The sequence below is a fragment of the Micromonospora sp. NBRC 110038 genome, assembly GCF_020884815.1.
Lineage (GTDB): Bacteria > Actinomycetota > Actinomycetes > Mycobacteriales > Micromonosporaceae > Micromonospora > Micromonospora haikouensis.
The window spans coordinates 217,059-274,094 of record NZ_BBOL01000008.1 but is presented as its reverse complement, the minus strand read 5'-3'; the positions used below and the strand labels follow the sequence as shown (position 1 = coordinate 274,094).

Here is a 57,036-nt window from a genome sequence, read left to right as displayed (position 1 = left end):
GCCCGCCCCACCCTCGCGAGCGGGGTCCGGTCACGCCCAGGTGCACGACACCCCCTACCTGCACCGAGGAGCACCCATGAGACGCACCACAGTGACAGCGGGCCTGGCGTTCGCCGCGGCTCTCGCGCTGACCACGTCGACGGCGGCCCTGCCGGCCACCGCCGCCGAGGTCCCCGCCGCCCCCGCTGCCGCCCCGGCCGTCGCGGCGCTGGCCGCGCCGGACATCTCCGTGACGAACGTCCAGGCCCACCTGAGCCAGTTCCAGAGCATCGCCACCAGCAACGGCGGCAACCGTCGCTCCGGCTCCGCCGGCTACACGGCGTCGGTCAACTACGTCAAGAGCAAGCTCCAGGCCGCCGGCTACACGGTCACCGAGCAGACCTGCACCAGCTGCACCTACTCGGGCAACAACGTGATCGCCGAGTGGCCGGGCGGCGCCCCCGCCGACCAGGTCATCATGTTCGGCGCGCACCTCGACGGCGTCTCCGCCGGCCCCGGCATCAACGACAACGCCTCCGGCTCGTCGGTGCTGCTGGAGAACGCCCTCGTGCTGGCCCAGCAGAACCCGGGCCTGACCAAGCGGGTCCGGTTCGCCTGGTGGAACGGCGAGGAGCAGGGCCTGCAGGGCTCGAAGTTCTACGTGAACTCGCTCAGTGCCACCCAGAAGGGCTACATCAAGGGTTACTACAACTTCGACATGGTGGCCTCGACCAACGGCGGCTACTTCATCAACCGGGTCACCTCCACCACGGCCGCGCCGCTGAAGGCGTACTGGGACTCCCTCGGCCTGTCGCCGGAGGAGAACGTCGAGGGCCAGGGCCGCTCCGACGACTACTCCTTCCAGCAGGCCGGCATCCCCACCTCCGGGTACGCGATGGGCGCCAGCGCCACCAAGACCTCCGCGCAGGCCACCAAGTGGGGCGGCACCGCCGGCTCGTCCTACGACCCGTGCTACCACCGGGCCTGCGACACCACCAGCAACATCAACGCCACCGGGCTCAACCGCAGCGCCGACGGCATCGCGTACGCGATCTGGGACCAGGCCGTCGGCGGCGGCACCCCGACCAACGACTTCTCCGTCGCGGTGAGCCCGACGTCCGGCAGCGTCGCCCGGGGCGCCTCCACCACCGCCACGGTCTCCACCGCCACCACCTCCGGCAGCGCCCAGACCGTCGCCCTGTCCGCCACGGGCGCGCCCAGCGGGGTGACCGTGTCGTTCAGCCCGTCGTCGGTGACCTCCGGCGGCTCGTCCACGATGACGATCGCCGCCTCCGCCTCGGCCGCCACCGGCACCTACGCCATCACGGTCACCGGCACCGGCTCGGCGACCCGCACCGCCACCTACAGCGTCACCGTGACCGGCACCGGCGGCTGCGCCGGCGGCCAGGTGGTCGGCAACTCCGGCTTCGAGAGCGGCGCCACCGTTTGGACCGCGTCCTCGGGCGTCATCACCAACTCGGCCAGCCAGGCCGCGCACGCCGGCTCGTACAAGGCGTGGCTCGGCGGGTACGGCGGCAGCCGCACCCAGACGCTGTCGCAGTCGCTGACCGTCCCGGCCGGCTGCACCACGTACACCCTGTCGTTCTGGCTGCACATCGACACCGCCGAGACCACCTCGACCAGGCAGTACGACAAGCTCACCGTCGCCGTCGGCGGCACCACCCTGGCGACGTACTCGAACCTCAACAAGGCCAGCGGCTACACCCAGCGCACCTTCGACGCCGCCGCGTACGCCGGCCAGACGGTCACCCTGACGTTCACCGGCGTCGAGGACTCGTCGCTGCAGACCAGCTTCGTCGTGGACGACGTCACCCTCACCGTCAGCTGAGGTGCAGGGAAGGGCCCCTTGTTGACGCCTGCGGCACAGCAGGGTTCCCTTCCCGTCGGCGCGGGGTGGCGAGAGCCGCCCCGCGCAGGCCGGGGAACGGGGCGGGCTGCGACACGTGTTCGACATGCCGATGACGTGCTGACATCGATCGGTCGCGCACAGTAGGCTCCCGGTGGTCGTCGGTGTGCCGCCGGTCGCGCGGCCCGCGCCCGCCTCGGAGGTGCCCGTGAAGAGAGCCGTCCGCCAACGCCGATCACCCGACGCCACCACCCCCGCCGAGCCCACGCCGACGGCCCCCGGCACGGCCCCCACGTCGGGGGACCCCGCGCGGGAAAGCGCCGCGCCGGCGGGCGGAACGGCGGAGGGCGCCGCGCCGGCGGGTGGCGCGCCCGACGCCGCCGAGGCGTCGGTGCTGCCCGAGCTGGAGGACCGGGCGTGGATGCACCACGCGACCGAGTTCGCCCACACCACCTTCTGGGCGGTGGCCCGCCGGCTGCCCCGGCTGGTCCGCGAGGCGGTCGCCCTGGCCTGGGCGACCAGCCGCCGGGACACGGCCGCGTCCATCGGGCTCAACGTGGCCGCCGGGGTGATGACCACCCTCGGCCTGCTGGCCACCACCGGCGTGCTGCGTGAGCTGTTCGCGGCGGGCCCGACGCCGGACCGGATCCGGGCGGCGCTGCCGGCCCTGGCCCTGGCGGCGGCGGCCGTGACGGCCAAGGGCGCGTTGACCATCGCGGCCGGCTGGGCGCAGGCCCGCCTCACGCCGCAGATCAACTACCAGGTCGAGCTGCGGCTGTTCGAGGCGACCACGGCCGTCGACCTGGCCGCGTTCGACGACGCCGGGTTCGCCGAGGAGATGGACCGGGCCCGCGAACGCGGGGTGACGGAGGCGGCGTTCGTCGTCGACCACACCGTCAACCTGATCACCGGAGTGGTCGGGGTGCTCGCCACCGCCGCGGCGGTCACCGTGATCCAGCCGCTGCTGCTGCCCTGCCTGCTGCTGGCGGCCGTGCCCGAGGCCGCGACCGCGGTGAAGACGGCCCGCCGGCAGTACCTGGAGATGCTGGCCCGGATCAACCGTCGTCGCCGGATGTGGATGCTGGCCAACCTGATGGCCAACCGGCACACCGCCGCCGAGATCCGGGCGTACCAGATGCGCGACTTCCTGCTCGGCGAATACCGCAAGATGATGGCCACCGAGACGCGGGCCCACCTGCGCCTGGTCCGCGTCCAGACCCGGACCAGGGTGCTCGGCACCGCCACCGCCGGCCTGGCCACCTTCGGCGTGTACGCGGTCCTCGCCGGCCTGCTGCTGGCCGGCATGGTGGCCCTCGCCGCCGCCGCGACGGCGCTGATCGCCCTGCAGTCCGCCCGCTCCAGCCTCGGCATCGCGGTGTTCGCCACCAACTCGCTCTACGAGGACGCCCTCTACTACCAGGACTACCGGGACTTCCTCGACCGCGCGGTCGGCCGGACCGCCGCCGGGGGCGACCGGCCGACCGGCGGGTTCGACGTCATCGAGCTGGACCGGGTGAGCCTGCGGTACCCGGACACCGACCGACCGGCCGTCGACGAGGTCAGCCTGGCCGTTCGCCGGGGGCAGGTGGTCGCCCTCGTCGGCGAGAACGGCTCCGGCAAGACGACCCTGGCGAAGCTGATCGCCGGCCTGTACCGGCCCACCGGCGGGACGATCCGCTGGGACGGGGTCGACGCGGCCGAGCTGGACCCGCGCCAGGCCGGCGCGCAGGTCGCCGTGCTCACCCAGGAGTGGTGGAAGTTCCCGTTCACCGCAGGGCAGAACATCCGCGTGGGCCGGCACGACCGGCCCGCCGGGCACCGGGGGCCCAGCGTGGAGGACGCCGCCCGGGCCGCCGCCGCGCACGACATGATCGTCGGCCTGCCCTTCGGGTACGACACGCTGCTCGACCGCGAGTTCAAGGACGGCCACGACCTCTCCGGCGGCCAGTGGCAGCGCCTCGTCGCCGCCCGTGGCCTCTACCGGGACGCCCCGCTGCTGATCTGCGACGAGCCGTCGGCGGCGCTCGACGCCCGCGCGGAGCACTCCCTCTTCCAGCACCTGCGGCGGCGTCCGGACCGGGCGGTCGTGCTGATCACCCACCGGCTGGCCAACGTCCGGCACGCCGACCAGATCTTCGTGCTGGAACGCGGCCGACTCGTGCAGCAGGGCACCCACGACGAGCTGGTCGCCGCCGACGGGCTCTACCGGGAGCTGTTCCACCTCCAGGCCAGCGGCTACGTCGCCGACACCGAGGGCGCCGCCCCGCCGCACTGACCGCCGCCCCGAAGGCGCCGCCGTGCCGGCCGCCGGCACGGTGGCGTCAGCAGACCGTCACCGGGTGCCGGACGACGCCGTCGAAGAGGTACCCGAGGTCGTTGTGCCGGGCCCGGGCCGGCTGGCCGGCGCCGGTGGCGTCGGTGGCCCGCGCGCGCAGCGTCACCGGGCCGGGGCTCGCCGGCCGCCAGCGGGCCGTCCAGCGCTGCCACGGTCCGCCCGCGTCGGCGGTGACCAGCTCGGCCGGTCGCCAGCCGCCGTCGCCGGTGTGCACCTGCACCGACCGGATCGGGCCCGCCCCCGACCAGGACCGGCCGCGCAGCAGCACCTCCGCGCCGGCCGGGACGCGGGCGTCCCAGGGCAGCTCGAAGGCGCTCTTCACCGACTGCGCGCCCAGCGCCGCGCCGTCGGCCGGGTAGCCGGGGCCGAACATGCGGTAGAGCTGGGTGTTCCACGGCGAGAACAGGGCGGTGGCGGAGACCTCGACCGGGCCGACCCACTTGATCGAGGAGACGCCGATCCAGCCGGGCACCACCACCCGCACCGGGTGGCCGTGGTCGGGCGGCAACGGCTCGCCGTTCATCTCGTACGCCAGCAGCACGTCGTCGAGGGCCTTGCCGACCGGCAGGGGGCGGCGGACCCGGCCCAGGTTCACGCCGCCCGTGACGTACTCCGGGTCCAGGCCCTCCGGCATCACGTCGACGGCCGCGCCGGTCAGCCCGGCCCGGCGCAGCACCTCCGCGAGCCGCACGCCCCGCCAGTGCGCCACCCCGACGCCGCCGAGCCCCCACGCCACCCCGGGCGTCGGCTGGCCCTGCTGACCGGCGAAGAACCGGCGGCCGTTGCCGGCGCACTCGACGAGCGCGGTGACCCGTTCGGCGGGCAGCCGGCGCAGGTCGTCGTAGCCGAACTCGACGGGGCGGTCCCGGGTGGGCGCGCCGCGCAGGCCGTCGCCGAACAGGCTCAGCCGCCACGTGCCGGTGTCGATCCGGGGGGTGTGGGTGTGGTTGCGGACGAAGAACCGGTCGGTCGGCACGACGTACCCCTGCCCGGCCATCGCCTCCCAGCGCATCTCGGCGTTGGTGTCGTGCCGGGCGAACAGCTGCGCCGGCAGCGGCTTGACGATGCCGGACGGGCCGCCGCCCGCGTCCGCGGCGGGCCCGGAGCCGGGCCCGGGGGCCCCGGAGTCGGTCGCCCCGGGGTCGGTGCCGACCGGTTGGGGCGCGACGGCGACCGGATCGCGCTCGGCCGCGGCGGCGGCGAGGGCGGTCATCGCCGCGCCGAGTTCGAGCAGGCGCGCGCGGGGGACTCCCGCGCCCCGGGCCCGCCCGGCGAGCCACTGGCGGGCCCGCCGGGCGTCGTGGTCGGCCTCGTCGTGCGACAGGTGGTGCGGCATCGGGGTTCCCTCCGGCTCGGCGACAGCTAACTCCTATTGAATCAGTAGGAGTTGCCGGTCGGTGGGCGCCACCCCGTCGCACTCAGGTCGCCGCGACCAGCGTCACCACCCCGGCGGCCACCAGCACCCCCGCCCACAGCCGGTCCACGTTGAACCACGCCCGCCGCAGCACGCCGACGCCGAGCACCTCGTACACGACCACGGCGGCGGCCAGCGCGACGCCGAACATCGCCACCGTGTGCACCCCGGCGGCGGCCAGCCCGGGCAGCGCCCCGGCAGCGGCCTGCCCCGGCAGCGCCCCGGCCGCCGTCAGGTGCCCGGCGTGCCCGCCGCCGGCGACCGGCTCGGCGAGCAGCACCGGCAGCAGCATCAGCCCCGCCCCGTGCGCCGACGACATCAGGAACGACCAGCCGGCGAGCTGCGCGTTCGACAGCCGCATCCCGGCCCAGCGGAAGTGCCGGCGCGACAGCAGCCGCCACAGCCCGAACCCGACCAGCAGGACGCCGCCGGCGACCGCCACGGCGGTGCTCGCCGCGACCGACCGGGTGGCGGTGACCAGCGCGGCCACCACGCCGACGGAGACGAGGTGGCCGAGCGCGATCGGCGGCAGCGACGCCAGCAGCACCCGCCGGCTGCGTTCCTGCAGCCCGCGGGCCACCGCGAACAGCCAGCCCATGGCCGGGTTCAGCCCGTGGAACGCGCCGAGCCCGGCCAGCGTCAGCCAGGTCGTCGCGGTCACGGGAAGCAGTACGAGTCGGAGGACGCGTCGCCACCCTGCAGCCGGGTCTGGTGCACCCGCAGCCCCCGGAACTCCTCGCCGCGCGGGAAGAACCGGGCGTCGGGGGTGAGGCCGCCCGCCTCGGTGTCGACGTCCAGCTTGGCCAGCCACGCGCCCACCCCGTCGGGGTAGAACTGGTCGTCCCACGAGCCGTACAGCGAGTTCGACACGTACACCCGGCGGCCGTCGCGGCTGATCTCCACCATCTGCGGGCCGCCGGCCAGGGGCTCGTCGGGGAAGCCGGGGTGGGGGGTGCGCCGCACGATCCCGCCGAGGCGCACCGAGCCGGTCAGCACCGGGTGGAACGGGTCGCTGACGTCGTACTGGCGCAGCTCGCCGGTGCCCCAGCAGGAGACGTAGAGGAACCGGTCGTCCACGGACAGGTCGATGTCGGTGACCAGCGGCGGCACGGCCCCGAACGGCTTGAGCAGGTCGGGCAGGTCCGCCGCGTCGGCCGGCTCGGCGGGGATGTCGATGACCTTGGTCACGGCCCACGCCTCGCCGTCGCGGTGCCACAGCCAGATCGAGGCGGACAGGTCCTCGACGCTGATCACCACGCCGACGAAGCCGTACGTCTGCGTCGGGTCGTGCGCGGGGCGCAGCTCCAGGGGCATCTGGTACGCGTCGCCGAGGTCGACCCGCTGCACGTGCCGCCGCTTCGCCAGATCCCAGAAGTGGATCGCGTGCCCATACCGGCGGCCGAGCAGCAGCTCGCCGACGATCCCGTCCTCGATCATCGACGGGGTGCCCCACTCGCTGGTCACCAGCACGTCGTGGTTGAGGTGCCACCAGAAGTCGTACGCGAGGTGCTGCGGGCCCCGGTCGGCCTCCCACGCCCCGCGTACGTCGAAGGTGGTGTGGTCGAGGATCGCGATGCCGCCGGGGCCGTCGGCGTCGCCCGCCCCGCCGAGGGCGGACAGGTAGATGCCGTCGGGCCCGCAGTGCACGGTGTGCGGGCGGGAGTATCCGGCCCGCTCGGCCAGCTCCCCGGGCTCGATCACCTTGACCAGCTTCGGCGCGCGCGGGTCGGGCTTGGTGTCGTACACGTGCACGCGCGAAGAGCGCAGCCCGGGGACGATCAGGTAGCGGCGCTCGACGTGCGGGTGCGGCGCGGTGGGGCAGAGCGCGCTGCTGCAGGCGTTCCAGCCGAAGTGGTGCAGCTCGTCGCCGGTGTGCGGCAGGTCGGTCCAGCCGACCACCCGCCCGTACTCGGGGGAGTCGGGGTCGGTGTCGAGCACGGCGAGGGCGTCGGGCCGCTCGGCGGCGCGGTCGAACGCGGCGACGTACGCCAGCTTCTCGGCCGGGGCCTGCGCGGCCTCGCGCGGCGACGGGTAGAACGACGGGTCGGGGGTCCAGCGGGTCATCGGGTCTCCGGGTCGGGTGGTGGGCGGCTCCAGGTGCGGGCACGCCGAGGCGGCCGCGGGCGAGAGCAGCCTACTAACCCGATAGGTTATGTGGGTAGTGTGTCGGCGTGGTCGTCCCAACCCTCGGTCAGGTCGCGCCGGTTGAGGGATCGCCCGCTCAGGCCGCCCCGTGGGCGGCGAGGAAGTCGGCGAGCACCCGGGTGTGGGTGGAGAACGCCAGCTCCACCGGCTCGGTGACGACCAGCCACTCGGTCGCCTCCTCCGTCGGCGCCGACGGCGGCAACTGCCCGGCGGCCTGCTCCGGCAGCGTCCCGAAGACCATCATGGTGCCGCCCGCCGGCGCCCCGTGCACCGCGAACAGCTGCGCGTCGTCGGCGGACGCCACCAGCCCCGTCTCCTCCCGCAGCTCCCGCACCAGGGCCTCCTGCCACGCCTCGCCGTACTCGATGAAGCCGCCGGGCAGGGCGAGCAGCCCGCGCGCGGGCTCGATGTCCCGGCGGACCACGACCACGCCGAGGCCGGCGTCGGTGCGCACCGGCAGCACCGCGACCGCCACCGGCGTCGGGTTGCGCCACACGGTCTGGCCGCAGGTCGCGCACACCCGGGGCCAGTCGGCCGCCGCCGGGTAGCCCGCGCCGCAGTAGGAACAGTGGGAGTACGGTGCGCCGGTCACGCCCGGCACGTTACCGCGTCGGCCGCGCGCCTCCGGCCCGGGTGCCAGCCCGGGTGCCAGCCGGCTGGCCGGGGCGGCGCGGGGTGCTGGTGGGGGCGGGTCAGGGCCGTAGGGCGGGTGGGGTGCTGGTGGGCGGCTCTCAGGGGCGCGGGGCCGCGGCGGATCGGGCGCGCAGGGCGGCGCGGGCGGCCATCAGGGCGAAGCCGAGCAGGTTGTCGCCGCGCCAGCGGGCCGGGTCCTGCGCGTCGGGGTCGCCGGCGGCCAGGCCGATGCCCCACACCCGGTCCACCGGGCTCGCCTCGACCAGCACCCGTTCGCCCGTGCCGAGCAGGAACGCGCGCAGGTCGTCGTGCGCGGCGAACTTCGCGACGCTGCCGGCCACGACGATGTCGTACCGGTGCGCCGCCCAGGTGGCCTCGTCGAAACCGCGGACCGCGCGCCCGAGGGCCTTGGCCCGCTGCGGGTGCCCGGCGGTGAGGACGCGCGCCGCCGTGTCGTGGTCGCTGAACAGGGTGGCCTTGTGCCACATCATCCAGTGCTCGGCGGTGGCGAAGACCCGGCCGTCCACCGTGAACGGGGCGGGCCACCACTGGCTCAGGCAGCCTGCCCCGGCCGTGCCGTCCGGCCGGGGGCGGTGCCCCCAGAAGTGCAGGTAGCGGACGCGGGTGCCGGCGTCGTGCAGGGCGACCAGATCGGCGACGGAGCGGGGCGACATGGCCGACAGTCTGCCGAACGCCCCCGACACCGCGCCGCCGGTTTACCCCGTGACCGGCCCGACCGGGCCCTCGGGGGTCAGCCGGCCGGGGCCCCCGTGTACGCCTCCGTGGTCCGCCGCGCCGCCGCGGCGGCCTGGGCCGGATCGGTGCCGGCGGCCGCGCTCGCCTCGCCCCAGAGCCGGCTGACCGTCACCAGGAACTCCCGGCCCTCGGCCGAGGCGGCCCACTCGGCGCCCCGCGCGGCCGGGTTGTCGTCACCGCCGTCCCCGGAGTGCAGGTAGGTGGCCAGCCCGACCAGCCCCATGTCCCAGCCGACCCCGACCGCACCCGGCCCGAACTGGTCCCAGATCGCGTCGTCGACGTGCGCGACGTGCTCCAGCGTGAACCGGGTCCGGCCGCCGGGCTCCGGGGACAGCCGCACCTCGATCCAGCTCACCTGATCGCCCATCTCCCAGGTGGCGGCGAAGCTCTCCGGCGGGTCGCAGCGCAGCACCTCGCCACCCGCGTTGCCCTCGAACTGGTACCGGCCGTGCAGCCGCAGCTCGCCGCTGATGGGCAGGAACCAGCGCGGGATGCGGTCGGCGTTGGTGCAGGCGTCCCAGACGTCCTCGACCGGTGCGTCGTACGTCTGACTGATGGTCATGACCCGGGCCTGCCCGGCGGGCAGCACGCGGCTGCCCACCCGACGTTCCACGGCACTGATCTGGTGCGTCGCGTCGATCATCCTGGTCTCCTCTGCTCGGCTCTCTCGTTCTCGGGTGCCGCGGACGCCGAGGCCCCGGCGGGCTCCTGGGCCCCGGCGGGCTGCGTGGCCTCGGCGGGCTCCTCGGGTCTGTCGGCTTCCGCGGCCAGGCGGCGTTCCCGGCGGCCCCGCGCCAGCTCGGTGGCCAGGGCGTGCAGGGGCGGGGTCCAGAACCGGCGGAAGTGGCCGAGCCAGTCGTCGACCTCGCGCAGCGGCTCCGGGTTGACCGCGTACAGCCGTCGGGCCCCCTGCGGGCGCACCGTGGCGAAGCCGCTGTCGCGCAGCACCCGCAGGTGCTGGGACACGGCCGGCTGGGAGATGCCGAACTCGGCCCGGATCACCTCGCAGACGGACCCGGCGCTCCGCTCGCCCTCGGCGAGCAGTTCGAGGATCCGCCGGCGTACGGGCTCGCCCAGCACGTCGAAGGCATGCACCCCCCTTTTATATCAGAGCTGCCTTATATAAGCCGAGGGTGACCAAAAACTCCTCGGGCGGCGTGTCGATCCCGGCCGGGTCCGTTCGTATGGAGGGTGAAGGGTGGAGGTGGGGGCCGGCAGTGTGCCGGCCGCGCGACCGAGGAGGACCACATGGGGCAGTACCTGATCAGCATCTATCACCCGGCCGACACGGGGCGGCCGGACCCGGAGTTCCTCGCCGGGGTGATGCGGGAGGTCGAGGCGATCCACCACGAGCTGGTGGAGGCCGGCTCCTGGGTCTTCGGGCAGGGCCTGCACGCGCCGGAGACGGCCACCGTGCTGCGGGCCGACGGCGACGGGATGCTGGTGACCGACGGTCCGTTCGCCGAGGGCAAGGAGTACCTCGGCGGGATCACCATCGTGTCGGTGCCGGACCTCGACGTCGCCCTCGACTGGGGCCGCCGCTACGCGCGGGCCACCACCCTGCCGGTCGAGGTCCGTCCGTTCGCGGGCGGGTCCTGACCGGCGTGCCCGGGCACACCGACGTCGGATCCACCGACGTCGAGCGCGCCTTCCGCGCCGGCCACGGTCGCGCCGTCGCGGTGCTGATCCGCCTCCTCGGCGACATCGACCTCGCCGAGGAGGCGGTCCAGGAGGCGTTCGTCGAGGCGGTGCGGCGCTGGCCGGTCGACGGCACGCCGCCCAGCCCCGACGGCTGGATCATCACCACCGCCCGCAACCGGGCCGTCGACCGGCTGCGCCGGGAGGCGACCCGGGCGCGGCGGCACGCCGAGGCGGCCCTGCTGCACGCCCCCGCCGAGCCGCCCGAGGAGGGGCCCGTGCGCGACGACCGGCTCCGTCTGCTCTTCACCTGCTGCCACCCGGCGCTCGCCCCGGCCGCGCGGGTCGCGCTGACCCTGCGGCTGCTCGGCGGCCTGAGCACCGCCGAGATCGCCCGCGCCTTCCTGGTGCCCGAGCCCACCATGGCCCAGCGCCTGGTCCGCGCCAAGGCCAAGATCCGCGACGCCGGCATCCCGTACCGCATCCCGCGCGACGCGGACCTGCCCGACCGGCTCCGCGCGGTGCTCGCCGTGGTCTATTTGATCTTCACCGAGGGGCACACCGCCAGCGCCGGGGAGCACCTCGTCCGCGACGACCTGTGCGCCGAGGCGATCCGGCTCGGCCGGCTGCTCGTCGAGTTGATGCCCGACGAGCCCGAGACGCTCGGCCTGCTCGCCCTGATGCTGCTCACCGCGTCCCGTCGCCCCGCCCGCACGGCCCCCGACGGCGATCTGGTCCCGCTGGCGGAGCAGGACCGCAGCCGCTGGGACCACGCCCTCGTCGCCGAGGGGCACGCGCTCGTGCGCCGCTGCCTGCGCCGCGCCCGCCCCGGCCCGTACCAGCTCCAGGCCGCGATCGCCGCCGTGCATGGCGACGCGTCGAGCGCCGCCGACACCGACTGGGCCCAGATCCTCCAGTTGTACGACCACCTCGCCGCCCTCGCGCCGAGCCCCGTCGTCGCGCTGCACCGGGCGGTGGCCCTCGCGGAGGTACGCGGCCCCGCCGAGGCCCTGGCGGTCGTCGACGAGCTGGGCGGCGCAGCCTCGCCGCTGCTGCGCTACCACGTCTACCATGCGGTACGCGCCGACCTGCTGCGCCGCCTGGACCGCCTGGAGGAGTCCCAAGAGGCGTACGAGACAGCAATCGCCCACACCGCCAACACCCGCGAACGCACCCACCTCGCTCGCCGCCTGGCGGCGCTCGCACCCCCATGATCGTCTGTCGAAAAGTGAGCCGACACGCCGACGATCGTCTCCGAAATCAGCAGACGATCGAGGACGCCTTACCACATCCTCGCCCCGAGCGGGCCTCGTCCACAGCGGACCCCTGTCCACAGCCGGCGGCCGGCGGGGTTGCGGCGCGGGGACGGCCACCGACACCGTCCATGCCGTGGACGAACCGCTTCGAGCGCTGCTGGACCGCCATGACGGCCTGCTCACCCGGACGCTGGCGACCCAGGTGGTGCCCGCCTGGGTGCTGCGACACGCGGTGGACACCGGCGACCTGCTCCGCGTGCTGCCCGGCGTCTACGTCGAGTCGTGCCGGACGCGGCCGTGCCGTGCTGGGCTCGCCGCGCCCGCGCCTGGCTCTGCTGAAGTTGCCGTGCTCCCGCCCGGCTCGGCTGGGCTGGCTGCGCCTCTGTCCGGCTCGGCTGGGCTCGCCGTGCTCCCGCCGGAACTGCGGCACCGCGCCGCCGTGGCGTACGCGCAGGGGCGGGGCGCGCTCGGCGGACCCACCGCCCTGCACATCTGGGGCGTGCGCCGGCAACCCGAGGACGAGGCCGTGCACCTCGACGTGCCGGCCCGATCGGGGCTCCGCACCCGGCCACCGCACCTGGTGCTGCACCACCGGCACGGCTTCCGCCCCGAGCCGCCGCAGGCGGTGACCCGCCGGGGCCTGCCCCTCGTCCCGCTGGAGCGGGCGCTGGTCGACGCCTGGCCGTTGCTGCCGGTTGTGGACCGCCCCGCCCCGCTGATCCGCGCCGTCAACGACGGCCTGACCACCCCGGCGCGCGTCGGGGAAGCGCTGGCGCAAGCGCCCCGGCTGGCGCGCCGCGCCGAGCTGCGCGTGCTGCTGGACCGACTGTCCGCCGGCTGCCGCAGCCCCCTCGAAGTATGGGGACACGACCACGTCTTCACCGGGGCGCAGATGCCCCAGCTGCGCCGGCAGTTCCGGGTACGGATCGAGGGGCGCACCATGTACCTCGACGTCTACGCCGAGCGGGAACGGGTCGACTTCGAGCTGGACGGGGCAACCGCGCACGGTGACCCCCGGCAGCGGGAGATCGACCTGCGCCGCGACGCGCTGCTGGCGACCCGGGGCATCCTCGTGGTCCGCTTCGCCCACCGCAGGCTGGTGCGCGAGCCGGACCGGGTACGCGCCGAGGTGCTGGCCATCCTTGCCAGCCGCCAGCCGCCAGCCGCCAGCCGCCAACCGCCAACCGCCAACCGAACTGACGGGTTGACCGGCCGGGCGCAGAAGGAGGCGGGAAGGTCGGCGGTCAGTCGCGCAGGGTCCGCAGGATGCGGGCCAGGTGGGCCCGGTCGGCGGGGCTGAGCCCCCCGAAGAGGCGCTCGGCCTCGGCATGTCGGGCGGCGCGGATCGCCGCGGCGACGCGTACCCCCTCGTCGGTGGGGGTGACCAGGGTGGCCCGCCGGTCGGCCGGGTCGGGGCGGCGGGCGACCAGGCCGCGCTCCTGGAGGCCGTCGACGACCTCGGTGGCGGAGCGCGGCGCGATGCGCAGGTGCTCGGCGAGCGCGCTGAGCCGCAGCGCGCCGTGCCGGGTGAGGACGCCCAGCGCGCGCGCCTGCCCGGGGTTGACCTGCCACGGTTCGAGGGTCTGCCGGGACAGGTGGCGCAGCCGGCGGGCGACGGCCCAGAAGCTCTCGGCCAGGCCCTCCTCGTCGGCGCTCACCGCAGTGGCGGGGCTCACCGGGATGTCGGCGCTCACCGGAATACGGTAGCAGAGAATGCTGTTGCTCCCTCATGATGAGGTAACCTCAGCATTGTTTCCGACCGAAGGGCGGTCCCTTGGACACACCCACCACCCACCGCGAGGGCCGGGGCGGCCCCCGCACCGTCAGCCCCGCCGAGAAGGCCCAGGCCCGCCAGGTGCCGCTGCGCCGGGTCGGCCGGCTCTTCGCCCCGTACCGCTGGCAGCTCGCCACCGTCACCGCGATCATCGTGGCCTCCTCGATCGTCGCCATGGCCTCGCCGTTCCTGCTGCGCGCGGTGATCGACCGGGCCCTGCCCGAGCACGACCTGACCCTGCTGTCCCGCCTGGTCCTCGGCATGGTCGCCGTCGCCGTCGTGACCGCCGCCCTCGGCGTGGTCCAGACGTGGCTCTCCACCCGCGTCGGCCAGCAGGTCATGCACCGGCTGCGCACCGACGTCTTCGCCCACCTGCACCGACAGTCGATCGCGTTCTTCACCCGCACCCGCACCGGCGAGGTGCAGTCCCGCATCACCAACGACATCGGCGGCATGCAGACGGTGGTCACCTCCACCGCCACCTCGATCGCGTCGAACCTCACCACCGTCGTCGCCACCGCCGTGGCCATGGTGGCGCTGTCCTGGCGGCTGTCGCTGATCTCCCTGGTCGTGCTGCCGCCGTCGATCTGGCTCACCCGCCGGGTAGCCCGGATGCGGCGCGAGATCACCGCCCAGCGGCAGCGCGAACTGGCCGACCTCAACGTCACCATCGAGGAGGGGCTGTCGATCAGCGGCGTGCAGCTCAGCAAGACCCTCGGCGCAGGCGGCGCGCTCGTCGACCGGTTCGCCGCCTCCTCGGCCCGCCTCGTTGACCTGGAACTGCGCTCCGACCTCGCCGGCCGCTGGCGGATGGCCTCGATGAGCGTCATCTTCGCCGCCATCCCCGCGTTCATCTACCTCGGCGCGGGCCTGCCCGGGGCCGCCGGCACGCTCAGCATCGGCACGCTGGTCGCGTTCACCGCCCTGCAGGGCGGGCTGTTCCGGCCGCTGATGGGCCTGCTCGACGTGGGCGTGTCGGTCACCGCGTCGATGGCGCTGTTCGCCCGGATCTTCGAGTATCTCGACCTGCCCGTCGAGGTCGACGACCCCGCCGACCCGGTCGACATCGACCCGCGCCGGGTGCGCGGCCACGTGCGGATCGAGGGCGTCACCTTCACCTACCCGGGCAGCGACACCGCCGCCCTCGCCGGGATCACCCTCGACGTGCCGGCCGGCACCGGCCTGGCCGTCGTCGGGCACACCGGCTCCGGCAAGAGCACCCTCGCCGCCCTGGTCAGCCGCCTGCACGACCCGACCGCCGGCCGGGTCACCATCGACGGCGTCGACCTGCGCGACCTGCGGCTGACCGACCTGGCCGCCGTCGTGGGCGTGGTCAGCCAGGAGACCTACCTGCTGCACACCACCGTGCGGGAGAACCTGCGGTACGCCCGGCCGGACGCCACCGACGGCGAGATCGAGGACGCGGCCCGCGCCGCGCAGATCCACGATCTCATCGCCGCCCTCCCCGACGGGTACGACACCATGGTCGGCTCGCGCGGGCACCGGTTCTCCGGCGGGGAGAAGCAGCGCCTCGCCATCGCCCGCACCCTCCTGCGCGACCCCCGGGTGCTCATCCTCGACGAGGCCACCAGCGCGCTGGACACCGAGACGGAGCGCGCGGTGCAGCGGGCGTTCGACGAGTTGGCCCGGGGACGCACCACGATCACGATCGCCCACCGGCTGTCCACCGTGCGCGACGCCGACCAGATCGCCGTGCTTGACCACGGCCGCATCGTCGAGTCCGGCACCCACGCCAGCCTGCTCGACCGCGCCGGCCGCTACGCCACCCTCGCCGCCTGACGGCGGCTGGCCCCAACCGGGTGGTCCGCCGCCCTCCCACGTTCTCGTCGGTGATCAAGAGAAAAGCGTCAGAGTTGATCGACATTGACGCAAACCTCTTGATCAACGGCGTTGGGGCCGGGCAGGGCCGGGGGAGGGGGCGGTCGCGGTGGAGGATCGGAAAGTTGACAGTTGCGGTGGGGGCCCCTGGCGCCGTGGCGGGGGCCTCGATCACCGCCTAGCATCGAGCGACCGGTTTCACTGTTCGTTGTGCGGCACGACGGAGTGTTCCTTACCGGCGAGGCGGCGGGACCGACGATTTCGCGGATTCTTCGGCGGCTTCGGGGCGGGGGGACATGACCGAGGAGAGGGTGCCCGAGCAGGGCCGGCGGGCGTACGCCGAATTCCACCGGCTGGTGGAGCTGATCGAGTCGATGGTGCTGCGGCCCGCGCGCCGCGGCTGGCGGCTGCCGCTGCTGTGCCTGGTCTCCCGGCCCGGCACGCCGTCACCGCTGGCCATGCTGGCGCACGTGTTCGCCGGAGACGAGCGGCGGGTGCCGCACGTCCGCCTCGACGCCACCGGCCGGGACGTGCGCGCGCTGCTGCACGAGGCGTACACGGGGCTGGTGGCCGGCAACTTCGGCGGCGCCGACCGGCTGGCGTTCCGCCACTACGCGCTGGCCGACGGGCTCATGCAGGTGGACCTGACCGGCGTGGCGACCAACCGGCGACGCCGAGAGCTGATCCGGCAACTGCGCGAGCGGATGTCGCAGCGGGCGGCGTCGGACGGGCAGCAGGCCCCGCCGGACCCCGGGGGCTGGCTCGGTGTGCTGCTGTGGTTCGTCCTGCGCGTCCTGCCCGGTGTGACGTTCTGGCTGCTGACCAAGGGCTGGTTGTTCGGGGCGGGCCGTCGGTTCCGCTGGTTCCTGCGCCAGCAGTATCTCGCCCCCGAGCTCGCGGCCGGCGACTTCGTCGCCTTCGCCAGCCGGCTCACCGTCCCGTCCCGGGAGACCGAGGACCAGGAGCAGATCGACCTGCTGCTCGTGCACGCGTTCCTGCAGGACCTGCGCGTGGAGTACCGTCGCCGGCCGTGGCGGCTCAAGCCGTGGCGGCGCACCGCCTGCCCGGCGATCCTGCTCGACGGCCTCGCCCCGGGCAACGGCGGGTACGCCCTGGTCAGGCTCATCAACGCGGTCCGCGACGAGACGGGCCGCTCGGATCCCCTGCTGGTCATCGCGAACGGCCACGACGTGCCGCCGGACGGGCTGTCGCCCACCGATCCGGCCGTCGCCGGCCAGCTCGTGCCGCTGGACGGGGTGGAGGGGGCGTACCGGGCGTGGCGCAGCGGCCTGGCGCGGGCCCGGCGGGCGCGGGAGGACAACGCCTGGTACCTCCAGGTGGAGGTCCCTGCGGCCGACCTCACCCCGTTCCGCAACCGGCTGTCCCGGATCGTGCCGCCCCGCCCGCCGTGGCTGGCCCGGCCGGTCGCCCTCGTCGCGCTGGTCGCGGTCGTGCTGACCACCTTCGGCGTGTGGCAGATCCCCGGGCAGGCGCAGCGGTGGCGGGCGGACTGCGAGTGGCCGCCGTCGGCCACGGGTGGGCTGGTGCACACGACGGTCCGCGACGGCCAGTGCATCGGCTACAGCGACAACGGGCGGCAGCTCTTCAGCCGCGACGCGTCCCTGCTCGCCGTGCAGCGGCAGATCTTCGACCAGAACCGGGAGGTCGAGGCGGCGTGGGCCGTCCGCCGGGACCGGCCCCGGGTCACCCTGGTCTACTTCGGGTCGCTGACCAAGCCCGACGCGCTGCCCGGGGAGGAGACGTTCGCCGGGGAGCGGGAGGAGTTGCAGGGCATGGCGGCGGCGCAGCGCCGCGCGTACCTGGAGGCCAACGACGACCGGGCCAACCCGTACCTGCGGATCGTGGTCGCCAACGCGGGCCAGGAGATGCGCTACGCCGCCGACGTGGTGCGGATGCTGGCCGACCTGGCCCACGACGAGCCGACGGTGCTCGGCGTGGTCGGGCTGGTGGAGAGCCGCAAGGCGGTGCAGGACGCGATCAAGGCGCTGGGCGACCTCAACCTGCCCGTCCTCGCGCCGACCCTGTCGGCCGACCGGATCGCCGACGCCTCCAGCCGCTACCTGCAGATCTCCGCGCCGAACATCGACGAGGCGACCCTCGTGCACGACCACGTCACCGAGGTGCTGAAGAAAAAGCGGATCTTCAACTTCTACACGTACGGCAACGTCGACCCGGACGAGGGCGCGCGCGGCGACCTGTACGTCAACACGCTGCGCGACGGCCTGCGGTCCCGCTTCGGCGGCGACGCCTACCAGGAGACGTACTGGCGGCAGGGGGTCGACCTGACCCCGGTCTGTGCCGACCGCTTCGGCGACGGCGTGGTCTTCTTCGGCGGGCGTTACACCGAGTTCGGCGCGTTCGCCGCCCGGCTGGCCGAGAACTGCAGCGGCCGGGTGCCGCTGCTCATCGGCGACGACTCGGTCAACCGCTACCTGGCGAACACCGCCGCCCGCCGGCCCGCGCCGGACAACCTGCCTTTGGCGTACGTGGTCAAGGGCGAGCTGGCCTACTGCAACCGGATCATCGGCGCGACCGACATCGAGCGCAAGCTCTTCCTCACCGACGTGCGGACGGTGCTGTCGCTGTGCCAGTCCAACTCGCCCATCGGGGAGCGGGTCGGGCTGGCCTACGACGCGACCCGGCTGCACCTGCGGGCGGTGCGGACCATCGCCGGCAACCTCTCCGCCCCCGCCGGCCGCGAGTGGAACCCCCGGGAGGTCACCCCCACGACGGTGTACGTCACCATCCGCGACGTCGCCGACCCCGCGTACCGGGGGGTGACCGGGCTGATCCGGTTCGACGCCAACGGCATCGCGGTCGGCAAGCGGCTCGCGCTGCTCTGCGTGCCCGACATCCGCAGGGCGTTCGACTCGCCGTCGGACGTGCCGAGGGAGATCGACCGGCACCCGATCGACCCGGCGGAGAACGAGCTGTACGGCACCCCGCCACCGAACCGCCGGGCGTGCACCACCCAGGGGTGAGCGCGGCTACCGCCGCGCCCACTGCTCCTTGGTGATCTCGTAGAGCACGCCGCCGTGCTCGGCGCCCTCTATCATCGCCATGTCGTCGGGGACGGGGCTGGTCTCCGTGTGCGTCATGCCGAGCTTCTCCATGATGTTGCGCGAGGCGCGGTTGACGGTCATCGTCTCCGCCCAGACCCTGCGCACGCCGAGTTCCGTGAACGCCTTGCCCAGCAGGGCCCGCGAGCCCTCGGTGGCGTAGCCGTTGCCCCAGGCCGCCCGCCGCAGGCGGTAGCCGAGTTCGACCTCGTCCAGCGGGCCCTGCGGTGCGGGGCGCAGGATGAACCAGCCGACGAACGCGCCGCCGGCCTTCTCGTGCGCGGCGAACAGCCCGAAGTTGCCGTTCCACTTCTGGTAGCCAGCGAGGATGTTCGGCAGGTAGCGCTCGCGGACGATCTCCGGCGGGGTCGGCTCGCCGCCGCTCAGGTAGCGCATCACCTCCGGGTCGCTGTCCAGCTCGATCAGCAGGTCCGCGTCGTCGGCGGTGAAGTGGCGCAGCGCCAGGCGCTCGGTGTCCAGATAGGTGTCCACGCGGTGATCGTGCCCGAGGCGCGGCGGGCAGCCCAACGGGTTTTCCCGACGCCGCCTGCTCACCTCCGCAGCCCGGAAACCCGACCGACTCCCGAGGGGGTCGACGCGGACCGCTGCGCGGGGCGTGACGACGAGCGACGCGGGACGGTCGCCGTCGCCGGGGCCGCAGGCCGGAGCCCGGCGAGCTGGACGTAGATCTCGCGCTTGGCGGTGGCCAGGCCGCGCTGGTCGAGGACGTAGCCGGCGAGCCAGATCCAGCCGTGGTAGGTCGGCAGGTCGGGCACCGACACGACGCGGAAGGTGACGGCCCGGTCCCCGGCGAACTGCACCGAGGCCCGGCCGTCGACGCGCAGCAGGTCACCGGGGGCCGGGCGCACCGCTACCAGTGACCCCGGTTGGGCCGGGCGTCGTCCGGCGGGACGCACTCCCGGGCGTGCATGACCTGCCAGTCGCGCAGCGCCCGTTTCAGCCGGTCGTTCTCCTGGGTCAGCAGCCGCACGTCCTCGTGCAGCCCGGCCAGCTCGTCGGCCAGCCGGGCCTGGAACTCGCGCACCTGGTCGGCGTCGACGCCCCGCCGACGCGGGTCGAACGCCCAGGTACGCACCTCGTGCGGGGTCAGCCGGTCGGGCCGGCCCGTTCCGTAGAGCCGGCCGCCTCGATACACGTGGGCCACGACGATCCTTTCCGGGGCAGACGGGAGCGTGGAGCGTGCGTGCGGTGGGTCGGGGCGGGCAGGGCAGACCCGCCCCGACCGGGGGATGAGCCGACCCCGTTGCCACGCGAGGAGGAGCTCTCGACAAACATAACTAGGGAACACAGGAAAGTCAAAGCACATTGTTCAGGCATTCGAGGTGTGATCGAATTCGGGGTGCCACGCGAGGAGCGACATGCCCGAATCAGCCGAATACCTCCGCATCGCCGACGACGTCATCGCTGATGTCAGGTCGGGGAAGCTGAAGCCTGGCGACCGCCTGCCGTCGGTCGCCGAGACCCGTGTGAACTACGGAGTCAGCTACGGGACCGTGCAGCTGGCCTACGTCCGGCTTGAGGCGCTGCGCGTCATCCGTCGCCACCAGGGCAAGGGTGTCTTCGTCACCGATCCGAATACCTGGATGCGGGAGCCCTGATCGCGACACGCGTGCGCGTGCCGGTGAATGGATCCTCGTGCGCGAGTAAGCCTTCTGGCGAGCAGTCGTGCTCGTCAAGTCCGGCGGTCAAGGCTGGGCCTGACAGGAGCTGACGCGCTGTCGGCGCGCGGCATATGGCAGGTATCCGTGGCGATCCGTGGTACCTCGAAAGTGCGTTCTTGTGGTGCTCGATCTATCCGCCGGATGATCGGTATGCGTGAGGAACCTACACGCTTGTCGGCAACCGATTGGAAGAAATGCGATGCACCTTCCCGACTACTCGTCCTTGCGCGTGCGCCTCGCTGGTGGCGTCGCCACGGTTGCGCTCGACCACCCGCCCGTGAACACCCTGGACGGACAGATGATGCTCGACCTGCACGATCTGCTCGGGCGGCTGCGGACGGACGACACCACGCGTGTGATCGTGTTCGAGAGCGCCCACGACGAGTTCTTCCTCGCCCATGTCGACTTCGGGATCTTCGACAGCTACCCGGCGCTGGAGGCGGTCAAGAAGGACTACCCGCACGTCAACGTCCACCAGGGCATCGGGGAACTGCTGCGCAGCCAGCCACAGATCACCATCGTCAAACTGGCCGGCATCGCCCGCGCCGGTGGCGCGGAGTTCGTGGCCGCCGCCGACATGGCGTTCGCAGGCGCGGAACGCGGAAAGATCGCGCAGAGCGAGGTCCTGCTCGGGATCATTCCCGGCGGCGGGGGGACTCAATTCCTGCTCGAAAAGGCGGGTCGTAACCGTGCCCTCGAAGTGGTGCTGGGAGCCGACCTGCTCGATGCGGAGACCGCGGCGCTCTACGGGTGGATCAACCGGGCCATTCCCGACGCTGAACTCGACGCGTTCGTGACCCGGCTCGCCGGCAACATCGCGGCCCTGGACCCGGGCGTGATCGAGGGAGCCAAGCGTGCGCTTCCGGCCGTGGATCTCACTCGCGGCCTGAACGTGGAGCACGACGAGTGGAACCGGCTCGTCAGCGGAGACGCGCCAGCCAAGAAGATGAAGCTCGCGATGGAGCGGGACCTGCAGACCACCGAGCCGGAGCGTGATCTCGAAGGCTTCCTGCGCCAGGTCGCGGCTGACGTCTGACGCCGATGCGCTGCGTAGGCCCTCGACCGGGAGCCTACGCAGCGCTCGCCCCTCGACGGCTGGAGCGATCGGTCGACCCGGCACTACCGGGACAGCGCACGCTTCATGCGAATCGTGGACTGGTCCAGGATCTCGATGTCCCCGGCAGCGAGGCGGTCAAGAGCCAGGGACGCCAGGTGCTCCGGCTCGTTGAGGTCCTCCTTGGGAAGGGGGTAGTCGTGCTCGGCGGCGAAGGCCAGCAGTGTCTCGGTCGCGATGAGTCCCGGAACGAGGGCGCTGACCAGCGTGCCCTGATCCGCGAGTTCGATCCGGATTCCGTTGGTCAGACCCCACTGCGCAGACTTGGCCGCGGCGTAGGCCGTGTTGCCCGGGACCGTCTCCCAGGCCGCGCCGGAGAGCACGTTGAGAATTGCGCCCCCTCCGTTGCGACCGAGGACGGGCGCGAAGGCGCGAACCATGTTCAGTGTTCCGTAGTAGTTCGTGTTCATCACGTCGCGGATCGAGGCCAGGTCGCCGGTGACCAGGTTGCCTCCGGCGCTCGTCGCGGCATTGTTGATCAGGATGTCGGCATCGGCCGCCTGCTCGGCGGCGGCGGTTGCGGAGGCCGCGTTGGTGACGTCGAGAGCCAGCACGGTCACGCCGGGGATGTCGACGAGTTCGGGGCGGCGCGCGGCTGCGTACACCTTCGCGCCGCGGCGAACGAGCTCGGTCACGAAGGCGCGGCCCAGCCCCCTGTTCGCACCCGTGACGACGACAGTGGACGTGGCGATTTCCATGGATGTTCCTTGCGGGGAGAGAGGCGGTTGGGGTTTGGTCGGGGCAGCCTGGGACGGCGGCCGGACGGTGACGTGCCTACGGAGTGCACCCGCCCCTGCCCCGTGGTTGTCGCAGGGAGTGTAGGTTCCTCATGAATACCAGGCTGGTTGGGTCGGAGGCGCTGGTCAAGAACGCACTTTCGGCGCACCAGGTATCGGAAGGGATACCCATGACCACCACGGCACCCGGTACGAGCCCCCGATTCGTCGCGGACTGCCCGACCCGGCCGATCCTGGACCAGGTCGCCGACAAGTGGACGATGATGGCGCTGACGGTGCTGGAAGAGCCCACCCGCTTCAACGAGATCCGTCGGCAGCTGGAGGGTGTCACCCAGCGTGTCCTCACCCAGACGCTTCGGCGTCTGGAGCGCAACGGCTTGGTGGTTCGCCGCGTGCTCGAGACCTCCCCGGTCGGGGTCGAGTACTCCCTTACGCCCTTGGGTGAGTCATTCCGTGAGCCGTTCACCCGACTGTACGAATGGGCCCTGGCGCACAGCGACGAGATTCAGGAGTTTCAGCGGGCGTTCGACGCCAGAAACGCTCAGGCGACCTCGGCGAACTGAACGACACGAGCCGCCATACCACCCCGGCGTCGAGACAGCATCCACTGCAACCGACACGAGCCAACGAGCACGACTCCGCAGTCACCCCGCAGTCACGCCCAGGCATCACGATCCGACGGACCCACCCTACGAAGCGAAAGCGACGGATCTGCGGGCGACTGTGGTTGGGCCCGGTGGCGATGAGGAAATGACGGATATCTGACGCCACAGCCGGATCGGTGTCCACTGCGTAGTCGATACCCTGTCCTGAGCGCTCCGCTGATCGCGTGACGTGGCCGCGGGCGTACCCCGACGGAGGATCGCGTGGCTGAATCGGCACCGTCCCCCGGGCCCGACGGTGGCCGTCTGCTGGCCCGGTCCTATCGCATCGTCAACGCCGGGGCCGGCGAATTCGCATTCACCGACCTCAGATTGACGGCGCTCGGGGGTGTGCGGGGCCGGCAGTTCCGCCTCTTCACGCCGGTCAGGCGCGAGCGGCTGCGGCTGCCCACCTCCCTGCCCGAGTTTGCGGCCCTGCGGCACGAGGCCAACCTGTCGGACAGCCCGCTCGCCGTCGCCGCCGAGCTCGGCGGGCACTGGAGCGAACACAACCTCGCCGCCATCACCCACGTCGCCGCCTGCAACTTCCGGTGCCCCTACTGCTATGTGGACTTTGCCCACCTGTCGGGCGTGGACAGCTTCGTCGCCACGGCGGCGGCCGTCGTGGACGAGTTCGTCCTGCTCCGACAATCGTTGCAGGCTTCCGGTCGCGGGCTGAGCCTGCTGCGGCTCAGCGGCGGCGAACCGCTGCTGGCCCCGGCTCTCGTGCTCGACGTCCTGCGTGAGCTGCGCCGTCGCGAACTGCTCGGCTCGACCGTGCTCAAGGTGGAGTCCAACGTCTCGGCGCTGCCGTACGCGTGGCGGGAGAGCGCGGTGCGGCTGACCGCAGACGACACCGCCGAGCTGCCCCGGGTAAAGCTGCACACCACCCTGCACTTCCCGCCGGGCGCGCGGCTCTGGCCGGCGATCCGCAACGGCGTCGAGTTCGCCGTCGGCCTCGGCTTCGACGTGTATCCGGCCGTCGGCGCGAACGACTGGAGCGTGGCCGACCTGGAACGGCTCCACGGCGAGCTGGCCGCGATCAGCCCCGGCCTGCCCGCCCGGCTGGCGGTGCGGCCGTTCCACCTCGACTATCCCGTCCTGGCCGACCGGCGGTTGCTGCCCCGCCCCAGGGAGGTCGACGCGCCGTCCGTGCTGTGGGAGAAGATCCTTCTCCGCCGGTCGGGCGCGAGATATCTCGAAAGACCCCGGCACCTCGTGCCGTTGACCTGACTTCCGCCTTCTCGGAAACGACGGAGAGAGTTCCCTTGATCAGCTCAGTCACGATCTGCAGCAGTTCGAAGTTCTACGACACCGCGCGGCGGGCGGAGGAGATTCTTCGAAAGGCCGGCCTGACCGTCTACACCCCCCGCTACGACTACAGCGAGGAACAGGTGCGCGTCGGCGAGTCGGACAAGATCCGCCTCACCCGGGAATTCCTCGACAAGGTCGCCAGATCCGACGCCGTATTCGTCATCGCCAACGGCGGATACGCGGGGGTGAGCGTCTGCATCGAAGTGGGCTACGCCGTGGGCCAGGGCAAGGCCGTCGTGTTCTCCGAGGAGCCGGCCGAGTTCGCCCTGCGCGCGTTGGCCGACGCGGTGGTGCCGGTCGACGAGATCGGGGACGCGGTGCGGCGGATCGACCGGGACGCGCACCGCCCCGGCGGCCCCGCGTGATCGTGGCCGCGCCCGGCTCGTCGAGCCGTCTGCACGGCCCGGCCGCCGAACTGACCGGCGGGCTCTTTCCCGGGCTGGCCGTCAACCACCCGCGCTCCCTGTGGCACCGCGCCGCAGGCGACACCCTGGTCCTGTGCCGGGGGTTCGACATCCCGCGACTGGTGTCGACCGGCGTCGTCGACATCGGGATCACCGGCTACGACACGTGCGTCGAGTGGTCGCTCGCCAGCGGCGCGGGGCTCGTGCTGCGCGCGCTGCCCGCCGCGCGCACGTCGTTCGTCACCTACTGCACGGTGACCGGCCGGGACGTGCGGACCATCTACACCGAATACCCGGCGCTCACCCGGGCGTGGCTCGCGGCGCGGGCCGACGCGGGGCAGCCGCGCGTCGTGCCGCTGCGCGGTTCCACCGAAGGGGTGATCAGGGCGGACCCGCACGGGGCCGGCGTGCTGCTGGTTACCTCGGGCGAGACGATGGCGGCGAACGGGCTCGACCACGACGTCCCCCTGCTGGCGACGGACGTGTGCCTGGCGACCCGGGCCGGTGCGTCCCCCGCCCCGGGGCTGATCGACGTCGAGTCGCTGCCCTTGCTGGAGCTGCCGTCCTTCGGCCGGGACGCCGTGCCGAGGCAGCGGGAGCGGCTTCGGGGGGTGGGTGGTGGAGCTTGAGATCGCCACGGTCGCGTCCGGCTGGCCCGACGTCGTCGCGTTGTTCGCCGGGGACCTGCCCGTCCGGATCGCCACCCGGCACGGCGTGTCGTTCGACCTTCCCGGCCTGACGGTGTGGCTGCGGAACCCGGCCGACCTTACGCCACCACCCGGGTACCCCTACCCAGAGTTGATCAAGGACTACCGGGACCGCCTCTTCGGTGACCAGCGGGAGTCGTCGCTGCTGCATCAACGGCTGCGCCGGTGGGCCCCGGCCGACGGCACACCGGTCGACCAGTTCGCCCAGGCCGTCGCGCTGCTGCGTCAGGACGAGCACAGCCGGTCGGCGGTCTTCTCGACCTGGCAGCCGGGGGAGGACCTCGGCGGCCGGTTCCCCGTCTCGCCGGTGGGCGGGGCGTTGCGGATCGTCGCCGACGAGTTGGTCCTCTTCCTGACCGCGCGCAGCGTCGACGTCTGGGTGGGCCTGGTGCCCGAGCTGCTCACCTTCGCGCAGCTCGCCTCGGACGCCGCCCTGGACCTGGGGCTGACCCGCAGCCAGGTGTGCTACCAGGCGTGGAGTGCGCACCTCTACGAGGTCGACTACCTGACCTACCTGTCGGGGACGCGATGACCCGTTCGCTGACGCTGCTCGACAGCGGCGTGATCGACCCGCACACGATCGACAAGCTTCTCCAGTCGGTCGTGTTCTTCTCCGACCGGGTCGTGCTGCGCGCCTCCTTCGAGGTCGCCTCGGCGTACCGCGATCGCGCCGCCGAGATCAACCGGCGGATCGACGACCTGCACGACGCGGGCCTGGTCGGGCTCTGGGGCCACGAGTACGAGGTGGACGACGCGGGCCGGGTGCGGGTGGGCCGCGCCGCCGGGCGCGGCCGGCGGGCCGACCTGGTCGTCCCCCAGGGGCAGTTGCGCGAGAGCCTGACCCGGATGGACGAGGTGATGCGCGCGGTCCGGGAGGAGGCGTACCGGCCGGCGGTGGACGGGGCGCGGCCGCTGCGGCAGGGGGCGGCGGAGATCGTCAGCCTGCGCAACCACCTGGCCTCCCTGGTCATCTCCTCCGAGCTGCGGCAGGACGGGATGCTGGCCAACCCGGCCGTGCGGACCCACCTGGTCGGCGGCCTCGGGCAGCAACCGACGGAGCGGTTCGAGGCGGCGGTCGTGCGGGACGTCCTCGGGCAGTTGCGGATCGGCTCGCTCGGCCAGCTCAGCGTGGCGCAGATCGTCGAGGCGCGACGCCTCAACGGCGCCTTCCGCACCCTGCTGGACGACTCGCTGCTCGCGGTGGCGCGCGGTTACGACCCGGTGCTGACCCCGGAAGCCACCGCGCGCGAGCTGACCCGCCGCTACCGCGAGACGGTGGCGGAGTTCGCCCGGCCCCGGGTCGCCCGGCAGGCGGCGGAGGAGATCGCCTGGGACGTCCTCGGGGCGACCGTCCCCTCGACGGTGGTCCTCAAGTACGGGCTGCGTGCCCTCACCTGGCGCAAGGCGGCCCAGCGGGCCCGGCCCTTCCTGCTGCTCATGCACCTCGAACGGGCGCTTCGGTCACCCAACGGGCCCCGTGGTGCCTGACGAGCGCGGCCTCCACGTCGGCCAGCATCCGGTGCGCGTGCGGCGGCGACAGCATCCGCAGGTGCCACACCGCGACCGCCACCGGTCCGCCGGCACCCGCCTCGTCGCCGTCGTGCCGGCTCGCGCCGTACGACCACACGAGCAGCAGGGCCAGCGCGTAGCCGGTGTCGGGGTGCGCGTACCGCAGGTCGAGCCAGGAGCGGGAAGCGGGCGGGAGCAGGAAGACCCGGCCGTCCCGGCGGGCCCGCGCCAGGCTTTCGGACAGGTGCGGCAGATCCCGTTCCGGCGCGTCGGGGGCCACCCGCCAGCTGATGCCGTACGCGGCACACAGCGCGGCCGTCGCCGACAGCACCACGCGGCACTCGTCGGGACCGAGGCGACGCGGGCGGCCCGGCAGCCGGATCCCGCCCGTGGCGCGTCGCATGGCCCAAAGCCTGCCATGTGCTCCGTCGCCCTTCAAACACCGACAGGGGTGGATCATGTCGGCTCGACGGTGCTGCCCCGGTTGGTCGTGTGGCCCACGGCACGACCCGACCGGCTCAGCTGGGTGACTGTCGGGTACCGCCGCCCACGGCCGCCGACGGGCGTCCTCGTCGGCTCGCCAGGACCGTCGGTGCCTTACGTGCAGGGGCAAGCTTTAATAGATGAATACGACCAGTCGTTCCGCCCGTTCGGGGTGAACGACACCAGGACAAGCAAGCCGCTCGCTTGACCGGGGCTGCGCATACTGTAGGTATTGATCTGCCTACGGGCTGCCACCGGGTCCGTGGTCGCCCGATGGACGGAGGCTGACGTGCGTTGGCTCATGATCCTCATCATCGTGTTGGTAGCTGTGGCAGCCGTCTGGCTGTGGCGTCGTTCCCGGCGGGCATCGATCGACGCCTCCGGCCAACTGCTCGATCAGCAGGCGTCGACCGAAGCCCGGAGAAGGCTTGACGAGCATCGCAACCGAAGCGACGGCAGCGGCACCGGCAGCGGTGGGGTTGGTGGCTGGAGCCTGTGAGCCGAGGCGGCGGTCGGTCCGTCATCGTGCACACAACGACAGGGTGGTCAGGGCCGCCGGGCCGGCGTCGTCGCCGGCCCGGTGATCCGCCGACGCCTCACGTGCAGGGGCGCGCCCCCAGGTAGGTGCTGCCGTCACCGCTGGCGCCCTCCGGGTCGAGGGCGTAGACGTGGAGCTGGGTGCCGGGTGTGCACCCGGAGAGCGTGAACCGGAAGCCGTGCACTCCGCTGATGCCGAAGTACGCGTTCACGTCCGGCCGGTTGGTCGCGGTCGGGAAGTCGCCCAGGTACGTTCCCACGCCCGCCGGCCCGCCCCGGTAGACGGCCACCGTCGAGGAGATCCCCGGCTGGTCCGGGTCGACGGCCCAGCCCTCCACGGTGGAGCCGGTGAGCAGCTCGAAGTTGCCGCGCGGGGGCGTAGTCCAGCGGAACACCCGGGTGTCGCCCGCGTTGAACGGCAGGTTCGCCAGCTGCGCGCAGCTTCGGCACAGCTCGACGTCGCTGGGGTACAGGGCGGTCTCGTACACCCGGGGCATGGCCTGCGGCAGCCGGACGGTCCTCGCGCCCGTGGTGCCGGCGTGCACCATCAGCGTGTTACCGGCGGCCTCCACGACGTCGCCGGCCGGCGCGAAGTGGTGCACGCCCGCGTCCTCGCTGATCCTGCGCAGGGCGGCCAGGGGCAGCTTGGGCGCGGCGGCGTACACCGACGTCCAGCTTCCGCCCGCGACGGGGATGGACTTGCGGGCCAGGGAGACCCCGCCCGCCTGGTACGTGCCGAGCGTCGTCGCGCCCGCGTCGGTGACGGTGAACCACGGCGTGAGCGGGTACGCCGGCCCGCCGCTCTGCCCGACGAACGAGTAGTTCTGCCCCAGGTTGGGGGTGCCGGTGCCCTTGGCGACCGTGATGCCGGTGAGCGCGGTCATCGAGGCGGTGGAGGCGGCCTGGTCTCCCTGCACGTAACCGGCGGCATACAGCGACAGCACGGTGCGGCCGGGGGTCTTCAGTCTGGTGTCGATCGCCGAGCGCACCGTCGGGGAGACCGCGTAGGCGTTGGGCAGGACGGCGAGCTTGATCGCGCTCAGGTCGAGGTTGCCCTTGGTCAGGTCGCTGAGCAGGTAGTGCCGCACGGGGGTGCCCAGCCGGGTCAGGTCGTCCACCAGGTTGGACAGCTGGTCGCTGGCGAAGGCGTACGAGTTCTCCCCGGCGGGGGTCAGGGCGGGCTGGTAGCTGGCCGACACGTCGTCGACGAACACCGCGACCTGCGGCTGGTAGGCGTTCGCCCCGCCGTGCTGGATCTTGTCGGCGGCCCGGAACACCGACTGGAGGTTCGCCCACAGGGCCTCCGAGTCGCCGGTGCGCGCCGGGTCGCCGAACCAGCCGACCCCCTGCAGGTCGAGGAAGTGGAGGGCCCGGCCGCCGATGGCGGCGGTGGTCAGGTTGCGGCGCAGCAGGCGGATGCTGTCCCACAGGTTCGTGGCGGTCTGGAACGGGATGGGCTGGCAGTTCGTCGGCGCGCAGGCCAGCAGCGTACGCGTGTCGTCCTCGTCCAGCCACAGCTTGTTGGCCAGCCGCATGGTGTCCGGCGGCCCCTGCTGGACGAAGCCGTTGCCGAGGCTGCGGCTGTCGCCGTACGAGTGGGGCACGCCGATGATGTCCACGGACGGGCTGTCGACCAGCGTCGCCAGGTCGTTGCTCCCGCTGATGCCCAGCTCGGTGCGCAGGCCGTAGAGGTAGCCGTAGAAGACGGCGGTGAGGATGCGGTTGCCGGTGGCCTGCTTGGCCCTGGCCAGCAGACGGGTGATGGCGGCGACGTTGCGTGACGACAGGTACTGGTTGTATTTGGCGGCCCGCAGCGAGTTGAGGTCGGCCGGGTCCAGCACGGTGCCGCGCGCCGCCCCCGAGGTCGGCGGCGACTGGCCGGGGACGGCGTTGTTGCGTTCGGTGGGGGTGGCCGACCGGCAGCCCGGGACCAGGCTCGCCGGCAGGGCGCTCCAGGCGCAGAAGCCGGCCTCGGCGCTGGCGGAGTAGTCGTCCAGGTAGAACGCGTGCCGTCCGCGTGGGCCGGGTTGGGCGCCGGAGTCGTTGGTCCAGGGGTAGAGCTGGCAGACCCGCACGCCGTCGGTGCCGGTGGCGCACAGGTTCGGGCTGCCCCAGTCCAGCATCCTGCTGGTGGTGTCGTCGTAGCCGTACGGTCGGTAGAACCACTCGCCGCCGTTCTCGTAGGCGATCAGCACCGCCATGACCCGGCCGGGATACTGGGCGTCCATCCGCGTCAGCACCCGGCTGATCTGCTGTTCCTGGTAGGCCAGCCACGCCTCGCTGAACGTCCACGGGTGGCCCGCGCCGCCGGTGTCGTCGCGGACGTTGCCCTGGAGGTCCTTCATCCGCATGGGCTCGGCGCCGGGCGGCGCGTCCTGCAGGTACATGCGGACCATCAGGTACGGCCGGGGGTTGAGCTGGTTGAGCCGCCCGGCCAACTGGTCGATGAACGCGTCGCTGGTGTTGTTGAGGTGCACCTGGAGCATGGGTGCGACGTTCATCTCCGGCGCGGCCGTGTTCGCGGCGGCCAACTGGGCCTGGTAGTTGAAGTACGACCAGTCGTTCTGCCCGATCGGGGCGCTCTGCGTGTTGAGCGCCATGAAGAACGGCGTGGTCGTCCGGCAGCCGCCGCCCTGGTCGCACAGCTGGATCACCTTGCGGCCGTTGCGGTTGACGATCGTCGACTGCGGCCCGGACCAGCCGTCGGCGTGGGCGTACGTGGTGGGCAGGACCGGGGTGAACGGCAGCACGATGAGCGCGGCCAGAACGGCGAGCAGTCGTCTCATGCGTCCTCCCGACGCGGTGCGGGCAGGTGGGACGGGCAGGTGGGGACGGGCGGGGCGCGGCCACGGGACCGGGTCGCGCCCCGCCCGTCAGCCGGTGGGGCGGGCGCAGTGGCGGGCGACGGTCAGAGGAGCAGGTATCCCTGCGGCCCCTCGACGATCTGCCCCTCGCAGTTGGCCGCCGTCGAGTCGAAGTGCTCCCCGCTGCCGCGCACGAGGCAGCGGTAGATGATCTGGTGGGCGGCGGCCGGCGGCGAGTCGTAGGCGTAGCCGATCACCCCGAGGAACGTCCTCCCCTCGCAGTTGGCGGCTGCGGAGGTGAACCTGTCGCTGCCCACCTGGCACTGGTAGAGGGCGTGCGTGCCGGCGACGGCGCTGGTGTGCACCTTGCCGAGGGGGCCCTCGGCAAGGTAGCTGCCGCCGGGGTGGGTGGTGGAGCTGACGTGGTCCCCGGCCCCGTAGTACCGGGTGAGCGTGGCGGTGCCGGGGGAGGGCGGCGCGGAGCCGGTGTACAGCAGGCGGTTCGGCGAGCCCGTGCCCGGGTTGCTGATCTTGCCGGGGGTCGAGGCGTCGAAGAGGGCGCTGGCGACCTGGGCCGGGGCCAGGCCGGGGTTGCCGGCGAGGACCAGCGCGGCGGCGCCCGCGACGTGCGGGGTGGCCATCGAGGTGCCGCTGAGCGTGGCGGTGGCGGTGTCGCTGCCGTTGGACGCCGAGACGATGCCGTCGCCGGGGGCGAAGATGTCGGTGCAGGTGCCCCAGTTCGAGAACGACGCGCGGGCGTCGGCCGTGGTACTGGCGTTGACGGTGATCGCCTCGGCGACCCGGGCGGGGGAGTAGTTGCACGCGTCGAGGTTGCTGTTGCCGGAGGCGATGGCGTAGACGATGCCGTCGGCGATGGAGTTGCGCACGGCGTCCTCGAGGGCGCCCTGCGCGCCGCTGGCGCCGAGGCTCATGTTGGCCACGGCGGGCACGCCGGCGGCGTGGTGGCCGGTCACCCAGTCGACGCCGGCGGTGACGCCGGCCAGGGTGCCGCTGCCGCCGCAGTTCAGCACCTTGACCGCGACCAGGGAGACGCCCTTGGCCACGCCGTACTGGGAGCCGCCGATGGTGCCCGCGACGTGGGTGCCGTGGCCGTTGGTGGAGCAGTCCGAGTCGAGGCCGTCGCCGGTGGTGTTGGTGCCCCAGGTAGCCCTGCCGCCGAAGGTGGTGTGGGTGGTCCGGATGCCGGTGTCGATCACGTACGCGCGCACGGTGGACGCCGTCGTCGGGTACGAGTAGCTGCCGTCCAGCGGCAGGTCGCGCTGGTCGATCCGGTCCAGGCCCCACGACGGCGGGCTGGGCTGGGTGTCCAGCGCCCGCACGGTGCGGTTCTGCTGGACGTACGACACGCCGGACTCGGCCGCCAGGCGTCGTGCCGCGGCGCGGCTCATCGTGCCGGCGAAACCGTGCAGCGCGTGCTCGTAGGTGTGTTCCACCCCGACGTCGTACTTCGCGGCCAGCCGTCCGGTCAGGGCGGCGACGCCCGCGCGATTGTCGGCGCCGACCCGGTCGTCGAACACGACGAGGTAACTGCCGTCGATGGCACCCGGATCTCCGGTTCCTCGCACCTGTCCCGCAGCAGTTGCCGGAGATGCGATTCCCATTGCCAGGATGGTTGTCGCTGCCGCGAACGCGGCGAGGCCGACCGCATTCGGTCGACGCACTCGGGAATGATCCATGGTCGTGCATGATTCAGCACCAATAGCCAGGTGTCAATATTTTAGAATGACTTTGCTGGTCAGGTGTAGGAACCCGATGCGCTGACGGTGTCGGCTAGATCCTTTTCGCAGGGCATTGCCGGGTGGGATTCGATCGGTTATGGTCCATGTCTGCATTGATGGATATTGCCGTCGATCTCGGCGATCCGGGCCACGTAGCCGCCATCCTCGTCGTAGCTGGAGTAATGCGCGATGGCCGTCAACAATCGTCACCTGTTGCTGATCCACACCAGTCCGTTCCATGGTTGTGAGAACGAGTTCAACCACTGGTACGACCACGTTCATCTCGCCGAGGTTCTCGCCGTACCCGGTTTCGTCGGGGCGCGGCGTTTCGTCGCCCCGCAGGCCGCGGGCGAACGCCGGCGGTACGTCGCGATCTACGAGGTCGAAACCGACGACATCGTCGCCACCATGGAGCGGTTCGAGAAGGCCCGACCAGCGATGTCGACCACGCCGGCCCTCGACCCGTCCAGCGTCACCATCGAGCTGCTGACCCCAGTGACTCCGCTGGTGACACCAGGACAACCGCAGTGACGACGGAGGACGGACTCATCGAATCGACGACACCGGTATCCGAAGGGCAGCCCGCCACCGGCAACGGGCTGTCGACCCTGGGCCACGACGGGGACCCGAGGTGGCGGGTCGACGCCTCGCAGGCGGTGAGCTACGAGGTGCGCCTCTGCCGAGGGCTGCTCGACCCGGCCTCCGACCTGATGGTGACCGCCGCCAGCGCGGGGGACGGCCCCGGCCCACGCCGCCGCCTGGTCGTGCTGGACTCCCAGGTCGACGTCCTGTTCGGCGAACGCATCAGGGCGTACCTGGAGGCGCACCGGGTGACCTACGAGTTCTGCGTCGTCGAGGCCGACGAGCGCCGCAAGACGATGACGTCGGTGTTCCGCGTGGTGTCGGCCATGGACGCGTTCGGCGTGGCCCGCCGCCGCGAGCCCGTCATCGCGGTGGGCGGGGGAGTGCTCACCGACATCGTCGGGCTCGCCGCCAGCCTCTACCGCCGCTCGACGCCGTACGTGCGGGTGCCGACCACCCTCATCGGCATGGTGGACGCCGGGATCGGCTCGAAGACCGGCGTGAACTTCAGCGACCACAAGAACCGGCTCGGCACGTACCACCCCTCTGCGACCACCCTGATCGACCCGGGCTTCCTGGTCACGCTGCCCGTGCGGCACCTGCGCAACGGGCTCGCCGAGGTGCTCAAGATGGCGCTGATCAAGGACCGCCGCCTGTTCGAGCTCCTCGCCGTCCACGGCGCCCGCATCATCGCCGAGCGGATGCAGTCCGCCGGCAGCGCCGACGGCGGCGCGGCGGCACTGGCCGTGATCCGCCTCGCCATCGGCGGCATGCTGCAGGAGTTGCAGCCGAACCTCTGGGAACACCAGCTCGAACGGGTCGTCGACTACGGGCACTCGTTCTCGCCGGTGATCGAGATGCGGGCGCTGCCGGAGCTGCTGCACGGCGAGGCCGTCGCCGTGGACATGGCGCTGTCGCTCGTGCTCGCCCACCACCGGGGCCTGCTCTCCGCCGAGGACCTGAGCCGCGCGCGCCTGGTCATGGGCGAACTCGGCCTGCCGACCTGGCACCCGGTCTGCTCCACCGAACTGCTCACCGAGGCGTTGGCCGACACCGTGCGCCACCGCGACGGCCGGCAGCTCATCCCCCTCACGGCCGGCATCGGCCAGGCCCGCTTCGTCGACGACGTGACCCCCGCGGAACTGGCCGCGGCCCTGGCCGGACTGGAACCCAACTGGACGTCGATGGCGGCGGCCCCGTCCGCGCCGACGCCGGGGAGCAACGGATGAACGGCGTCCGCGCGGTGCTGCTGGCCGGTGGCCGGGGGGAGCGGATGGGCCCGCTGGGCGCCGGCCGGCTCAAGCCGCTGATCCCGTTCGGCGGGACGAGCCGGCTCATCGACTTCAGCCTGCGCAACGCCTGCGACTCCGGCCTCGACGAGGTGCTGCTGCTGTCGCAGTACGAGGAACGCATGCTGATGGACGACCTGCACCGGGTCTGGAACCGGACGCCGGGGTTCCGCGCCCACTTCGGGCCCTACGACGAGGCGTACCGCAGCGCCCCGCCCGGGACCGTCCCCGGCGCGCTGCCGGAGCGGACCTGGCCCGCCGAGCGGGGCACCGCCGACGCCCTGATCAGCAAGGAACGCTGGGTCTTCGGCGGCGCGCCCCGCGACGTCCTGGTGCTGCACGCCGACCACGTCTACCGCTTCGACTACCGGGACATGCTGCGGGAGCACCGGGCGTCGAAGGCCGCGCTGACGGTCGCGTACCAGCGGATCGAACGCCGCTTCGTGCACCTGTTCGGCATGGTCGAGTTCGACGACGCCGGCCGCCTCACCGCGTTCGTCGAGAAGCCCGCCGAGCCCACGAGCGACCTGGTGTTCGCGGCGTTCTGCCTGTTCGACGCCCGGATCCTGCGCCGCTACCTGGAACAGCTCGCCGGCACCGCCTGGCAGCACGACATCAGCCGCGACGTGATCCCCGCCATGCTGGCCGGCGGGGAGCTCATCCGCGGCCACCGGGTGCCCGGCTACTGGGAGGACATCGGCACCGTCGACCGCTACCACCTGGCGCACCGCTCGCTGCTGCGTCGGCCGCCGTCGATCCCCCTCGCCGACCTGCCCGCCACGGTGCGGCCGGAGGTCGCGCGGCGGATGGTCGACGAAGCGCCGGGGATCCGCCGCTCGCTCGTCCCGGCCGACCTGGTCAACCACGGCGAGATCACGCACAGCGTCGTCTACCCCGGGGCCCGGGTGGGCGCGGGCGCGGTGGTGCACGACAGCGTGCTGCTGCCGGGGGCGGCGGTGGCGGCCGGTGCCCGGATCGACGGGGCGATCGTCCTGGAGGACGGCACCGTCGCGCAGTGCGCCGCCGGAGGCGACGCCGTCGCCGAGGCCCACCGATGACCGACCGGGACGACACGTTCGTCGTCGCCGACATCGGCGGGACGACCCTGCGAATCGGGCACGTGACGGCGGGCGACCCCGTCGTCCGGGGGGTGCGCCGCGTCGCCACCGACGGGTTGGCCCGCCACCCCGGCGCCCCCGTGGCCGAGCTGCAGCAGCGGGTCCTGGGCCAGCTCGCCACGGAACTCGCCGCGTACCTCGTCAGGTCGGAGGCCGCCGGGAGCCGGGCGGTGGGCCTGTCGTTCGCCGGGCCGACCACCGCCGACGGCGTCGCCCTCGCCGCCCCGACCATCTGGGGCGAGGGCGGCGGCTCCGTGGCGCTGAACGCCCACCTCGGCGCGCGGCTCGGGGTCCCGGTGCTGACCGTCAACGACATCACCGCGGCGGCGTGGCGCTACGCCCACGCCGGGAACGACGCCTTCTGCCTGTTCACCGTCAGCTCGGGCGTCGGCAGCAAGGTCTTCCGCCGGGGCGAGGTGCTCGTCGACGACGCCGGCTTCGGCGGCGAACTCGGCCACTGGCGGGTCGACTGGAGCGGCACCGCCCCGCCGTGCGACTGCGGCGGGCGCGGACACCTCGGCGGCATCGCCTCCGGACGCGGCATCCTGCGGGCCGTGCGGGCCGCCGCCCGGCAGCGGCCCGGCGAGTTCGGCGTCTCGGGGCTGGCGGCGTCGTCGGCGGGTCGCCCGGAGGGCATCACGAACGAGGCCGTCGCCCTCGCGGTGCGGGGCGGGGACAGCTTCGCCGTCGACGTCCTGCGCGCCGCGCTCCGGCCGCTCGCCCTGGCGGTCGCGAGCGTCTTCTCCTCCATCGGCATCCGCCGGTACATCTTCATCGGCGGCTTCGCGGTGGCCGTGGGGCAGCCGTTCGTCGACATCCTCGGCGACGAGCTCACCGAACTGGGCTGCTTCGGCCTGACCCCGACCCAGGTGCGCGCGATGCTCACGCTGGGCGCGGCCGACGACGACCACAGCCTGATCGGTGTCGGCCGCCTGCTCGCCGCGGCCGGCGCGGATTCCCGACTCGCAGCGGAGGCCGCGCATGCGTACGTTGATCGTCGGTAGCGGGTTCGTCGGCAGGGCGGTGGCCGACCGGCTCGCCCGCGCGGGCGAGCGACCCGTCCTCGCGTCCCGACGCCCGCCGCAGCACGCGCCGGCCCCGTGGACCCCGCTGGACGTGACGGACCCGGCCTCCTGCGCCCGCGTGCTCGCCGACACCGCCGCCGAGCAGGTCGTGCTGGTCCACGGGCCGTCCGACGTGACCTGGTGCGACCGGCACCCGGACGAGGCGATGGCCGGCCACGAGACGGCGGCCCGCAACATGCGCGCCGCCGCCGGTGACCGCCGCCTGGTGCTCATCTCGACCGACAACGTCTTCGACGGCAGCCGGCCCGACTGTGCCGAGGCGACGCCGACGGCCCCGCCGAACGCCTACGGCCGGGCCAAGCTCGCCGCGGAACAGGTGTTCGCCGGGCACGCCGCCGCCACCGTGCTGCGGGTCAGCCTCGTCTACGGCTGGGAGTCGGCGGACAGCGTCAAGTGGCTCAACTTCTTCGCGGCCTGCGCGCACCGCCTGCTCGCCGGGGAGCCGGTGGCCGTCCCCCACGACCAGTGGACCACCCCGGTGCTGGTCGACGACGTCGCCGCGGTGACGGCCGCGGTGCTGGCCGCCCGCGACGTCCCGCTGCTGCACCTCGGCGGACCGGACCGGATCTCGCGCGCCGACTGGGCGCTGCTCATCGCGGCGGAACTCGGCGTCGACCCGGGGCTCGTCGTCGCCGAGCCGCGCGCCGCCGGACGCTACGCGGGACGGCCGGAGAACACCTGCCTGACCAGCACCCTGCTGTCCCGGCTACCCGCCACCGCCGGCGTGCCCGTCCGGGGCGTCCGCGAGGCAGCCCGGCTGTTGGTCGCCGCCGGCGTACGGGCGGCGCGGTGAGCGCCGCGAACGGCCCGGTGGGTGCCGCGAACGGCCCGGTGACCCGCCGGATCACCGGCCGCACCGTCTACCGCAACGCCTGGATGACCGTGCGCGAGGACGCCGTGGAACGCCCCGACGGGTCCCGTGGCGTCTACGGCGTGGTCGACAAGCCGGACTTCGCCCTCGTCGTCCCCGCCGAGCCGGGCGGATTCCACCTCGTCGAGCAGTACCGCTACCCGGTCGGCGGCCGGTACTGGGAGTTCCCGCAGGGCTCGTGGTCCGAACCGGCCGGCGGGCGCGGCGCCGAGGAACTGGCCGCCGCCGAACTGCGCGAGGAGACCGGCCTGACCGCCGGCACCATGCGCCACCTCGGCCGCGTCCACGTGGCCTACGGCTACGCCAGCCAGGGCTGCCACATCTTCCTCGCCACCGACCTGGTCGCCGGGCCGCCCGCGCGGGAGGCCAGCGAGAGCGACCTGGTGCACCGGTTCGTGACCCACGCCGAGCTGCGGCAGCTCGTCGCCGACGGCAGCTTCACCGACGCCGTCTCCCTGGCGGCGCTCACCCTGCTCGACGGGAGATACCGATGACCGGCCCCGGCATACCCGGCGCGCAGCGCGTCGACCACGTGGCGCTCACGGTCGCCGACCTCGACGCGGCCACCGCGTTCGCCGTCGACGTCCTCGGCGGTGAGGTCGTCTACCGCCTGCCGCCGCTGGCCCGCACCGACGACTGGATGAGCGAACACCTCGACGTGCCGCCCCGGGCCACGGCGGAGATCGCGTTGATCCGCCTCGGCCCCACCACCAACCTCGAACTCTTCCAGTACGCCGTGGCCGGGCAGGTCACCGCGCCGCCGCAGCGCCACGACCCCGGCCACCAGCACCTCGGCTTCCTCGTGGCCGACGTCGCCGAGGCCACCGCCGCCGTCGGTCGGCTCAGCGGACTCACCCCGCAGGACCCCGGCCCGGCCGCCGGGGGGCGGTCACCGCTCGCCGGGGCGTGCCGCGCCCGCTTCCGTACGCCGTGGGGTCTGGCGTTCGAGCTGCGGTCGCCGCCGGAGCCCGCGCCGCACGGGCCACCCGCCCCGGCGGCCCGGCACCGCCCGGACGGGCCCTGGACCAACCGGGGCGCCCGCCCGCCCGGTCCGCCGCCGATCACCGGGCTGCGCGGGGTGGACCATATCGGCTACACCGTCGCCGACCTGGACGAGGCGCTCACCGTGTTCGCCGACGTGCTCGGCGGCGAGCTGCTGCACCGGGGCGTCGAAACCGACCCCGACGGTCCGGTGGAGGTCGCCACCCTGCGGATGGGCCCCACCGACAACGTGGAGCTGCGGACCTTCGCCCACACCGACCGGGCCGCCCCGCCGCCGCGCAACTGCGACGTCGGCGGCCGGCACCTCGCCATCCACGTCCGCGACGTCGACGCCGCCGCGCGCCACCTCGCAGCCCGTCCCGGGTTCACCGTCCTGGGCGCGCCCGAGACCATCGACGACGGGCCGATCGCCGGCGACCGGTGGGTCTACGTGCGCAGCCCGATCGGCCTGCACGTCGAGGTCGTCCGGATGCCCGACGGCGCGCTGCCCTACGAGCGGACCACGGCGGCCCGGCGGGCACCGGCCGGCGCCCTGAGCTGGACGGACCGGTGACCCGCGCCACCGGGGTCGACGCCGCGCGCCCACGCCGGGGCACCGGCGTCGGGGGCCCGCCGACCGGCCCGACCTTCGGCCACTACCCGGGGAGTTGACGATGTCCCTCGTCCAACCGTCGCATCCGCAGACCCTCGCGTCGGCCGTCGCGGACAGCCTGGTCGTCGCCGCCGACCCACAGGCGCCCGAGTCCAGCATCTTCTACTGGGAACGCGGACGCCCCTACACCCAGGCCGTGGTGGACGCGGTGCGCGACGTCGACGACGCCGAGGTCCGCCGGCTCGCCGAGGCCCTGCTCGCCGACACCCGCAACCCCCAGGCGTACGCCGCCCTGCACCGGGCCCTGACCGCGCTGGCCGCCGCGCCACCCTCGGACAGGGTGGCCGCGCTGTTCGCCCACGGTTGGCGGGCCGAGTCCAACTGCCGCCTCGGCAGCCACCTCGGCGCGTTGTACGGCACCCGGCCGGTGCGGCGCTGGGCGTCCTTCGAGGAGCTGCGTGCGCTCCCGCCGGGGCCCCCGCCGGGCGACCCGGCACGGGCCCAGATCCTCGTCGTCGTCCCGTTCCGGGACCGGACGGCCGACCGGACCCGGCTGCGTAACCTGCTCGCCTGCCTCGTCTCGCTGCGCGACCAGTCCGCCCCGCGCGACGAGTACCGGGTCCTCGTCGTCGAGGCCGACACCGAGCCGCGCTCGCAGCAGGTGATCGAGCCGTACGCCGACGACTACCTGTGGGTGCACAAGGACGGCCTGTTCAACAAGTCGTGGGCGGTCAACGTCGGGGTCGTGAACGCCCCCTGCGACCCCGAGGTGGTGTGCATCCTCGACGCGGACGTGCTGGCCGACCGCGACTTCGTCGCCCGCAACTCGCGCCGGTTCAACCGCCCCGGCACCATGGGCCACCTCAGCTACCGCGACATGTGGTGCCTCGACGCCGAGTCCACCGCCCACGCCATCGAGCAGCGGCTGGCCCAGGGCAGCGCCCAGGTCGACCCGGACCGGCTGCGGGCCTTCGTGCTGCGCCGCCCGCCCGGCTGCTGCGTCTGGGTGCGCACGTCGGCGTTCCTGCGCATCGACGGCATGGACGAACGGTTCGAGGGCTGGGGCGGCGAGGACAACGACTTCAGCTATCGCATGGACACCAACTCGGCGTTCGACTCCTACGACGACCCGCTGCTGCACATGTACCACCCGTCGTCGGCGCTGCTGCGCGCCGACGGCGAACTCATCAACGCCCACATCCCCGCGCTGACCTGGCGGGCCGAGACGCCGATCGGCGACCCGAAGCGCTTCGTCGATGGCGCCGCACCCGCCTCCTACACCGGCGAGGTGCGGCTCGCGACCCAGGTCATGACCGGCATCACCGAGTGAGAGGCGAGCAGCGTATGACGACCGCGATTCCCACCCTCGACCTGCCGCGCTGGCGGGCGGCGGGCCCGGACGAGCGCGCCCGGACGTCGGCCGAGCTGGACGCCGCGCTCCGGCAGACCGGCATGTTCCTCCTCGCCGGCCACGGCGTGCCGGCCGACCTGACCGCGCGGATGCGCGCCGTCGGCCACGCGTTCATGCGGCTGACCCCGGAGCAGAAGCGCCGGTACGCGGTCAGCCGCCCGTACGACAACGGGTGGCGGGGCCTCGGCGCGCTGCAGGCCAGCGCGGTGGACGGCATGGCCAGCGCCCCCGACCTGCACGAGGCGTACCACATGGGCCCCACCCACCGCACCGGGGACGCGAGGTTCGACTGGCTCTACTACCCGGACAACAAGTGGCCGGCGGAACTGCCGGAGCTGCGCGAGGTCGCCACCGAGTACACCGGCCACCTCAACCGGCTCGCGCTGGAGGTCCTGGAGGTCCTCGCCGTCACCCTCGGCGTCCCGGCCGACCACTTCACCTCCCGCTCCCAGCGGGCGACGTGGACGCAGAACGTCAACTGGTACCCGCCCCTGACGGCGGTGGGGCGGCTGGAGGAGGGCCAGATGCGGGTCGGGCCGCACGCCGACTTCGGCACCATCACCTTCCTCGACCGGCAGCAGGGCGTCGGCGGGCTGGAGGCGTGGAACGCCGAGGACGGCTGGTTCAAGCCCCCGTTCGTGCCCGGCACGCTGGTGGTGAACCTGGGCGACATGATGAACCTCTGGACCGACGGCCGGTGGCGGGCGCTGCGCCACCGCGTCCTGGCGCCCCCGGCCAGCGACCCCGACGAGGAGCTGGTGTCGCTGGTCTTCTTCTTCGAGGCGGACCCGGACGCCGAGGTACGCCCGCTGCCCGCGCCCGCCGGCGGCGGCGCGGGCATGGCGCCGGTCATCGCCGGCGAGTCGATCCTGGAGAAGGTGGGGGTCACCCTCACCCTCGCCGACTGACGCGCCACCGGCGGCCGGGGCGGGGCACGGGCCCCGCCCCGGCCGTGCGTCAGCCGGTCCTGGCCGCGACCGGGGCACCGGCCCACACGCAGCGGCCGTCGCGGCAGGTGACCAGCAGGGCCACCGGGCCTGCGGTCGCCGGCCCGGTGCCGGCGAACGACCCGTCGTCCTGCCGGGCCAGCGCGATCACCTCGACGGGGTCACCCGGGCACACCAGCTCCACCCGGACCGCCTCGGGGTGGTCCCAGCGCACCGCGACCCCGTCCGGACCGGCGGTCGCCGTGCCGGTGCCGCCGTCGTCGCCGGGGGCGGGCGTCGGCGGCAGGGTCGCGGGGCCCGGCCGCCCGCCGGGCCAGGTGCCGGCCACGCACGCGGCGAACACGGCGAGGAACCGGTCGGCGGCCCGGGACCAGGTGAACTCCCGGGCGGTCGCCACGGCCCGCGAGCGGAGCGTGTCCACCAGCGGCGACCCGGCGCGGACCAGCGCCAGCATGCGGGCCAGGCCGTCGTGTACCGCGTCGGTCAGGTCCGGGTCGGCGACCCGGAAGGAGCGGGGCAGGGCGAGCCCCGTCGCCGTCGGCGCGTCCAGGTCGAAGGAGTGCCGGAAGTGGCGCATGCCCCGCTGTGCCGTGGCGACCGGCACGGCACCGCTGGCCATGGCCTCTCCCATCGCCATCAGGAAGGTGTCCATCTCGAACTTCGCCGGGAAGACGCACAGGTCGCTGGAGGCCGCCCAGTCCATCAGCTCCGCGGGCGGCATCGGCCCGGTGCGGATCCGGACCTGGCCGGGGTGGTCGGCGGCCAGCGCGGCGAGGTCGGGGTCCTGCGGCGGGTGCGGCGCCAGGCAGTGCAGCAGCAGGTTGAAGCGTTCGCCCTCGTCCAGCAGCCGCCGCGTCGCCCGGAACAGCTCCCGCAGCCCCTTGTGCTCCACCGAGTACCGCCCGTTGTGGTAGACGGTCGGCAGCGCCGGGTCGAGGCCGAGCGCGGTCAGGGTCCGCCGCCGTCGCTCGTCGCCGCGCGCCACGTCCAGCCATTCGTCGCCGATGGCGCACCCGCCGACCGTCAGCCGGTCCGCCCGGGACCACAGCTCGCGGCAAACGGCCAGCTCGGCGAAGAGCTGGGCGAACGGCGTCTCGGCCTGGGTGAGGGCGTGTTCGAGCTGCCCCTCGGACAGGAAGTCCACCGCGTCCGCCGAGCGGGCCACCAGGGCCAGCGCGCTGACGTAGTCGTGCCCCGGCCGCTGCGGCTGGTCGCGGTAGAGGAGGGTCTGCGGCAGGAACGCCCGCATGGCCCGGTGCAGCGGCGAGTCCAGGGGCGGATCCGCGAGCCCGTCGACGACCGTCGGGTCGGCGCCGAGGTCGCGCAGCAGGGCCCGGGCCTGCGGCGCGTAGACCTTGGTGTTGACCGGCAGGTTCGTCTGCACGGTCGACACGACGGGGAAGCCGTACGCCGACAGCGCCGCGGGCAGCAGGTGGTGCAGGACGGGCTCGTGCAGGTGCACGACGGTCTGCGCGGTTTCCTGGCCGGACAGGAAGCGGGCGGCGAGGACCTGGAACACCAGCGGCTTCAGGAACGTCGGGTCGGTCCCCTCGGCGCCCGCCGGTGGGTGCAGGGTGTCGGTGTGGCTGTCGAGAATCTCGTTGCTGAGCAGGACCACGTCGATTCCCTCGACGGTCATCCGATAGGCGTGCGCGGATCCGTCCACCGTGACGCCACCGGGCTGGCCCGGCCATCTGTCGGGGTCGACCGGAATGGTTATCTCGCCGGTGGACCGCCAATCCGTCTCGACGACGTCGTGGTCACGCCGCAGGAGTGGGATCAGCCCGTGCGCCGCGGTCAACGCGGTGACCCGGTGCCCTCGGTCGCGGAACTGCCGCACCAGATTCCACAGGTAGACGGAGGTGCCCGCCTGCACCAGAGAGTCGTCGAATCCGGTGCACTCGAAATGGCATTCGATGATGTGCAAGCGCGGTTCCTTCCAGGTGACATCCGTCCCCGGCGGACAACCGTCAGCGCTCGACCCCCGCTGACGGGACCGGGGCATTGTCCTGCTTTTCGCCGGAGCGGCTCGGTGCCCGCATCGCGGTGGCGCCCGCCGCGACGAAAACTGCGAGCACCACGGGAATCCACAACGCCGACGGCAATCCCACCACGGTCGCCGCGGCGCCGATGAGAATAGGGCCGAACAGGAATCCCAGATAGCCGATGCTGACCACGGTCGACAGGGCCCGGCCGGCGCGGCTCGGGTCCTGGTTTCCGGCGGCGGAGTAGACCTGCGGGGCGATGCACGACAGGCCGGCGCCGAGCAGCCCGAACCCGACGACGCCGGCGACCGGATGGTGCACCAGCAGCGCCGCGCCGAGGCCGCACGCCGCGAGCGCGCCGCTGAACCGCACCAGGGTGACGGGCCCCAGGGCGCGCACCAGCCGGTCGCCGAAGAGCCGGCCCACCGTCATCATGATCGAGAACGCGGCGAAGCCGTACGCGGCGAAGCCGGGGCTGGTCTCCAGGTTGTCCCGCAGGTAGACGGCGCTCCAGTCGGCCGCCGCGCCCTCGCCGACGAGCGTGCACAGCACCAGAACGCCGAAGAAGACCAGCAGCAGGGACCGGCGGGAGGGCCCCTGCCCGGTGTCCGGTGAGCCGACGGCGGCCTCCGGGGCGCTCGTCGCGGGCAGCACCCACAGTGCCGCCCAGACGGCCAGCACCAGCACCCCCACGCCGACGGTGAGGAAGGTGGTGCCGACGCTTGCCCCGCTGCGCGCGAAGAAGCTGCCCACGATCGCCCCGAGGAAACCGCCGATGCTGTAGATGGCGTGGAACGACGACATGATCGGTTTGCTCCAGGCCCGCTGGACCTCAAGGGCATTGGCGTTCATCGCGATGTTGAGCGTCCCGTGCGTCGCGCCGAAGAGGAACAGGGCGACGCACAACACCACCAGGGTGCCGCTGTATCCGGGAAGGACGAGCAGCAGCCCTTCCAGGATCGCCGAGGGGATGAGCACACGAGTGCTGCCGAAACGGTCGGTGAGCCGACCGAGCAATGCCATGCCGACGATGCAGCCCGCCGCGAAAGCCAGGAGCGCGAAGCTCAACCGGCCGTCACTGAGCCCGAGCTTCTCCTTTACCGCCGGAATCCGCGCGGTCCAAACTCCCAGCGCTGTGCCGAACAGCAGGAACGCCAGGGACGTGGCGATTCTCCCGCGACGAATCCGACGGCGGTCGACTGGTGCGTTGTCCACAGGGCCCCCTACCCAAGGCAGGCCCCGACACTACCGTGCCCGCCAGGGATACGCCATAAGTGAGGAAGCGGGCGTCGGCGGCGTATCCGGTTGACGGGAATGAACAGGTTGGCGGGAATGGATCGGAGGGCGGGTCGATCCCGGCGTGGGAACACGACCCGGGTCGGGGGCGTGGCCGCCCGCCATGCCGGACGCGCTCGTGGCCCGGCGACGCGGCCCGTCGCCTTGCTATCCATCGGCGAACATCACTAGATTGGTCGTCGGGCGCCGCCGTGCCGTCGATCGCCGACCGGCCCGACGGCTGATGGTCCGCCCGGAGCCGGGCATCCGCGTCGCGTCGCCGGTCGCGTCGCCATGCGAGCGTTCCCGAAGTTCCCCCGTGCCCCCGTCGGCCGCGTCCGTGCGGTGGCACACCCCCGGAAGGAACCCGATGAGGATCTCCCGCGCCCGTCTCACCCCGATCGTCGCCGCCGGCGCGGTCCTGGCCGCCGCCCTGGCCGGCGTCGGCCTGCCCACCGCCCCCGCCACGGCCGCCGCCGGCTGCCGGATCGACTACGTGCCCAACCAGTGGACCGGCGGCTTCACCGCCAACATCCGGATCAGTCCCGGCGACACCGCCGTCAACGGCTGGACCGTCACCTGGACGTGGGGCGGCGACCAACGGATCACCAACGGCTGGAGTGCCGAGGTCAGCCAGTCCGGTGCCACGGTGACCGCCCGCAACGTCGCCTGGAACGCCTCGGTGCCGGCGGGCGGCTCGACCGAGTTCGGCGTCCAGGGCACCGTCGGAGCGAACACGGCCGGGCCGACCGGGTTCGCGCTCAACGGCGTACCGTGCAACGGCGCGACCCCGCCCCCGACGACGACCGCGCCGCCGACCACGCCGCCCCCGACGACGCCGCCGCCCACCACGCCGCCCCCGACCACGCCGCCCCCGACCACCCCGCCGCCCACGACGCCGCCGCCCACCACCCCGCCGCCCGCCGGCTGCGGCACGGCCGTGCTCTGCGACGGATTCGAGAACCAGACCGGCTCGGTGCCGTCGGGCGACTGGACGGTGGTCAACCCCGACTGCTCCGGCACCGGTACGGCCGCGATCGACACCGCCACGACGCACAGCGGCAGCCGCTCCCTGCGCATCAACGGCACGGTCGGCTACTGCAACCACGTGTTCGCCCGGACCACCCGGGGCCTGAGCACCCTCGGCGCGGTCCGGTACGCCCGCCTCTGGGTGCGGCACACCACCGCCCTGCCCACCTCGCACGTCACGTTCCTGGCCATGGCCGACTCCGCCGACGGCGGCAAGGACCTGCGGATGGGCGGCCAGAACGGCGCGCTGCAGTGGAACCGGGCCTCCGACGACGCGACGCTGCCGGAGCAGAGCCCGTCCGGGGTGGCGCTGAGCCTGCCGCTGGCCACCAACCGCTGGTCCTGCGTCGAGTTCATGGTCGACGGCGCGCAGGGCCGGCTGAACACCTGGGTCGACGGCACGGCCGTCACCGGCCTGACCGTGGACGGCACGCCGACCCACGACATCGACGGGCAGTGGCTCAACCGCACGTGGCGTCCGCAGCTCACCGACCTGCGGCTTGGCTGGGAGAGCTACGGCGAGGGGGCCGACACCCTCTGGTTCGACGACGTCGCGGTCGGACCGAGCCGGATCGGCTGCTGACCGGCCGGGTCGGGCGGCCCGGACCGGGCCGCCCGACCCGCGTTGGCGAGGATTTCACCGCCGCGTGCGGATCCGTTCCACCGCCACCCCTGGCCCACGCCGGCCGCCGTGCCCAGACTGTTCCTCGCGCCGGTCCGCGCGGTCCGGCCCCGCGCCGGGGAGGGCACCATGACCGAGGGGTACGCCTTCGGGCTGCCGTCGTGGCTGAGCATCGCGGATGCCGGCCCCACGGACGCGTCGGGGGAGCGGACCGTGTTGCCCGCGGCGCGCGCCCGCAGCCGGGCCGGCCTGTTCACGGCGCTGGTCGGCGCGCTCGACCTGCCCGGCCACGTCGGCCGCAACTGGGACGCGCTCGCCGACAGCCTGCGCGACCGGCTCGATGCCGGCCCGCTGACCCTGGTGGTCGACGAGGCCGCGCAGTTGCTCGCCGACGAACCCGTCGGACACCTCGGCCTGCTCCTGGCGGTCCTCGGCGGCGCCGCCGGTGATGCCCCGCACCCGCTGCGGGTGGTGCTGCGGGACGCGCCGGAACGCGTGCCGGACGTGCGCCGCCGCACGGCGCGTGCCCTGCCGCGCCGCTGAGCCGGCCGGCGCGCTGCCGCGCCGCTGAGGCGGCCTGCGCACGGCCGCCGCCGCTGAGACGACCTGCGCACGGCCGCCCCCGCTGAGCGGGTCGCGCCGGAGCCCGCGCCCGCCGGGGCCCGCGCGCTCACCGACCGGTCGGGGCCCCGGCTTCCACCGGCTGGTCGAGGATCGCGGCGAAGCGTTCCTCGGCGAGGTCGAGCTGGCCGAAGATGTGCTCCTTGACCGCCGGCGCGAGCGGGGTGTCCGGCCGGGCGACCAGCTCCCGCAGGACCGGCACCAGCGGGCGGTACTTCGCTGCCAGGGAGTGCACCTTCGGCCCGACGGTGTGGATCAACCCGACCCCGTTGTCGGTGAAGTCGGAGACCTTGACCACCCGGGCCCACGGCTCGCGGTCCAGGCTGGCCGCCACGTGCTCCCGGTACTGCGCGTGCCGGTCCCGGCCCGGGTCGTACACCGGATTGGTGACCGCGCCGACCAGCCGCGCCACCCGCGGGCCGAAGCGCTCGGCCAGCGTCGCCAGCGCCGCGGCCGTGCGGTCGCCGCCGGCCGCCGGCCCCGCCCGGTGCTGGCCCGCCAGCTCCGCCGGGTGGTCCTCCACCGCGTCGTGCAGCAGGCCGGCGACGATCACGTCCGCGTCGCGCACCTGGTAGTGGTGCATCATCCGGATCGCGACCCGCAGCAGGTGGTTCAGGTACGGCTCGCGCACCCGCCGGTCGTCGCCGTGCAGGTCGGCGGCGAGGTCGAGGGCGGCGGTGAGCCGCGCGCGATCGTCCTCGTCGAACGCGCCGATCTCCAGCCGGAACCGTTCCCGCAGGCCGGGCTCGCCGTGGATCTCGGTGATCGCGTGCATGGGCATCGAGGCCAGGTACGGCGGGAAGTCCATCCACCACTTATAGCTGATCTTCACCGCCCGTGGGCCTTCCCGTCGGCCTTGTGACGCCAACCGTGGCCCGGCTCAGCGCCGCCAGTTGGGCAGCTGCCGCTCCGACGTCGCCGGAGATCCGGGCGAGTGGGCCGTGTGGGACTGCGCCGGCCTCCGGCCGGGCAGAATGATCGGGTGGACCGGGTGTTGGCGGTGCTGGTGGCGTTGCCGCCCGCGCTGGTGCTCGCCCTGGTCTTCCTGCTGCCCGCGCTGGAGGCGTCGACGTTCCTCGGGCTGTTCGTGCCGGGGGAGATCGCCGTGCTGGTCGGCGGGGCGGTGGCGCACTCCGGCCGGCTGCCGCTGTGGGCCGTGATCGTGGCTGCGGTGGCGGGGGCGGCGCTGGGCGACCAGGCCGGCTACCTGGTCGGCCGCCGCTACGGCCGCCGGCTGCTGGCGCGTACGCCCCGGCGGTTCGTCCGCTCGGGCGAGCTGCGGCGCGCGCTCGACCTGGTGCGCCGCCGGGGCGCGCTCGCCGTGGTGATCGGCCGCTGGGCGGCGGCGCTGAGGGCCCTCGTGCCGGGCATCGCCGGCCTCAGCGGGATGCCGCAGGCCACGTTCACCCTGGCCAACGTGGCCGGCGGGATGCTCTGGTCGGTCACGGTCGCGGTGCTCGGGTTCCTCGCAGGCGCCTCGTACCGGCTGCTGGAGCGTCGTCTCGGCCTCGGCGGGGAGGCGGTGCTGGCCGTGATCGTGGTGGTGGTGGCGGTGCGGCTGTGGCGGCACCACCGGGCGGCCCGCCGGACCGGTCCGGCGCGCCGGGGCTGACCCCTGCGCGCCGTGATCGGGGGGTCGACGTGCCGGGACGGGGGAGAGAGGGGGCCCCCGCCCCGGCACGCCGAGTCAGGTGAGAAGGGGACCCTTCTCTACCGTATGCGTCAACAAGGGACCCCTCCTTTCACAGCGGCAGGCGGTTCGCGCCGGCGAGCGCGCCGACCACCAGCGGGACCAGCGGCGCGGGCAGCACCTGACCGTGCCGCAGGGCCGGCGTCCAACCGGCGTCGGTGCCCAGGTCGGGGTCGTGGGTCGCGTTGTACGCGGCCACCAGGTCGACCGGGCGGGCCCGGTCGCCGTCGGCGCGCACCCAGTTGCCGCGGGTGGTGACGGCGGTGCCACCCCAGTCGTAGAGCAGGTCCTCGGCGGCGATGCCCGCGCCGAGGGTGAAGTGGTTGTTCTCCACGTACGCGGCGGACTGCACCCCGACGCCGACGGCGTACTCGAAGCCCTCGCCGGAGAGCCGGTACCAGTTGTTGTAGACGTCGACCTGGCCGAACCGGACGCGCGGCAGCCGCTGCAGCACCCGGTCGAACATGTTGTGGTGCAGGGTCACCTTGAGCCGGCCGACGTCCGGGCCGACGGTGTTCGACGAGCCGATCAGCATGAGCTTGTCCCGGCCGACGAACCGGTTGTACGAGGCGGTGACCAGGCTGGCGGTGTGGGTGATGTCCAGGGAGCCGTCGTGCACCTGGTAGGGGCGGCCGAAGTACACCGGCTGCGCGCTGTCGGGGTTGTCGCCGTCGGTGAACGTGTTGTGGTCGACCCAGACGTGTTCGCTGCGGCGCACCGAGACCTGGTCGTACTGGGAGTTCCAGTTGCCGGTCGCGCCGTCGGTCGGCGACCAGGCCGGGAAGCAGTCCCGGGCGTCGTCGAAGGTCAGGTTCCGCAGGATCACGTTGTTCGCGGTGTCGATCATCAGGGTCAGCCCGGTGAGCGTCGCCCCGCGCAGCCCCACGATGGTGGTGTTCGGGCCGACGTTGATCTGGGTCTGCTTCGTCTGGTTGGCCACCGAGCGCACCCGCGCGGCCTCCAGCGGCCCGGTCGGGGGCACCATGCCCCAGACGGTTGGGTCGTACGCGGCCAGGTAGGCCGCCTGCGAGTACTCCGGGTCGGCCAGGTCGGCGCAGCCGAGCAGGCTGCCGTCGGCGGCCTCGAAGCCGTCGATCACGCCGTCGACGACGATCACCTTGGGCGTGGCGTTGGTGCGGTTGGTGGCGTTGTCGCCGCCGAGGGCGTCGACCAGCTCGGCGCGGGTGCGTACGAGGTGGACCTGGTCGGCGGCGGCGGCCGAGCCGCCGGTGGTGCCGACGCCGTCGGCCGCCCAGCCGTCGCCGGCGGGCAGCGTCTGGCGGGCGAACCGTTCGACGGGTCGGGGCACCGGGCCGGCGGCGTCGGCGGGCGCGGCCGCCGCCGCGCCCGGTGTGACCAGCAGGGACAGGGCGACCAGGGCCGCCCCGGGAAAGCGGTGGCGCATGAGGACTCTCCGAAGGGGTCTGTCGGTGCGGCGGATTCCGTAACGGGTACGAAATGCCGGTACGACTGACCGTAAGGAAAATCACTCAAGTGAGTCAATGATTTCTATATGCAGCTATGTTGCATCAAATCGTGACAGGCGGCATTTGCCCGACCGATCGCGGTCGCGAACGCGGTGGTTGCGCCCGATTTGCGGGTGCGGCAGTCGCCCGTCGTTTGCAGTGCGTTTTCACTGGCCCGGCACCGGGCCCGCCTCAGGCGTCCTCCTCCCTCGTCAGCTCGGTGCGCACCGGCGGCACCGCCCACGGCACGCCCAGCTCCGACAGCAGCGCCCCGGACCCGGCCGCCTCCCGCAGCGCCGCGTTGACGCCGCGCACGGTCAGCACCCGGTCCGGCCCTCGGCCGGTAGCGGTCACCAGGTCGCCGCCGAGCAGCGTCGGCTCGGGCGCGGCCTGGACCGCCTCCAGCACGGCCGTGAACGGCGCCGTGCGGGCCAGCGGGGCGATCAGCGGCGTCCCGGCCGGGTCGGCACGGTGCGCCAGCAGGTTCTCCAGCAGGCCGCGCCGCCCCGGCACCTCGCGGGGCGCGTCGTCGCCGGGCAGCAGCAGCCGGTCCGTCGGATACTCCAGCACCGCCCGCCCGGCCGAGCCCGTCACGATCACCTCCCCGGCGACGAAGTCCTCGCCGGCCAGGGTCACCGCCGCCACGATCGGCGGCCCGGAGCGCGGCACGACCCGCAGGGCCGCCGTGTCGTCCACCTCGATGGGGCGCACCCGGTAGCGCTCCAGCTCGATCGTCGCCGGCCGCACCGGCGTGCCGGTGACGGCCTCGGCCACGGCGAGGCACTGCATCACGGCGTGGGCGAGTGGGTTGGCCAGCGCCCCGTCGAGCACCGGCCGGCCGTGCAGCGTGCGCCGGCCCGCCCAGGGGGCCCGCGCGTAGTAGCCGTCCGAGCGCTGCCAGGCGGCCACCGTGGCGATGCCGGTGACGGTGCCGAGCCGCCCCGCCGTCACCGCCGCCGTCAGCTCGGCCAGCGCCGCCGAGCCGAGGGCCTGGAAGCCGACCTGGCAGGCCCGGCCCGTCTCGGCCAGGGCGGCGGCCAGCAGCCGGTGCTCGGCCATCGACAGCACCGGCGGCTTCTCCAGCAGCACGTCCGCCCCGGCGGCCAGCACGTCCCGGGCGATCGGCAGGTGGGTGTGCGGCGGGGTGCAGACCACCACCACGTCCGGCCTGGCCACTGCGAGCATCTGGGCGTGGTCGGTGAAGACCTCCGCGTCGGCCGGCAGTGGTGCCGCCGGCTCCGGCTCGATCGGGCGTACGTCGACAAGCGCGACCAGGCGCACCCGGCCGGCGTCGTGCAGCGGCGCGATCACCCGGCGGTGCCAGCGGCCGTGCCCGTTCGCGCCGATGACCGCCACCCGGGGCGGCGCGCCGGTCGCCCCCGCGCTCATGCCGCCCCCGCGAGGGTCGCCGTGACCCCGTGCCGGTGCAGGGCGGTCAGCCAGTCGGTGACGTCTGCGCGGACCTCGTCGTCGCCGGCCACCTCGGCGGGAAAGACCTCCCGCAGCCCGAACAGCGCCTCGACCACCCCGGCCGGGGTGCCGCCCGTGGTGGCCAGCGCGCCGGTGATCCGTTCGGCGAGCGGGTCGGCCAGCGGCAGCGCCGTGCCGTCGTCGGCGGTCCCGCACACGAACCGCATCCACGCGGCGACCACCAGCGCCGACCAGCGGGCCGACCGGCCCGCCGCGCGCAGGTCCACGATGGTGTGCAGCACCCGCTGGGGCAGCTTCTGCGAGCCGTCCATGGCGATCTGGAGCGTGCGGTGGCGGATCGCCGGGTTGGCGAACCGCGCCAGCACCTCGTCGCCGTACGCGACCATCGACACCCCGTCCGGCGGGGTGAAGCTGACCGCCACCTCCTCGGCGACCAGCCGGCGCAGCACCCCGGTCAGCCCGGGCACGCCCAGCGCGTCGGCGACGGTCTCCCGCCCGGCGAGGGCGCCCAGGTAGGCGGTGGCCGAGTGCAGCCCGTTGAGGCCGCGCAGCTTCACCCGCTCCCACTGCCCGGCGTCGTCGGTGAGCACCGCGCCGGCCACCTCCCACGCCGGCCGACCGCCCGGGAAGTCGTCCTCGATCACCCACTGGCGGTACGGCTCGGCGGCCACGGCCGCCAGGTCGGCGAAGCCCAGCGCGTCGCGGGCCGCGGCGAGGGTCTGCGCCGTGCTGGCCGGCACGATCCGGTCCACCATCGTGCCGGGGAACGTGACCTGCTCGGACACCCAGGACAGCACCCGGTCGGACGCGCCGGAGCGGGCCAGCGCCTGCTCGACCAGGCCGCGCAGCCGGGCGCCGTTGGCGGGCAGGTTGTCGCAGCTGACCAGCGCGACCGGCCCGGCGTCGGCCGCCGCCCGGGCGGCCAGCCCGCGCACCAGCAGGCCGGGCACCGTCGTCGGCGGCGCGTCGCCGGCCAGGTCGGCGGCGAGCGCCGCGTCGGGACTCAGCCGCCCGGTCACCGGGTCGAGCTGGTACGCCTTCTCCGTGACGGTCAGGGTGACCACCCGGATGGCCGGGTCGGCCAGCAGCGCGACCACCGCGTTCGGGTCGCTCGCCGCGTGCCGGACCCCGGCCAGGGCCCCGATCACCCGGGTGCTGTCGCCCTCGCCGGACAGGGTGGTCACGCTGAACAGGTTGTCCTGCGCGGCGAGCGTCTCGACGAGGTCGGTGCTGCGTGGGGCGACGCCGACGATGCCCCAGTCGCCGCCGGCCGCGCCGACCGCCTCCTCCGTGTAGACGGCCTGGTGGGCGCGGTGGAACGCGCCGAGGCCCAGGTGCACGATGCCGGCCGGCACGGTGCCGGGGCGCAGCAGCGGTCGGCTGGCCTCGGGCAGCCGGCGCAGCGCGGCCAGCCCGAGGCGGGACGCGCCCACGGTCACCGCCATGCCGGGCCGTCCGGGAAGCGGAACTCGGCGATCGACTCGGGACGCATGGTGGCGCTGTAGCCGGGCGCGGCGGGCAGCAGGTAGCGCCCGTCGCGGGTGCGGACCGGGTCGACGAAGTGCTCGTGCAGGTGGTCGACGTACTCGACCATCCGGCCGTCGAGGCTGGTGCCGACGCGCAGGAAGTCGAAGATGGCCAGGTGCTGGACGTACTCGCAGAGGCCGACGCCGCCGGCGTGCGGGCAGATCGGCACGCCGAACTTCGCCGCCATGACGATCTCCGAGAGCACCTCGTTGACCCCGCCGACGCGGCAGGCGTCGATCTGCATGACGCCGATCGCCTCGGCCTGGAGCAACTGCTTGAAGATCACCCGGTTGGCGGCCACCTCGCCGGTGGCCACCCGGCACCGGCCGCCGGTCAGCTCGGTCACCGCGCGGGCGATCCGGGCGTGGCCGAGGATGTCGTCGGCGTGCGTCGGCTCCTCGATCCAGTACGGGTCGACCTCCGCCAGCGCCGTCATGTTGGTGATCGCCTCGTCGACGTCCCACACCTGGTTGGCGTCCATCATCAGCAGCGCGTCCGGGCCGATCTCGGCGCGGATGATCCGCGCCCGGCGCAGGTCGTCGGCCGGTGGGCCGCCCACCTTCATCTTCATCGCCCGCCAGCCCGCCGCGTACGCCTCGCGGGTCAGCGCCCGGACCTTCTCGTCGGGATAGCCCAGCCACCCGACCGACGTGGTGTACGAGGGAAAGCCACTCTGCTCTAGCACCGCGAGCCGTTCGTCCCATCCGGTCAATCCCTTGTCGAGGATGGTGGCCGCCTCGTCGGGGGTGAGGGCGTCGGTGATGTGGTGGAAGTCGATGCTGGCCACGAGCTCCTCGGTGGGCAGCTCGGCGAGGAACCGCCACATCGGCTTGCCGGCGAGCTTGGCCCGCAGGTCCCACACGGCGTTGACCAGCGCGCCGGTGGCCATGTGGATGACGCCCTTCTCCGGGCCCAGCCAGCGCAGCTGCACGTCGGCGCTGAGCGAGCGCCAGAACTTCACCGGCTCGGCGACGATCTCCTCGATCGTGCGGCCCCGCACGTGGTGGGCCAGGGCCCGCACGGCGGCGCAGGTGATCTCGTTGCCCCGCCCGTTGGTGAAGGTGAAGCCCGCGCCGACCACCCCGGCGTCGGTGCCCAGCTCGACGTACGTCGCCGAGTAGTCGCCCTTGTTGATCGCGTCCGAGCCGTCGCCGGCCGCCGCGGTCGGGAAGCGCACGTCGTGCACGTCGACGGAGGTGATCCTGACACTCACAGCTGTTCCCCGATCTTGTAGACCCTCTTGGGCAGGCGGTAGGCGAGGTCGACGATGGTTTCCGCGGCCTCGTCCTCGGTCAGCCGGTGTTCGGCGACCAGCCGGGCGAGGAAGCCGGCGTCGACGCGGCGGGCCACGTCGTGGCGCACCGGGATGGAACAGAACGCCCGGGTGTCGTCGACGAACCCGGCCGTGTTGTAGAAGCCGGCGGTCTCGGTGACCGCCTCCCGGAACCGGCGCAGCACCTCGGGGGAGTCCAGGAACCACCAGGGCGCGCCCAGGTAGAGGGCCGCGTAGCCGCCGGCGAGGGGGGCCAGCTCCCGGGTGAAGGTGTACTCGTCGAGGGTGTAGACCACCACCCGCAGCCGGGGGTCGTTGCCGTGGGCGTCCAGCAGCGGGGTGAGCGCGTGCAGGTACTCGGTGGCCTGCGGGATGTCCCCGCCGACGTCGCGGCCGTGCCGGGCGTACAGCCAGCGGTTGTGGTTGCGCACCGAGCCGGGGTGCAGCTGCATCACCAGGCCGTCGTCGAGCGACATCCGGGCGAACTCCAGCAGCATGTGCGCCCGGAACGCCTCCGCGTCGGCGGCGTCGGCCGTGCCGCGCAGGCCCCGCTCGTACAGCGCCGCGGCCTCCCGCGCGTCGAGGTCCAGGGTCTGCGCGGTCGGGTGGCCGTGGTCGGAGCAGGTCGCGCCGGCGGCGATGAACGCCTCCCGGCGCCGCCGCAGGGCGGCCAGGAAGCCGGCGTACGTGCCGGTGTCCTCCCCGGCGACCGCGCCGAGCCGCTCGACGTTGCCGGCCCAGTTGTCGAACTCCATGTCGACCACGTTGTCCGGGCGGAAGGTGGTGACCACCTTGCCGCCGGGGCCGCCCCAGCCGTCGGCGGCGAGCTTCGCGTGCTGGGCCAGGTCGTCCAGGGGCGACTCGGTGGTGGCCAGCACCTCGATGTTGAACCGGTCGAACAGCGCGCGGGGCCGGAACTCGGGCTCGGCGAGGCGGGCCGCGACCTGGTCGTACACGGCGTCGGCGGTGGCGGGCGACAGGGGGGTGTCGACCCCGAAGACCTCGGTGAGGGTCTGCTCCAGCCACAGCCGCGACGGGGTGCCCCGGAACAGGTGCCAGCCGTCGACGAAGCGCCGCCAGATCTTCCTGCCGTCGGTCTCCACCGGGCTGCCGTCCACCGTGGGGACGCCCAGCTCGGCCGGGGGCACGCCCTGGCTGAGCAGCATCCGGGTCAGGTAGTGGTCGGGCACGATGATCAGCCGGGACGGGTCCGGGAAGGGACGGTCCTCGGCCAGCAGGGCCGGGTCGACGTGCCCGTGCGGGGAGATGATCGGTTGCTCCGCCGCCAGCGCGTACAGCTGCCGGGCCAGCGCGCGCAGGCCCGGGTCGGCGGGGAGGAGCAGGTCGGGTCGGGAGGTGGTCGGCACGTCGGATGGCTCCTCGGATGCGGTCGATGGTGCGGGGGCGGGCCGGCGGGGCCGGGCAGCGCCGGCCGGCCCCGGCGGGGCGGGCCGCTGAGGCGGCGCACCCCGGGCACGGTCGGTCAGGGCAGGGAGAGCAGGTCGGCCACCCGGACGGCCTGGCCGGTCTCGAAGGACCGGTTGGCGGCCAGGCCGGTGAGCAGCGCGAGGGCGCCGTCGCGGGCGGTGGCCGCCCGGTGCAGCGGGTCCGTCGCGCCGCCGAAGAGCACCTGCGTCATCCGGGCGTCCGCGCCGCCGTGGCCCTGCCGGGTGTAGCCCTCGACCTCGATGCGCTGCGGCGGCTGCCAGTAGGGGCGCAGCGTGAGCGTGGCCGAGCCGCCCTCGGCGGCGGCCTCGGTGCCGTGCAGCGCTGCGCCCTTGAGCGCGCCGGCGGCCTGCGGGCTGACGAACTCGCTCTCCACGACCTCCAGTTCGAGGCGGCCCCGGCTGCCGTTGACCATCACCCGGTAACCCTCCCAGGGGGCGTACGCGGTGAGGTGGTAGGTCATCGTCGCGCCCGTGGAGTAGCGGGCCAGCACGGCCATGTCGTCCTCGATGGTGACGCCGGGGGCGAAGACGTTCTGGTCGCGGTGGTAACCGTCCTCGGCCTCGGCGTCGAGGTACAGCTCGCGCAGCCGGGGGTGCTCGGCCATCCGCAGCGCGAACGGGTCGTCGGCGGCGGCCGGGGCGTCGTGCGCGCGGGCGTAGTCGCGGGCGTAGCCGTGCCGGCGGCCGGCGTCGCCGTAGAAGAACAGCCGGCCGGCGGCGTAGACCTCGACCGGGGTGGCGTCGAGCCACCAGTTGACCAGGTCGAAGTGGTGGCTGGCCTTGTGCACCATCAGCCCGCCGGAGTTGGCCTTGTCGCGGTGCCAACGCCGGAAGTAGTCCGCGCCGTGGCGCACGTCGAGCAGCCACTCGAAGTGCACCGACCCGATCTCGCCGACCGCGCCGTCGGCGAGCAGCCGGCGCAGCTGCTCGTGCAGGGGGTTGTAGCGGTAGTTGAACGCGACGGTGACGTGCCGGCCGGTCTCGGCGACCGCGTCCAGGATGCGCCGGCAGCGCGGCGCGTCGACGGTCATCGGCTTCTCCGAGACCACGTCGCAGCCGGCGTGCAGGGCCGCGACGATGTACTCGTCGTGGGTGGCGTCGACGGTGGTGACCAGCACCGTGTCGACCCGCTCCTTGGCCAGCATCGCGGCGAACTCGTCGGCGCGGTACGTCGGCACCGGCGCGTGGCCCAGCTCGCCCAGCCACCGGTTGTGCGCGTCCATGCGGGCCTGGTTGACGTCGGCGAACGCGACCAGCTCGGCGGTGTCGGCGTGGTCGCGCACCAGCGCCCGGACGAACATCTCGGCCCGGGCGCCGGTGCCCACCACCGCGTGACGGGTCCGTCCACCGGTTCTCGAAGACATCGCGGGGCCTCCTGGCTCGCT

52 protein-coding genes are annotated in these 57,036 nt (G+C 73.5%); 28 read left to right on the top strand and 24 right to left on the bottom strand.

The genetic code is table 11. From position 1 onward, the window contains the following. Positions 1 to 76: 76 nt before the first annotated feature. Positions 77 to 1,828, top strand: coding sequence for a M28 family peptidase (locus tag LPU61_RS25320; RefSeq protein WP_229406370.1), 1,752 nt, complete (start codon positions 77 to 79; stop codon positions 1,826 to 1,828). A gap of 226 nt (positions 1,829 to 2,054) precedes the next feature. Next, a complete protein-coding gene (locus tag LPU61_RS25315; protein WP_374199713.1) occupies positions 2,055 to 4,121 on the top strand; it encodes an ABC transporter ATP-binding protein in 2,067 nt (688 codons plus the stop codon). 46 nt (positions 4,122 to 4,167) lie between these two features. On the opposite strand, the gene LPU61_RS25310 is transcribed toward LPU61_RS25315, so the two are convergent. From LPU61_RS25310 to LPU61_RS25280, 7 genes are all read right to left on the bottom strand, one after another. Continuing rightward, entirely contained in the window at positions 4,168 to 5,517 is a 1,350-nt protein-coding gene (locus LPU61_RS25310) for a molybdopterin-dependent oxidoreductase (protein WP_229406369.1), read from the bottom strand. A gap of 82 nt (positions 5,518 to 5,599) precedes the next feature. Then, the gene (locus tag LPU61_RS25305; protein ID WP_043963358.1) at positions 5,600 to 6,256 is read right to left on the bottom strand and encodes a hypothetical protein; all 657 of its coding nucleotides are present in this window, start codon (positions 6,254 to 6,256) and stop codon (positions 5,600 to 5,602) included. Next, a complete protein-coding gene (locus tag LPU61_RS25300) occupies positions 6,253 to 7,659 on the bottom strand; it encodes a selenium-binding family protein (RefSeq protein WP_043963359.1) in 1,407 nt (468 codons plus the stop codon). The genes LPU61_RS25305 and LPU61_RS25300 overlap by 4 nt, the downstream gene beginning before the upstream one ends. Before the next feature lie 157 nt (positions 7,660 to 7,816). Further along, positions 7,817 to 8,332: an NUDIX domain-containing protein gene (locus tag LPU61_RS25295; protein WP_229406368.1), complete on the bottom strand. Its 516-nt coding sequence runs from the start codon at positions 8,330 to 8,332 to the stop codon at positions 7,817 to 7,819. Between the two features lie 139 nt (positions 8,333 to 8,471). Then, positions 8,472 to 9,047 (bottom strand): NADAR family protein, encoded by a 576-nt coding sequence (locus LPU61_RS25290; RefSeq protein WP_229406367.1) that lies wholly within the window; start codon positions 9,045 to 9,047, stop codon positions 8,472 to 8,474. A 77-nt stretch (positions 9,048 to 9,124) separates the two neighbouring features. After that, positions 9,125 to 9,772 carry an SRPBCC family protein gene (locus LPU61_RS25285; RefSeq protein WP_043963363.1) on the bottom strand — a complete coding sequence of 216 codons (648 nt, stop codon included), beginning with the start codon at positions 9,770 to 9,772 and terminating at the stop codon, positions 9,125 to 9,127. Continuing rightward, positions 9,769 to 10,224 (bottom strand): helix-turn-helix transcriptional regulator, encoded by a 456-nt coding sequence (locus LPU61_RS25280; RefSeq protein WP_229406366.1) that lies wholly within the window; start codon positions 10,222 to 10,224, stop codon positions 9,769 to 9,771. The genes LPU61_RS25285 and LPU61_RS25280 overlap by 4 nt, the downstream gene beginning before the upstream one ends. Positions 10,225 to 10,377: 153 nt before the next feature. Between LPU61_RS25280 and LPU61_RS25275 the strand changes: the two genes are divergently transcribed. From LPU61_RS25275 to LPU61_RS25265, 3 genes are all read left to right on the top strand, one after another. Beyond that, positions 10,378 to 10,728 (top strand): YciI family protein, encoded by a 351-nt coding sequence (locus LPU61_RS25275; RefSeq protein WP_043963364.1) that lies wholly within the window; start codon positions 10,378 to 10,380, stop codon positions 10,726 to 10,728. Between the two features lie 5 nt (positions 10,729 to 10,733). Continuing rightward, the gene (locus LPU61_RS25270; RefSeq protein ID WP_043963365.1) at positions 10,734 to 11,981 is read left to right on the top strand and encodes an RNA polymerase sigma factor; all 1,248 of its coding nucleotides are present in this window, start codon (positions 10,734 to 10,736) and stop codon (positions 11,979 to 11,981) included. Positions 11,982 to 12,156: 175 nt separating this feature from the next. Beyond that, a complete protein-coding gene (locus LPU61_RS25265) occupies positions 12,157 to 13,323 on the top strand; it encodes an endonuclease domain-containing protein (protein ID WP_229406365.1) in 1,167 nt (388 codons plus the stop codon). On the opposite strand, the gene LPU61_RS25260 is transcribed toward LPU61_RS25265, so the two are convergent. Beyond that, entirely contained in the window at positions 13,268 to 13,717 is a 450-nt protein-coding gene (locus LPU61_RS25260; RefSeq protein ID WP_228986883.1) for a MarR family winged helix-turn-helix transcriptional regulator, read from the bottom strand. The two genes, LPU61_RS25265 and LPU61_RS25260, sit on opposite strands and share 56 nt — an antisense overlap. A gap of 80 nt (positions 13,718 to 13,797) precedes the next feature. On the opposite strand from LPU61_RS25260, the gene LPU61_RS25255 reads away from it, so the two are divergent. Together LPU61_RS25255 and LPU61_RS25250 are read left to right on the top strand one after the other, a co-directional pair. Further along, positions 13,798 to 15,597, top strand: a complete 1,800-nt coding sequence (locus LPU61_RS25255) for an ABC transporter ATP-binding protein (RefSeq protein WP_305072001.1) — start codon at positions 13,798 to 13,800, stop codon at positions 15,595 to 15,597. A gap of 335 nt (positions 15,598 to 15,932) precedes the next feature. Further along, positions 15,933 to 18,638, top strand: coding sequence for a hypothetical protein (locus LPU61_RS25250; protein ID WP_229406364.1), 2,706 nt, complete (start codon positions 15,933 to 15,935; stop codon positions 18,636 to 18,638). A 6-nt stretch (positions 18,639 to 18,644) separates the two neighbouring features. On the opposite strand, the gene LPU61_RS25245 is transcribed toward LPU61_RS25250, so the two are convergent. The 3 genes from LPU61_RS25245 to LPU61_RS25235 are packed head-to-tail and all read right to left on the bottom strand — an operon-like array spanning position 18,645 to position 19,881. Next, positions 18,645 to 19,208 (bottom strand): GNAT family N-acetyltransferase, encoded by a 564-nt coding sequence (locus LPU61_RS25245; protein WP_043963368.1) that lies wholly within the window; start codon positions 19,206 to 19,208, stop codon positions 18,645 to 18,647. Between the two features lie 59 nt (positions 19,209 to 19,267). Then, on the bottom strand, positions 19,268 to 19,585 hold the full coding sequence (locus LPU61_RS25240) for a hypothetical protein (RefSeq protein WP_043963369.1): 318 nt from the start codon (positions 19,583 to 19,585) through the stop codon (positions 19,268 to 19,270). Between the two features lie 2 nt (positions 19,586 to 19,587). Further along, complete coding sequence (locus LPU61_RS25235) at positions 19,588 to 19,881, bottom strand: DivIVA domain-containing protein (RefSeq protein WP_229406363.1); 294 nt, start codon at positions 19,879 to 19,881, stop codon at positions 19,588 to 19,590. Positions 19,882 to 20,095: 214 nt separating this feature from the next. Between LPU61_RS25235 and LPU61_RS25230 the strand changes: the two genes are divergently transcribed. Together LPU61_RS25230 and LPU61_RS25225 are read left to right on the top strand one after the other, a co-directional pair. Beyond that, positions 20,096 to 20,335, top strand: coding sequence for a winged helix-turn-helix domain-containing protein (locus LPU61_RS25230; RefSeq protein WP_043963370.1), 240 nt, complete (start codon positions 20,096 to 20,098; stop codon positions 20,333 to 20,335). 262 nt (positions 20,336 to 20,597) lie between these two features. Continuing rightward, positions 20,598 to 21,434: an enoyl-CoA hydratase/isomerase family protein gene (locus LPU61_RS25225; protein ID WP_082106336.1), complete on the top strand. Its 837-nt coding sequence runs from the start codon at positions 20,598 to 20,600 to the stop codon at positions 21,432 to 21,434. 83 nt (positions 21,435 to 21,517) lie between these two features. On the opposite strand, the gene LPU61_RS25220 is transcribed toward LPU61_RS25225, so the two are convergent. Then, entirely contained in the window at positions 21,518 to 22,210 is a 693-nt protein-coding gene (locus tag LPU61_RS25220) for an SDR family NAD(P)-dependent oxidoreductase (protein ID WP_229406362.1), read from the bottom strand. A 131-nt stretch (positions 22,211 to 22,341) separates the two neighbouring features. Between LPU61_RS25220 and LPU61_RS25215 the strand changes: the two genes are divergently transcribed. The 6 genes from LPU61_RS25215 (at position 22,342) to LPU61_RS25190 (ending at position 26,803) form a co-directional block, all read left to right on the top strand. Beyond that, positions 22,342 to 22,812 carry a helix-turn-helix domain-containing protein gene (locus tag LPU61_RS25215; RefSeq protein WP_229406361.1) on the top strand — a complete coding sequence of 157 codons (471 nt, stop codon included), beginning with the start codon at positions 22,342 to 22,344 and terminating at the stop codon, positions 22,810 to 22,812. A gap of 303 nt (positions 22,813 to 23,115) precedes the next feature. After that, positions 23,116 to 24,123 (top strand): 4Fe-4S cluster-binding domain-containing protein, encoded by a 1,008-nt coding sequence (locus tag LPU61_RS25210; protein ID WP_229406360.1) that lies wholly within the window; start codon positions 23,116 to 23,118, stop codon positions 24,121 to 24,123. Between the two features lie 35 nt (positions 24,124 to 24,158). Next, positions 24,159 to 24,569, top strand: a complete 411-nt coding sequence (locus LPU61_RS25205) for a hypothetical protein (RefSeq protein ID WP_043963373.1) — start codon at positions 24,159 to 24,161, stop codon at positions 24,567 to 24,569. Continuing rightward, positions 24,566 to 25,237 carry a hypothetical protein gene (locus LPU61_RS25200; RefSeq protein WP_229406359.1) on the top strand — a complete coding sequence of 224 codons (672 nt, stop codon included), beginning with the start codon at positions 24,566 to 24,568 and terminating at the stop codon, positions 25,235 to 25,237. The genes LPU61_RS25205 and LPU61_RS25200 overlap by 4 nt, the downstream gene beginning before the upstream one ends. After that, entirely contained in the window at positions 25,227 to 25,847 is a 621-nt protein-coding gene (locus LPU61_RS25195; protein ID WP_229406358.1) for a thymidylate synthase, read from the top strand. The genes LPU61_RS25200 and LPU61_RS25195 overlap by 11 nt, the downstream gene beginning before the upstream one ends. Further along, positions 25,844 to 26,803, top strand: a complete 960-nt coding sequence (locus tag LPU61_RS25190) for a hypothetical protein (protein WP_229406357.1) — start codon at positions 25,844 to 25,846, stop codon at positions 26,801 to 26,803. Before LPU61_RS25195 ends, LPU61_RS25190 begins: the two co-directional genes overlap by 4 nt. Here LPU61_RS25190 and LPU61_RS25185 read toward each other — a convergent pair. Further along, complete coding sequence (locus LPU61_RS25185) at positions 26,751 to 27,227, bottom strand: hypothetical protein (protein ID WP_229406356.1); 477 nt, start codon at positions 27,225 to 27,227, stop codon at positions 26,751 to 26,753. The two genes, LPU61_RS25190 and LPU61_RS25185, sit on opposite strands and share 53 nt — an antisense overlap. 381 nt (positions 27,228 to 27,608) lie before the next feature. Here LPU61_RS25185 and LPU61_RS25180 point away from each other — a divergent pair, with 381 nt between their 5' ends. Continuing rightward, positions 27,609 to 27,806, top strand: a complete 198-nt coding sequence (locus LPU61_RS25180; protein ID WP_229406355.1) for a hypothetical protein — start codon at positions 27,609 to 27,611, stop codon at positions 27,804 to 27,806. A gap of 97 nt (positions 27,807 to 27,903) precedes the next feature. On the opposite strand, the gene LPU61_RS25175 is transcribed toward LPU61_RS25180, so the two are convergent. Together LPU61_RS25175 and LPU61_RS25170 are read right to left on the bottom strand one after the other, a co-directional pair. After that, entirely contained in the window at positions 27,904 to 30,630 is a 2,727-nt protein-coding gene (locus LPU61_RS25175) for a hypothetical protein (RefSeq protein ID WP_229406354.1), read from the bottom strand. A gap of 122 nt (positions 30,631 to 30,752) precedes the next feature. Further along, complete coding sequence (locus tag LPU61_RS25170) at positions 30,753 to 32,234, bottom strand: S8 family peptidase (RefSeq protein ID WP_229406353.1); 1,482 nt, start codon at positions 32,232 to 32,234, stop codon at positions 30,753 to 30,755. A gap of 342 nt (positions 32,235 to 32,576) precedes the next feature. Here LPU61_RS25170 and LPU61_RS25165 point away from each other — a divergent pair, with 342 nt between their 5' ends. From LPU61_RS25165 to LPU61_RS25125, 9 genes are all read left to right on the top strand, one after another. Beyond that, entirely contained in the window at positions 32,577 to 32,918 is a 342-nt protein-coding gene (locus LPU61_RS25165) for a DUF4286 family protein (protein ID WP_229406352.1), read from the top strand. After that, positions 32,915 to 34,198, top strand: a complete 1,284-nt coding sequence (locus LPU61_RS25160) for a sedoheptulose 7-phosphate cyclase (RefSeq protein ID WP_229406351.1) — start codon at positions 32,915 to 32,917, stop codon at positions 34,196 to 34,198. Before LPU61_RS25165 ends, LPU61_RS25160 begins: the two co-directional genes overlap by 4 nt. Then, positions 34,195 to 35,316, top strand: a complete 1,122-nt coding sequence (locus tag LPU61_RS25155; protein ID WP_229406350.1) for a sugar phosphate nucleotidyltransferase — start codon at positions 34,195 to 34,197, stop codon at positions 35,314 to 35,316. The genes LPU61_RS25160 and LPU61_RS25155 overlap by 4 nt, the downstream gene beginning before the upstream one ends. Next, positions 35,313 to 36,380: an ROK family protein gene (locus tag LPU61_RS25150; RefSeq protein ID WP_229406349.1), complete on the top strand. Its 1,068-nt coding sequence runs from the start codon at positions 35,313 to 35,315 to the stop codon at positions 36,378 to 36,380. Before LPU61_RS25155 ends, LPU61_RS25150 begins: the two co-directional genes overlap by 4 nt. Next, entirely contained in the window at positions 36,358 to 37,254 is an 897-nt protein-coding gene (locus LPU61_RS25145) for a sugar nucleotide-binding protein (protein WP_229406348.1), read from the top strand. Before LPU61_RS25150 ends, LPU61_RS25145 begins: the two co-directional genes overlap by 23 nt. Further along, positions 37,251 to 37,826: an NUDIX hydrolase gene (locus tag LPU61_RS25140; protein WP_229406347.1), complete on the top strand. Its 576-nt coding sequence runs from the start codon at positions 37,251 to 37,253 to the stop codon at positions 37,824 to 37,826. Before LPU61_RS25145 ends, LPU61_RS25140 begins: the two co-directional genes overlap by 4 nt. Then, positions 37,823 to 38,887, top strand: a complete 1,065-nt coding sequence (locus LPU61_RS25135) for a VOC family protein (protein ID WP_229406346.1) — start codon at positions 37,823 to 37,825, stop codon at positions 38,885 to 38,887. Before LPU61_RS25140 ends, LPU61_RS25135 begins: the two co-directional genes overlap by 4 nt. A gap of 100 nt (positions 38,888 to 38,987) precedes the next feature. Beyond that, positions 38,988 to 40,256 carry a glycosyltransferase family 2 protein gene (locus tag LPU61_RS25130; protein WP_229406345.1) on the top strand — a complete coding sequence of 423 codons (1,269 nt, stop codon included), beginning with the start codon at positions 38,988 to 38,990 and terminating at the stop codon, positions 40,254 to 40,256. A gap of 14 nt (positions 40,257 to 40,270) precedes the next feature. Next, positions 40,271 to 41,245 (top strand): isopenicillin N synthase family oxygenase, encoded by a 975-nt coding sequence (locus tag LPU61_RS25125; RefSeq protein ID WP_229406344.1) that lies wholly within the window; start codon positions 40,271 to 40,273, stop codon positions 41,243 to 41,245. A 49-nt stretch (positions 41,246 to 41,294) separates the two neighbouring features. Here LPU61_RS25125 and LPU61_RS25120 read toward each other — a convergent pair whose 3' ends face one another. Both LPU61_RS25120 and LPU61_RS25115 read right to left on the bottom strand, forming a co-directional pair. Next, positions 41,295 to 43,211, bottom strand: a complete 1,917-nt coding sequence (locus LPU61_RS25120; RefSeq protein WP_229406343.1) for a glycosyltransferase — start codon at positions 43,209 to 43,211, stop codon at positions 41,295 to 41,297. Between the two features lie 43 nt (positions 43,212 to 43,254). Next, positions 43,255 to 44,484, bottom strand: a complete 1,230-nt coding sequence (locus LPU61_RS25115; RefSeq protein WP_229406342.1) for an MFS transporter — start codon at positions 44,482 to 44,484, stop codon at positions 43,255 to 43,257. A gap of 430 nt (positions 44,485 to 44,914) precedes the next feature. Between LPU61_RS25115 and LPU61_RS25110 the strand changes: the two genes are divergently transcribed. Further along, positions 44,915 to 46,156: a cellulose-binding domain-containing protein gene (locus LPU61_RS25110; RefSeq protein ID WP_091277634.1), complete on the top strand. Its 1,242-nt coding sequence runs from the start codon at positions 44,915 to 44,917 to the stop codon at positions 46,154 to 46,156. Between the two features lie 108 nt (positions 46,157 to 46,264). After that, a complete protein-coding gene (locus LPU61_RS25105; RefSeq protein ID WP_229406341.1) occupies positions 46,265 to 46,738 on the top strand; it encodes a barstar family protein in 474 nt (157 codons plus the stop codon). Positions 46,739 to 46,865: 127 nt separating this feature from the next. Here the strand turns inward: LPU61_RS25105 and LPU61_RS25100 are convergent, their stop codons facing one another. Continuing rightward, entirely contained in the window at positions 46,866 to 47,624 is a 759-nt protein-coding gene (locus LPU61_RS25100) for an HD domain-containing protein (protein ID WP_229406397.1), read from the bottom strand. A gap of 174 nt (positions 47,625 to 47,798) precedes the next feature. Here LPU61_RS25100 and LPU61_RS25095 point away from each other — a divergent pair, with 174 nt between their 5' ends. Beyond that, positions 47,799 to 48,428 (top strand): DedA family protein, encoded by a 630-nt coding sequence (locus LPU61_RS25095; protein ID WP_305071998.1) that lies wholly within the window; start codon positions 47,799 to 47,801, stop codon positions 48,426 to 48,428. A 130-nt stretch (positions 48,429 to 48,558) separates the two neighbouring features. Here LPU61_RS25095 and LPU61_RS25090 read toward each other — a convergent pair whose 3' ends face one another. From LPU61_RS25090 to LPU61_RS25065, 6 genes are all read right to left on the bottom strand, one after another. After that, positions 48,559 to 49,911: a polysaccharide lyase family 1 protein gene (locus LPU61_RS25090; protein ID WP_229406340.1), complete on the bottom strand. Its 1,353-nt coding sequence runs from the start codon at positions 49,909 to 49,911 to the stop codon at positions 48,559 to 48,561. A 253-nt stretch (positions 49,912 to 50,164) separates the two neighbouring features. Beyond that, on the bottom strand, positions 50,165 to 51,361 hold the full coding sequence (locus LPU61_RS25085; protein WP_229406339.1) for a Gfo/Idh/MocA family protein: 1,197 nt from the start codon (positions 51,359 to 51,361) through the stop codon (positions 50,165 to 50,167). Beyond that, positions 51,358 to 52,848 (bottom strand): mannitol dehydrogenase family protein, encoded by a 1,491-nt coding sequence (locus tag LPU61_RS25080; protein ID WP_229406338.1) that lies wholly within the window; start codon positions 52,846 to 52,848, stop codon positions 51,358 to 51,360. The genes LPU61_RS25085 and LPU61_RS25080 overlap by 4 nt, the downstream gene beginning before the upstream one ends. Beyond that, the gene (locus LPU61_RS25075) at positions 52,839 to 54,143 is read right to left on the bottom strand and encodes an enolase C-terminal domain-like protein (protein ID WP_043963397.1); all 1,305 of its coding nucleotides are present in this window, start codon (positions 54,141 to 54,143) and stop codon (positions 52,839 to 52,841) included. The genes LPU61_RS25080 and LPU61_RS25075 overlap by 10 nt, the downstream gene beginning before the upstream one ends. Further along, positions 54,140 to 55,570, bottom strand: a complete 1,431-nt coding sequence (gene uxaC, locus LPU61_RS25070; protein ID WP_077937786.1) for a glucuronate isomerase — start codon at positions 55,568 to 55,570, stop codon at positions 54,140 to 54,142. The genes LPU61_RS25075 and uxaC overlap by 4 nt, the downstream gene beginning before the upstream one ends. Before the next feature lie 116 nt (positions 55,571 to 55,686). Beyond that, on the bottom strand, positions 55,687 to 57,015 hold the full coding sequence (locus LPU61_RS25065) for a Gfo/Idh/MocA family protein (RefSeq protein ID WP_043963399.1): 1,329 nt from the start codon (positions 57,013 to 57,015) through the stop codon (positions 55,687 to 55,689). Between the last annotated feature and the right edge of the window lie 21 nt (positions 57,016 to 57,036).

Coding starts and splice junctions, on each gene's coding strand:
- LPU61_RS25275 (WP_043963364.1), top strand. CDS start 10,378: ATGGGGCAGTACCTGATCAGCATCTATCACCCGGCCGACACGGGGCGG.
- LPU61_RS25065 (WP_043963399.1), bottom strand. CDS start 57,015: ATGTCTTCGAGAACCGGTGGACGGACCCGTCACGCGGTGGTGGGCACC.
- LPU61_RS25225 (WP_082106336.1), top strand. CDS start 20,598: ATGCACCTTCCCGACTACTCGTCCTTGCGCGTGCGCCTCGCTGGTGGC.
- LPU61_RS25300 (WP_043963359.1), bottom strand. CDS start 7,659: ATGACCCGCTGGACCCCCGACCCGTCGTTCTACCCGTCGCCGCGCGAG.
- LPU61_RS25085 (WP_229406339.1), bottom strand. CDS start 51,361: ATGAGCGCGGGGGCGACCGGCGCGCCGCCCCGGGTGGCGGTCATCGGC.
- LPU61_RS25110 (WP_091277634.1), top strand. CDS start 44,915: ATGAGGATCTCCCGCGCCCGTCTCACCCCGATCGTCGCCGCCGGCGCG.
- LPU61_RS25175 (WP_229406354.1), bottom strand. CDS start 30,630: ATGAGACGACTGCTCGCCGTTCTGGCCGCGCTCATCGTGCTGCCGTTC.
- LPU61_RS25190 (WP_229406357.1), top strand. CDS start 25,844: ATGACCCGTTCGCTGACGCTGCTCGACAGCGGCGTGATCGACCCGCAC.
- LPU61_RS25310 (WP_229406369.1), bottom strand. CDS start 5,517: ATGCCGCACCACCTGTCGCACGACGAGGCCGACCACGACGCCCGGCGG.
- LPU61_RS25180 (WP_229406355.1), top strand. CDS start 27,609: ATGATCCTCATCATCGTGTTGGTAGCTGTGGCAGCCGTCTGGCTGTGG.
- LPU61_RS25100 (WP_229406397.1), bottom strand. CDS start 47,624: ATGGACTTCCCGCCGTACCTGGCCTCGATGCCCATGCACGCGATCACC.
- LPU61_RS25320 (WP_229406370.1), top strand. CDS start 77: ATGAGACGCACCACAGTGACAGCGGGCCTGGCGTTCGCCGCGGCTCTC.
- LPU61_RS25130 (WP_229406345.1), top strand. CDS start 38,988: ATGTCCCTCGTCCAACCGTCGCATCCGCAGACCCTCGCGTCGGCCGTC.
- LPU61_RS25250 (WP_229406364.1), top strand. CDS start 15,933: ATGACCGAGGAGAGGGTGCCCGAGCAGGGCCGGCGGGCGTACGCCGAA.
- LPU61_RS25080 (WP_229406338.1), bottom strand. CDS start 52,848: ATGGCGGTGACCGTGGGCGCGTCCCGCCTCGGGCTGGCCGCGCTGCGC.
- LPU61_RS25135 (WP_229406346.1), top strand. CDS start 37,823: ATGACCGGCCCCGGCATACCCGGCGCGCAGCGCGTCGACCACGTGGCG.
- LPU61_RS25220 (WP_229406362.1), bottom strand. CDS start 22,210: ATGGAAATCGCCACGTCCACTGTCGTCGTCACGGGTGCGAACAGGGGG.
- LPU61_RS25150 (WP_229406349.1), top strand. CDS start 35,313: ATGACCGACCGGGACGACACGTTCGTCGTCGCCGACATCGGCGGGACG.
- LPU61_RS25145 (WP_229406348.1), top strand. CDS start 36,358: ATGCGTACGTTGATCGTCGGTAGCGGGTTCGTCGGCAGGGCGGTGGCC.
- LPU61_RS25230 (WP_043963370.1), top strand. CDS start 20,096: ATGCCCGAATCAGCCGAATACCTCCGCATCGCCGACGACGTCATCGCT.
- LPU61_RS25215 (WP_229406361.1), top strand. CDS start 22,342: ATGAATACCAGGCTGGTTGGGTCGGAGGCGCTGGTCAAGAACGCACTT.
- LPU61_RS25290 (WP_229406367.1), bottom strand. CDS start 9,047: ATGTCGCCCCGCTCCGTCGCCGATCTGGTCGCCCTGCACGACGCCGGC.
- LPU61_RS25185 (WP_229406356.1), bottom strand. CDS start 27,227: ATGCGACGCGCCACGGGCGGGATCCGGCTGCCGGGCCGCCCGCGTCGC.
- LPU61_RS25285 (WP_043963363.1), bottom strand. CDS start 9,772: ATGATCGACGCGACGCACCAGATCAGTGCCGTGGAACGTCGGGTGGGC.
- LPU61_RS25165 (WP_229406352.1), top strand. CDS start 32,577: ATGGCCGTCAACAATCGTCACCTGTTGCTGATCCACACCAGTCCGTTC.
- LPU61_RS25090 (WP_229406340.1), bottom strand. CDS start 49,911: ATGCGCCACCGCTTTCCCGGGGCGGCCCTGGTCGCCCTGTCCCTGCTG.
- LPU61_RS25155 (WP_229406350.1), top strand. CDS start 34,195: ATGAACGGCGTCCGCGCGGTGCTGCTGGCCGGTGGCCGGGGGGAGCGG.
- LPU61_RS25125 (WP_229406344.1), top strand. CDS start 40,271: ATGACGACCGCGATTCCCACCCTCGACCTGCCGCGCTGGCGGGCGGCG.